Here is a 56,318-nt window from a genome sequence, read left to right as displayed (position 1 = left end):
GTGGGCGAGCTGGAAGCGGGTGGGGTGGAGGTCCTTCAGGTCGGCGAGTTCGTCGGCGAACATCACCGAGTCGGTGCGGCGGTTGCCGTAGAAGAGGGTGACCTGGGAGCGGTCGTCGGCGGCGAGCACCGATTCGGCGATGGACAGCATGGGGGTGATGCCGGAGCCGGCCGCGATCAGGACGTGGTGGCCGGGGGTCGCGAGGTCGGGGGTGAAGGCGCCGGTCGGTGCCATCACCTCGACGACTTCCCCGGGGGCGAGCTCGCGCACCAGCCAGGAGGAGAACAGGCCGCCGGGCACCTCCCGCACGCCGATGCGGGGCGGGGTGCCGGCCGGGGCGCAGATGGAGTACGACCGTCGCTCGTCCCGTCCGTCGACCTGGCGGCGCAGGGTGAGCGACTGCCCGGGGGCGAAGGCGAACTCCTCGGACAGTTCGTCGGGGATCTCGAAGGCGACGGTGGCCGCGTCCTCGCAGAGCCGCCGCACCTCGGCCACCCGCAGCGCGTGGAACGCGGGCCGGCGGCGCGGAGCCCGGACCGGGGCGGGGCTCAACAGGTCCTCCATCAGATCTCCTTGACGTACTCGAACGGCTCGCGGCAGGCGCGGCAGCGCCACAGTGCCTTGCAGGAGGTGGCGCCGAACCGGGAGGTCTCCTCGGTGTCCGCCGAGCCGCAGCGCGGGCAGGCCACCTCGTGCCGGGTCGGGGAGAGCACCAGCGGCACCGGGCCGGGTGCGGGCCGGGGCGCGGGGCCGGGTGGGGCGATGCCGTGCTCGGCGAGCTTGCGGCGCCCGTCGGGGGTGATCCAGTCGGTGGTCCAGGGCGGGTCGAGCCGGGTGCGGATCTCCACGCGCGCGTGGCCGGCGTCCGTCAGCCGGGCGGCCATCGCGGCGCGCATCTCGGCCATCGCCGGGCAGCCGGAGTAGGTCGGGGTGAGGGTCGCGACGACCGTCCCGTCCGCCCCGACCTCGACCTCGCGCAGCACTCCGAGGTCGGCCAGGGTGAGCATGGGCAGTTCGGGGTCCGGGACCGTCGAGGCGATCTGCCTGGCGCGCCCCGCGTCGGTCAAGGCGGTCGAGGCGGTCGAGGCGGTCACCATGTCGCCCCCGGGTGGGCCCGGGCCACGGACTGCAACTCGGCCAGCAGCGGCGCGAGATGCTCGGTGTGGCGCCCGTCGCGGCCCCGCCCGGGCAGGGGCTGCCAGGCGGGCATGCTCAGTCCGGAGGCCTCCGCCACCTGGCCGAGGACGGCGACCACCTCGTCCCGCACGTCGTACGCCGAGAACAACTCGCCCAGGTAGGGGGCGACTTGACCGAGAGCGGCCTGGGTACGGCGGTGCGACTCCTCGGTGCCGTCACCGAGCCGTACGGCCCATTCGGCGGCCCACTGCCGGTGGTAGGCCAGCTCCTTCACGCCCTTGGCGGCGACGGCGGAGAGCACCGGGTCGGGATCCCGGGTCAGCCGCTCGAAGTGCGCGAGGCGCCAGCTGGACAGCACCAGCAGCCGTACGACGCTGAACGCGAAGTCCCCGTTGGGCAGTTCGGCCAGGCGTACGTTGCGGAAGTCGTCCGCGTCGCGGAAGTAGGCGTAGGCGTCCTCGCCCCGGCCGGTGCCGTCGGCCTGGCCGCAGCGGGCGTACAGCAGGCGGGCCTGGCCGAGGAGGTCGAGGCCGATGTTGGCGAGGGCCACCTCCTCCTCCAGCTCGGGTGCCCGGGTGGTCCACTCGCCGAGCCGCTGCGCCGAGACGAGGGCGTCGTCGCCGAGCGCGAGGCAGCGCGTGGCGAGGTCGTCCCGGTCGACGCCGGCCGGGACGGTGGTGTCCACGCCGTGCAGGGGGTCCTCGAAGCCGGTGCCGAAGGCCCAGCGGGCGTCGCTGTCGTCGTGTCCCTCGGCGAGGGTCATGTAGACGTGGTCGTCACTCATGCCTGTTCCTCGATGCGGGACTAGATGTGCGGGACGTCGTCGGGGATGTCGTAGAAGGTGGGGTGGCGGTAGACCTTGTCGGCGCTGGGCTCGAAGAAGGGGTCCTTCTCGTCGCGGGTGGAGGCCGCGATGTGTTCCGAGCGCACGGCCCAGATGCTCACTCCCTCGTTGCGCCGCGTGTACAGGTCGCGGGCGTGGGTGAGGGCCATGCGGTCGTCGGCCGCGTGCAGCGAGCCCACATGGACGTGGTTCAGCCCGCGCTTGCCGCGCACGAAGATCTCGTACAGCGGCCAGCTCGCCCTGGTCTCCTGCTCGTCGCTCATACCGTCGCTCCCTGGTGCGCGCCCGCCTGCCGCCCGGTCGCGAGCACCTGCTGCCCGCCCGCGCGTGCCTTCTGTTTCGCCGCGTGTGCCGCGGCCGCCTGCCGAACCCAGGCGCCGTCCTCGTGGGCGCTGCGGCGCCGCTCGACGCGCTGCGCGTTGCACGGTCCGCCGCCCTTGATGACCCGCATCAGCTCGTCCCAGTCGGGGGTGCCGAAGTCGTGCCGGCCGCGCTCCTCGTTCCACCGCAGCTCCGGGTCGGGCAGGGTCACGCCGAGCTTCTCGGCCTGCGGCACGGTCATGTCGACGAAGCGCTGCCGCAGTTCGTCGTTGCTGTGCCGCTTGATCTTCCACGCCATGGAGGCCGCCGAGTTGGGGGAGTTGTCGTCCGGCGGGCCGAACATCATGAGGGACGGCCACCACCAGCGGTTCACCGCGTCCTGGACCATCTCCCGCTGGGCGTCGGTGCCGCGCATCATGGTCATCAGCAGTTCGTAGCCCTGCCGCTGGTGGAAGGACTCCTCCTTGCAGATCCGCACCATCGCGCGCGCGTAGGGGCCGTAGGAACTGCGGCACAGCGGCACCTGGTTGCAGATGGCCGCGCCGTCGACGAACCAGCCGATCACTCCGACGTCGGCGAAGGTCGGGGTCGGGTAGTTGAAGATCGACGAGTACTTCTGCCGGCCCTCGATCAGCCGCTCGGTGAGGTCCGCGCGGTCGGCGCCGAGGGTCTCGGCGGCCGAGTAGAGGTACAGGCCGTGACCGGCCTCGTCCTGGACCTTCGCGAACAGGATCGCCTTGCGGCGCAGCGAGGGCGCGCGGGTGATCCACTCGCCCTCGGGCTGCATGCCGATGATCTCCGAGTGCGCGTGCTGCGCGATCTGCCGGATCAGCGTGCTGCGGTAGCCGTCGGGCATCCAGTCGCGCGGTTCGACGCGCTGGTCGCGGGCGATCGTCGCGTCGAAGTGCCTCTGGAGCTCCGGTTCGGCGGGCCCCGCGGGACCGGACTGTGCGTCTGTCATGGACTCTCCCCAACCGACCGTTCGTTCGGCCAATTGTACGATGCTTTCCGCTGGGCTACCAGTGCCTCCGGCGACCTTCGCACAAGGCCGCCCACCAGCGCGGACGCTCGGCGACACGGCCCGCTCAGACTCGCTCCACCAGCATCGCGACGCCCTGGCCGACGCCGACGCACAGGGTGGCGAGACCTCGGCGGGCGTCCTCCCGTTCCAGCCGGCCCAGCAGGGTGAGCAGGATGCGGGCGCCCGAGCAGCCCAGGGGATGGCCCAGCGCGATGGCCCCGCCGTCGGCGTTGACCTTGTCCTCGTCGAGCTTGAGGCGGCGCACGACGGCGAGTGCCTGTGCGGCGAACGCCTCGTTCAGCTCGATCGCACCCAGGTCCGCGGCCTGCCATCCGGCCCGGGCGAGGACCTTCTCGGTGGCGGGGACCGGCCCGAGGCCCATGAGGTTCGGCTGCACACCGGCCGAGGCGGAGGTGACGACCCGGGCGCGCGGGGTGAGCCCGTACCGCTCCACGGCCGCCGCGCTCGCCACCACCAGCGCCGCCGCCCCGTCGGACAGCGGGGAGGAGGAGCCGGCGGTCACGATGCCGCCCTCACGGAAGACGGTGCGCAGTGTGCCCAGCTTCTCCAGCGTGGTGCCGGGGCGCGGCCCCTCGTCCCGGGTGACCTCGCCGTCCTTCACGGGGACCGGCACGAGCTCCCGGTCGAAGTGCCCCGCCGCCTGGGCCGTGAGGGCCCGTTGGTGGCTGCGCAGGGCGAAGGCGTCGGAGTCGGCGCGGCTGATGCCGTCGAGCGCGGCGACCTCCTCGGCGGTCTCCCCCATCGACAGGGTCATCTTCACCGCCTCGGGCCCGGCGTCCGCGGGCACGGCGCGGTCGGCGGCGGTGAAGCGCGGGTTGGTGAAGCGCCAGCCCAGCGAGGTGTCGTGCACCTCCCCCGGCTTGGCCCAGGGCGTGCCGGGCTTCGCCATCACCCAGGGGGCCCTGGTCATCGACTCCACTCCTCCGGCCACGACCAGGTCCGCCTCACCGGCGCGGATCGCCTGGGCGGCGGAGGCGACCGCCGTCAGGCCCGAGGCGCAGAGCCGGTTGACGGTGTGACCGGGCACGGTGTGCGGGAGTCCGGCCAGCAGCACGGCCATGCGGGCCACGTCCCGGTTGTCCTCCCCGGCCTGGTTGGCGGCGCCCAGGATCACCTCGTCCAGGGCCTCGGCGGGAGCCCCGGAGCGCCGCAGCGCCTCTCCCACGACGAGGGCGGCCAGGTCGTCGGGACGGATGCCGGCCAGGGCGCCGCCGTAGCGGCCCTGCGGGGTGCGGGCGCCGTCGATCAGATAGACCTCGTCAGGCATGGGCGGACTCCTCTACGGCTGCGGCGGGGCGCCTTCCGGTCCAGCGGGACCGCGAGCTCGTCGGCACCCCCACCCGGGCGAACGCCTCGCCCGCGCGGGGGAACCACGCGGAAAACCGTGCCTCGTGCGGCATGGGGTCCACCTCTTGACAGGCAGGGGTCCGACTGGATTACTTGGCCGTGCCGCACGCTAACCGAATGTTCGGTCGGGCCACAAGGTGGTGCACACGGTGACACGAGCCGCTGACGCGACGTCGGACCCCGTCGCGTCGATGTTCGCCGGGGACCAGGCGTCCCGGGCCCTGGGCATCGAGCTCCTGGAGCACGGCCCGGGGACCGCCGTGCTCCGGATGACCGTGACGGCGGCCATGGTGAACGGGCACGGCATCGCCCACGGCGGCCTGCTCTTCCTGCTGGCCGACAGCGCCTTCGCGTGCGCCTGCAACAGCCACGGGCCGGTGACCGTCGCGGCCGGGGCCGACATCGACTTCGTCACCTCCGCCCACGAGGGCGACGTCCTGACGGCCACCGCCGTGCAACGCACCCGCTACGGCCGGAGCGGCATATACGACGTGAGCGTGCTGCGCGGCGACGAGGTGGTCGCGGAGTTCCGCGGGCGCAGCCGCAGCATCGGTACGAGGAGCAAGGAGTCGCAGCCATGACCAGCGAGCGCGAGACCCCGGCGACGGCCCCCGCCCGCCGCGGGGAGCCGCTTCCCGACGGCCTGCTCGACGACGGAGAGCGCCTGTCCCGCGAGGAGCTGCGCGCCCTTCAGCTGAGCCGGCTGCGCACGACCCTGCGGCACGCCTACGACCACGTCGAGCTGTACCGCAAGAAGCTCGACGAGGCCGGCGTCACCCCCGAGGACTGCCGGACCCTGGAGGACCTGGCCCGCTTCCCGTTCACCACCAAGGCCGATCTGCGCGACACCTATCCGTTCGGCATGTTCGCCGTCCCCATGGACCAGGTCCGCCGCGTCCACGCCTCCAGCGGCACCACCGGCCGCCCCACCGTGGTCGGTTACACCGAGAACGACCTGTCCATGTGGGCGGACATGGTGGCCCGTTCGAACCGCGCCGCCGGCGGCCGTCCCGGCCACAAGGTGCACATCTCCTACGGCTACGGCCTGTTCACCGGCGGCCTCGGCGCCCACTACGGCGCCGAGCGGGCGGGGTGCACGGTGATTCCCGCGTCGGGCGGGATGACCGCGCGCCAGGTGCAGATCATCCAGGACTTCCGGCCCGAGATCATCATGGTCACGCCGTCCTACATGCTCACCCTGCTCGACGAGTTCGAGCGGCAGGGCGTCGACCCGCGCACCAGCTCCCTGAAGGTGGGAGTCTTCGGTGCCGAGCCGTGGACGGAGGAGATGCGCCGCGAGATCGAGGAGCGCATGGACATCCACGCCGTCGACATATACGGCCTGTCCGAGGTGATCGGTCCCGGTGTCGCCCAGGAGTGCGTGGAGACCAAGGACGGACTGCACGTGTGGGAGGACCACTTCTACCCCGAGGTCGTCGACCCGATCACCGGCGAGAGCCTGCCCGAGGGCGAGGAGGGCGAGCTGGTCTTCACCTCGCTCACCAAGGAGGCGCTGCCGATCATCCGTTACCGCACCCGTGACCTGACCCGGCTGCTGCCCGGCACCGCACGGCCCGCGTTCCGCCGTATCGAGAAGATCACCGGCCGCTGCGACGACATGATCATCCTGCGTGGGGTGAACGTCTTCCCGAGCCAGATCGAGGAGATCGTGCTGCGCACCCCCGGGGTCGCCCCGCACTTCCAGATCGAACTGTCCCGGCGTGACCGCATGGACCACATGACGGTACGGGTCGAGGCCCGCCCCGGCACGCCCGACGGCCGGCGTGAGGCCGCCGCGCGTTCGATCGCTCAGGGCGTCAAGGACGGCGTGGGTGTCACCGTGGCCGTCACGATCGTCGATCCCGACACCCTGGAGCGCTCCCTCGGCAAACTGCGCCGGGTCAGGGACCTCCGCACGGCGTGAGCGCCGCAGAAACCCCGGCAGAAAACGACGAAGGCAAGGAGAGCGATCTCCTTGCCTGTCTCAAGTTATAGCGCACAGGGGGGCTTGCGGCAAGGCCCGGGGTACGGCGCAGAATCTTCGGCCGAGCCCACCACCTGCGGAAATGAGGGCGCCGACGTGCGTGTGTCAACGCAACGGAACACGACTGTCTCGGGGGGAACACGATGAGCGAGCGGTATGTGTCCGCTCTCCAGGAGATCGACCGCAGTCAGGTCGCCCTGGTGGGAGGCAAGGGCGCGCACCTGGGCGAGCTGTCGCGGATCGAGGGCGTGCGCGTGCCGGCCGGCTTCTGTGTGACCACGGACGCCTTCCGGCGGATCATGGCGCGGGAACCCTCGGTCGAGGCCCAGCTCGAAGAGCTGGCGCGTGCCACCCCGGACGACCGGGAGGCGATCCGCACGCTCAGCGCGCGGATCCGCCGGACCGTCGAGGAGATCGCCGTCCCGGAGGACATCGCCGCCGCGATCACCGGCGCGCTCGCCCGGCTCGGCGAGCAGGAGGCCTACGCCGTCCGCTCCAGCGCGACCGCGGAGGACCTGCCGACGGCCTCCTTCGCCGGCCAGCAGGACACCTACCTGAACGTCGTCGGGCCGGCGGAGGTCCTGCGGCACGTCCGCCGGTGCTGGGCTTCCCTGTTCACCGAGCGGGCGGTGACCTACCGTCAGCGGGGCGGCATCGACCACCGTACGGTCCACATGGCGGTGGTCGTGCAGCGGATGGTCTTCCCGCACGCGTCCGGCATCCTCTTCACGGCCGACCCCGTCACGGGCAACCGGAGGGTGGCCACCGTGGACGCCGGCTTCGGCCTCGGCGAAGCGCTGGTCTCCGGTCTGGTGAACCCCGATGTCCTCACCGTGCGCGACGGTGAGGTCGTCTCCAGGACGATCGCCGCCAAACAGCGTGCCGTGCTCGCGCTGCCGGACGGCGGCACCCAGGAGACGGCCGTCGAGGCGGAGCGCCAGAAGCAACCCGCGCTGACGGATGCTCAGGCGGTCGAGCTCGTGCGGCTGGGGCGGCTGATCGAGGCGCACTTCGGCAGCCCGCAGGACATCGAGTGGTGCCTGGTCGACGACGGCTTCCACATCGTGCAGAGCCGGCCGATCACCACGCTGTTCCCGGTCCCGGCCCGTGACGACGAAGACCGTCACATCTATGTCTCCGTGGGCCATCAGCAGATGATGACCGACGCCATGAAGCCGCTGGGGCTGTCCGTGTGGCGGCACACGGCCATGGTGCCGATGGCCGAGGCGGGCGGAAGGCTGTTCGTCGACGTCACCCGGCGCCTTGCCTCGCCCGCGAGCCGCGCCGCCCTCCTGGACCTGATGGGCAAGGGCGACCCGCTGGTCAGGGATGCGCTGGAGACCGTCCTCGACCGCGACGACTTCGTGCTGCCGCTCCCGGAGACGGGCCCCGGCGGACCGCCGACCCGCACCGCATCCGCGCCGGCGGCCGCTTCCGCCCCTGCCGCTGCTTCCGCGCGTGCGGCTGCTTCCGCCCCTGCGGCGGCTTCCGCTCCTCCGCCCGCGCCCGCGCCCGCGCCGATCGCGACCGATCCGGCCATCGTGACCGGCCTGATCGAGCGCAACGAGGCCTCTCTCGCCGCCCTGGAGCGCGACATCCGCACGAAGGCCGGACCGGAGCTGTTCGACTTCCTGCGGGAGGCCTTCGGGGAGCACAAGCGGGTCCTCACCGACCCGCTGAACCTGCCGGTGATCATGGCGGGGATGGAAGCCACCTGGTGGCTCAACGACAAGCTGCACGAGTGGCTGGGCGAGAAGAACGCGGCGGACACGCTCACCCTGTCCGCCCCCGACAACATCACCTCGGAGATGGGCCTGGCGCTGCTCGACGTCGCCGACGTGGTCCGGGCACGTCCGGAGGTGGTCGAGTTCCTCCAGGGCGTCGAGGACGAGGGCTTCCTGGACGAGCTGCCGAAGCTCGCGGGCGGCGCCGAGGCGCGCCAGGCCATCGAGGCCTATCTCGACCGGTACGGCATGCGGTGCGTCGGCGAGATCGACATCACGCGGCCGCGGTGGCGTGAGCGTCCCACCACCCTCGTGCCCGTGATCCTCGACAACGTCAGGAACTTCGAACCGGGCGCCGCCCGGCGGCGGTTCGAGGAAGGCCGGCTGAAGGCCGAGCGGAAGGAACAGGAGGTGCTGTCCCGGCTGCGGGCCCTGCCGGACGGGGCGCACAAGGCCGACGAGACAAAGCGGATGATCGACCGGGTCCGCACCTTCATCGGGTACCGGGAGTATCCGAAGTACGGCATCATCAGCCGCTACTTCGTCTACAAGCAGGCGCTGCTGGCGGAGGCCGAGCGGCTCGTGCGGGCCGGTGTGCTCGCCGAGCGGGACGACTGCTTCTACCTCACCTTCGAGGAGTTCCGGGACGTCGTACGGTCGAACGAGCTGGACCACCGGCTCGTCCAGGAGCGCAAGGAGGCGTTCCGGGCGTACCAGGCGCTCACCCCGCCCCGGGTCCTCACCTCGGACGGCGAGGCCGTCAGCGGGGCGTACCGGCGCGACGACGTGCCGGACGGCTCCCTCGTCGGACTGGCGGTGTCCGCCGGGACGGTCGAGGGGCGGGCCCGTGTCGTCCTCGACATGGCCGACGCCGATCTCGAAGCCGGCGACATCCTGGTCACGGCCTTCACGGACCCCAGCTGGTCACCGCTCTTCGTCGGCATCGCGGGCCTGGTGACGGAGGTGGGCGGCCTGATGACCCACGGCGCGGTCATCGCCCGCGAGTACGGCCTGCCCGCGGTGGTGGGCGTCGAGGGGGCGACCCGGCTGATCCGGGACGGGCAACGGATCCGCGTGCACGGCACCGACGGGTACGTCGAGATCCTGGCCTGACCGGCCGGGCAGCGGGCCGGCGGCTCACGGGACCTCGCGTCCCGGAGCGGTCGGCCCGACGCGGTGTCAGACCCCCGTGAGAGCGTGGTCGGTGGACGGGCGGCGCGTGGCGGGCGCCGGGTGGCGCCGGTCGGGTCAATCGCCGTGGGCGCCCAGTCGAGGGGGCGGTGCCGTGAAGGACGTCGACACCCAGTTCCTGCGCGGTCTGTTCGACGAGGAAGGCAGCCTGCACACAGCGGGCCGCACCGCCCTGTACCGGCTCTACGGCATCGAAGGGCTGCTGTACGTCGGCATCACCACCAGCCCGCTCACCCGTATCCGCACCCATCTGCGCCGGCAGCCCTGGGGGCCCCGCGTCATCGCCGTCCGTATCGAGTACCCCGACCACGCGGAGGCCGCCGAGCGCGAGACCGTCCAGGCCGAACGTCCCCTGTACAACGTGGTCTTCAACGGGACGGCCCCTCCCCCGCCGCCCGACCCGGTCGCCCGGCTCAGGGCCCGGCTGTCCGTGCATCAGCAGCGGCTGGAGGAGTTCGAGGCGGCCGTACCGGAGTCCACGACGCATCTGCGGCTCATCGTGCGGGGCATCGCCTCGGCGAAGAGCGCGATCGCGAAGCTGACCGAGGAGATCGCCGTGGCCGAGGCCGCACAGCGCCCCGCTGCCCGGAGCCGGGGTGCGTCCGGGCGCTGACGCCGACGAGGGCCGGCCGGCTGCGCGGTCGGCCCTCGGGGCCTGTTCCTGGCTACGGCCGTCAGCCGCAGGTCAGGGTCGGTGTCCCCCAGTCGCCGTGGTCGTTGCCGTTGCCGTCGCCGGCGTCGCCGACTTGGAGGTCGACCACCTGCGCGCCGCTGACGTCGACGTCGATCGGCACGGCGGCCTGTCCGCCGCGGATCGTCGGCGTGGTGACCAGGGTCCTGCCGTCGGCGACCACGGAGAACGTCACCGTTCCCGCCCCGCCGGTCTCGTCGTCGACGCCCACGTTCGCCGTCAACCGCGTGCAGTTTCCGGCGAGATAGAGCTGGACGTCGCTGAGCGAGTTGGTGCCGAGGCCCTTGGGGTAGGTCACGCCCGCGATGCTGATCGGGCGGCCGTCCCCGGCGGCCTGCTCGCCGACGCTGCTGTCCCGTTCCACCGGACCCCATCCGTTGGTGGAGGACAGGAAGGGCAGGTCGCTCACCGCACTGTTCCCGGCCGGTGGAGCCGGGGGGATGCCGCCGATGACGCGTTCGTCGGCGCCCGAGGCCTGCCGCCCGTTCTGCACGTAGTGCACGGTGGTGGTCAGGGCCGAGGCGGAGGGCAGGTCCCCGGTCGGTGGCTGGACCTTCCAGGTGAAGCCGGCCGAGGCGCCGGGTCGCAGGCGCTTGAGGGAGGTCGGGCCGGTGGCGCTGACGCTCCAGCCGTCGGGGGCGGAGAGTGCGGCTGTCAGGTCGGACGCCGGGCGGCCGTTCTTCGGGACCGTCACGGTCGTGCTCGCGGTGAAGGCCGCTCCCGGCTGGGCGGTGTCGGGTACGGACAGGGTGACGCGGGCTCCGGGAGGCTTGGGCATCGCGTACGTGCGGGCGTCGTAGCGCGGGCTGTCGTTCTGTGCGACCCGCAGGGACGAGGCGTAGCTGCCGTAGTTGGTGAGGGAGACCTTGCCGAGGCCGCCGGTGCTGCCGTCCAGGTTCCACACCGCGATGGCGATGCTGTTGCGGCCGTTGGGGTTCAGGATGCCGTTGGGGACGGGGAACGTGTGCTGTGGGCCTAGGTAGTTGACGTAATTGCCGACCTGCCAGCCGTTGACGAAGATCGTGGCCCGGTACTTGCGTGACGGGTCGTCGGTGAACGTCAGGCCCAGTGAGGTGTCCTGGCCGCGCGGGAGGTCCAGGCGGACGTCGGTGCGGTACCAGGAGACGCCGGGGCGGGTGTCGGTCGTCGGCAGGGAGACCCGGCTCCACTGGGCGTCCGGGTAGCCCGGCAGGGACCAGCCGGCCCGCTCGCCGTACAGGCCGCCCGTGGAGAGCGGACCGCGGACCGTGTCCTGGAGGTCCTCGCCGCCGCGGACGCCCTGCAGGCGCCAGGTGACGGAGGTCAGCGGGGCTCCGACGAGGGAGGCGCTGGTCAGGCCGCGCGCGGTCTTGTTGCCGTTGGTGGAGTTGTAGTCCTCCTCGTGGCCCATGTTCACGGTGAGCACCGAAAGGACGTTGTCGCCCTCGGAGTTGACCGAGCCGGCCGGGAAGGTGAAGTCGGCGCCGCCCGTGGTGGAGCTGCCCAGGAAGGTGCCGTTGAGCCAGGCCGAGAACGCCTGCGCGCCTCCGCCGGAGTCGGACACCAGGTGGATGCCGGTCTCCTTGCCGCTCGCGTGGAAGCGGCCGCGGTACCAGGTGTTGCCGGTGTGGAATCCGTAGTCGTCGGCGTAGAGGACGGGCAGTTTGTTGATGCCGGAGACGCTGTTGGTGGTCGTCTTGTCGGCCACCTGCCAGCTGGTGTCGTCGAAGCCGGGGGCCGCTTCGGGGGATTCCTCGGCGTGCTTCCAGCCGGTGAGCGCCGGCAGGTGGATCGCGGCCGCCGTCGGGATCTGTCCGGTCAGGCCGGGGGTGTCGGTGGCCCGCGTCTTCACCGTCCGGCCGTTCCAGGTGACGCGGGCCGCGGAGGTGAACACCTCGATGTTCCTGTCGTCGGCGTTGTCGCCCGTGAGCGCCACGGTACGGCCGCTGTCGAGGCTCGTCGCCGTCCGCAGCAGGTGCGTGCCGCGCACCAGGACCGGGCCGGTCGCGGTGTCCTGACGCCAGAAGGTCTTCGCCGTGGCCTTGTCTCCCACCAGGAGCAGCAGCGGGCGCTGTCCGGCGCCGGTGACGCTGATGCGGATCAGGCCCTTGTGGGTGTAGTTCAGGCGCAGGTCACCGGTGGTGGCGTCCCAGGTGGTCGCGACCGTGCCGCCGGTGGCGGTCACCGTGGGCTCGGAGGCGTACCGCAGGACCGTCTCGCCGTCGCTGTCCGCGTCGCCGTACAGGACCGCGACGTCCCGGTCGCCGATGGTCGCGTCGGTCATGAGCTCGGAGGTCGAGTACTGCAACTGGGCCTCTCCGAGACGGTAGTTGGCCACAATGACGTGGGAGTCGCGGCCGTCGAGGGTGATCGCGGTGCCGGGCTGCTGGGGCACGACCGGGTAGGTCGGCTGCTCGGCGGCGGTACCGGTCGGCACGTCGATGGCGTCGATCGCGACGTAGTTGTCGGTGGAGCCCGAGCCGTGGGTGCCGGTGACGACGATCTTCAGGGTGTGCGCGCCGGGCGCAAGGCCGGTCTTCTGGAAGATGACCGCCTGGTTCTCGCTGCCGGAGTCGTCGACCGTGGCGACCTTGGTGCCGTCGAGGTAGACGTCGGCGTTGCCGTGGTTGTCGGTCTTGGAGCCGATCCAGCGGACGGCGGTGCCGTCGAAGGGCACGGTGAGCGAGTCACCGGCCTTGTTGGAGAACGACTCGGTGTGCTTGTAGTCGCCGCCGGTGTAGCTCGTGTCGTGCACGTGCGACCACGAACCGGCGTACTGGAGCGCGGAGTCGGGGTCGTCCCAGGTGTAGGTGGTGTCACCGGCCGGCTGGGCGTTGAAGTCCAGCGAGATGTGCGTCCGGTCGACGGCCGTGGACGTGGAGTTGCCGTGCCGCAGCACATGGAACTGCGTCCTGGTGTCGGGGTTCATCCGGGCGGTGTCGACGACCGCGGAGTCGTCCGGGGGTGTGGCCCGGATCGCGTCGGTCTTGGTGAGCGGGGCCACCGCCTGGGTGAAGTAGCCGATCAGCTTGTCCTCGTCGTACTTCGGGTCGAGCTGACGGGTCTCACGGATCGCGGCTCCGTAGTCGTACGAGGTGTAGTTCTGGGGCATGCTCAGCCAGCCCCAGTTGGTGCCGCCGTAGGTCATGTAGAAGCTCTGCGCGGTCGCGCCGACGGCGATGTTCTGCTTGTAGAAGACGTTGGCGAACCGGTCGTTGATCAGCTGGGCGCACTTGTCGTAGCCGGGGCCGCCCCAGGGGTCGAAGGCGCCGCCCTGGAACTCCGGGGAGTACAGGGGCTTTCCGGCCGGGTGGTCGTAGCTGATGTCGGGGACGCCGTTCCACTTCGTGGGGTTGGAGCAGTCGAAGCCCTGCGGGTAGGAGTCCGGGCCGTCCACGTCGAGGGCGCCGTCACCGGAGTTGAAGGTGCCGTTGTTGTTGCCGGTGAGCGGCACGGTGATGCCGTCGGCGCGGGCCTTGTCCTCCAGGTGCCGCATGTAGGAGCGGGCGGCCGCGGAGCCGTTGTAGTACTCGTTCTCGACCTGATAGGCGATCACCGAGCCGGTGCCGTTGGTGAGTTGGTGCCGGGCGATGATCCGGTCGATCCGCGTCAGCCACTCGTCGGCGTACGCGAGGAAGCGCGGGTCGTCGCTGCGGTTGTTCTCGGCCTTGGTGGTCAGCCAGCCGGGCAGACCGCCGCTGTCGACCTCGGCGTTGATGTAGGGCGCGGGGCGCGCGATGACGTAGAGCCCGGCCTCCTCGGCCATGTCGAGGAGCTTGTCGACGTCACGGACGCCGCCGAAGTCGTAGACGCCCGGCTTGGGCGAGTGGTAGCCCCAGTCGAAGTACAGGGACGTGGAGTTGAAGCCGGCGGCCTTCATCTTCTGGAAGATGTCGCGCCACAGGTCGGGGCTCGGGAGCCGGAAGGAGTGGAACTCGCCGGACCAGAGGTAGGTCCGCTTGCCGTCGACGAGGAACGAGTAGCCGTCGTAACTCACCGTGTGTGCCGTCGAGTCGGCGGCCGGTGCGGCGGCCGGTGGCGGTCCGTCCGCCTCCTGTGCCGCGGCCGGCGCGATCATGCCCGTCGCCAGGGCGAGGGTCGCGGCCGTCGCGAGGACGGTCCGCCACCACCCGCGGCGGCCGGGTCTCGCAGTCTCCGGATCGTTCCGATTACCCCGCACTGCGGCCTCCTCAGAGCCTGAGCAATCAGCATCGAACAGACTCAGGCAAAGTCGAACAGTAGGGGGGCAGTTGGCTCAACACAATGGGTCGGAACGAGACAAGGACCTTGTCCGTCCCCCGGCATCCCCCGGTGAACTCACCACCCCCCGAGGCAGACCCGTACCGGATGCCCGGCCCGGCAAGTAGGGTCCGACAGCGTGAGACTCGCGATCTTCGATCTGGACGGCACCCTGGTCGACCGCAGCGGCGCCTTCGCCGATGCCGTCGCCAGCCTGAGCGGCGACCACGGCTACGGTCCGGAGATCGAGCGGTGGCTGCTGACCGAGCTGGCCGACCACGCCGAGCGCGGCGACTTCGACCGGCTGCGCGCCGCCTTCCCCGTCAAGGAGAGCGCCGACCATCTCTGGCGGGTCTACATCGACCGCATGGCGTCCTCGGTGCACTGCCGGCCCGCCGTCCTCAGCAGCCTGGAACGTCTCAAGGGGGCGGGCTGGAGCATCGGTGTCGCCACGAACGGCGCCAGCGACATCCAGCGGGCCAAGATCCAGGCCACCGGGCTCTCCGACCTGATCGACGGGATCGCGGCCTCCGGGGACATCGACATCCGCAAACCGGACCCGCGTCTGTTCGAACTGGCCGCCGCGCGCTGCGGGACACAGCTAAGCCCGGGCGACTGGATGACCGGCGACAATCCCGAGACCGACATCGTCGGCGGCCACGAGGCGGGACTGCGCACCATCTGGGTCACCGGCCGGCCCTGGCCCGAGGGACTGCTCACGCCCCACCACACGGTCCCGGACGTCGTCGCCGCGATCGACTATCTGCTGGAGGAGGACTCGGCGTAGCGCCCCGGGCCTCACCGCAGCGCCCCGGGCCTCGGCACCGCTTCCCGGCTCTCGGCACCGCTTCCCGGCCCTCCTCACCACTCCCCGGCCTCGGCACCGCCTCCCGCTCCCCGGCCCTCCTCACCGCTCCCCGTACTCGGCACCGCCTCCCGCACCCCGGCCTCCGCACCGCTCCCCGGCCTCCGCGTCACTCCCCCGCCTCCGCACCGCTTCCCGCCCCCGGTTCCGTACCCTGGCACGCATGCGCACGCGTCCCACGCTCCACTGGACCCCGCCCTCCGACCTGCCGCCGGGAACCACCGATCTGCGGCCCGTGATCGACGCGCTGAGCGCCGGCGGTGTGCTGGTGCTCACCGGGGCGGGCATCTCGACGGAGTCGGGCATCCCGGCCTACCGGGGCGAGGGCGGAAGCCTGAGCCGCCACACGCCGATGACGTACCAGGACTTCACCGGCTCCGCGCAGGCGCGGCGAAGATACTGGGCGCGCAGCCATCTGGGGTGGCGTACCTTCGGCCGCGCCCGTCCCAACGCCGGGCACCGGGCCGTCGCCGCGTTCGCCCGGCACGGTCTGCTCTCGGGCGTGATCACCCAGAACGTCGACGGTCTGCATCAGGCCGCCGGCAGCGACGATGTCGTGGAGCTGCACGGGAGCCTGGCACGGGTCCGCTGCCTCGCCTGTGACGCCATGACCCCGCGTCATGACCTCGCCGTACGGCTGGAAGCGGCCAACGCGGGATTCGCGCCGGTGGCCGCGACGATCAACCCGGACGGTGACGCCGACCTCTCCGACGAACAGGTCGCCGGCTTCCGGGTCCTGCCCTGCACGGACTGCGGTGGCATCCTCAAGCCCGACGTCGTCTTCTTCGGCGAGTCGGTGCCCTTGCAGCGGATCGAGCACTGCCGCCGGTTGGTCCGCGAGGCGGCATCGCTGCTGGTCCTCGGCTCCTCGCTCACGGTGATGTCCGGGCTCCGCTTCGTCCGCCAGGCGGCCCAGGCGGACAAGCCGGTCCTCATCGTCAACCGGGACCCCACCCGCGGTGACGCGCTCGCCCGCACCCGCGTCGGCCTCCCGTTGGGCACGGCCCTGTCCTCGGTCGCGGACCGGCTGAACCTCTGACCCGACCGCGCGCCGCGGCCCGTTCAGGGACGCGTGGCCGTCTCGCTGTCGGGGTGAATGGTGAAGATCTGGTCGAGGCCGACGAGGCGCAGGATGCGCAGCGTGTTGTCCGGTACGGCGGCCAGGGCGATGTCGGCCTGGACGGCCTCCGCGCGACTGCGGGCGGCGAGCAGAGCCGTGATGCCGCTGGAGTCGCAGAACTCCAGCCCCCGCATGTCCAGGACCAGGCGCGTGCCCGGGCGGAGGGTGAGGCCGTCCAGCAGCTTGTGCAGTCCGGAGACGTTGGCGTAGTCGAGTTCACCGGCGATCTCCACTACGGGACCGGTCTCGGCGTCTCGGGTCGTGATGTTCAGGGGGCTCATCGTTCGTTTCCCGTCCGGGGGGCGTCGGCGCCGATCCGGCCGGGAGCCAGGCCGGCCGCCGGCACCCCGGTCATCGCGCGCTCCTCGGTGAACGCGGACGCGTCCGAGCGGCCCGAACCCACGTAGGCCGGCACCACCGTCGGCCCCTGGGGGTCGCCGGTGACGGTCACATGGTCTCTGCTCGCGATGTCCATGCCCGGCAGTCTCTCAAGTCGCCCACCCGCGTCGTGCAGCGCGGTACGAGAGAGGGTGGGCGCGGCTCAGGCACGGGGGCGGGCGCCCTGCACATGGAAGTTGAAGTCGCCGTGGCCGAGTGTGCCGTACAGGCGCAGCCAGAGCGGCAGCACCATCTCGGCGCCACGGGCGCTGCTGATGTCGCCCAGGTCGATGACGCTGGACTCCGGCCAGCCGAAGGACCCCAGCAACGCGGTGACCTCCTTCTTGGCGCCGGTGTCGTCGCCGCTGACGAACACGGTGTGCTCCCCGGGCACCCTGGCGGGATCGACCATGACGAGGCAGTTCATGGTGTTGAGGGTCTTCACCACCAGCGCGTCGGGGAAGGTCCGCTGGATGCGCTCGCCGAGGCTGTCGGTGTCGACCGGGTCGAGCCTCGGCGGCATCCCGGCGGAGAAGTCCAGCGGATTGGCGACGTCGATCAGCACCTTGCCGCTCAGGTTCCGCGCGCCGGCCGCCCGAAGGACCTCGATGCTCTGCCCGCCTGCCGTGGCGTTCACGATCGTGGCGCCCTCGGCCGCCGCCTGCGCGAAGGGCGCGAGGCGCACCTGGCCGTGCTCGGCGTGCCAATGCTTGAAGGGCGGGTTGCCCATGCCGTCGGGTTCGGTCCGGGCGAGGGTGGCCGCGGGGTCACGGGTGCCGATGACGACGTCATGGCCGAGGGAGGCGAGCTTGGCCGCCAGGGTCCGGCCGACGATGCCGGTCCCCAGGACTGTGTAACTCATTCGAGTGGGTCCTTTCGCGAGCGCGAGCGATCGGGAGGGGTGCCTGCCACCACGACGGCGGACCCGGTCATGGCCTGTCGCCTGCCGACAGTAGTGGTCGATACGTCCGCCTGATCCCCTCTATCGTGGAAAATCACATCATGATGGCTCGCTTCGAGGCAGGCTGCACATGAGGAAACCGCAGATCGACCACGCGGCGGTCTTCCGTGCCCTGCCCGGCATGGTGGCACTGCTGACCCCTGAGCTGGTGTATGTGGACGTCAACGACGACTTCGTCCGCATCACCGGCCGCTCCCGTGAGCAGCTGATCGGCCGCTACATCTTCGACGTGTTCCCGGAGAACCCCAACGACGACGCCGCGTCCGGAATGCGGGAGACCCGCGAGTCGATGCTGCGCGCGGTGGCCACCGGTGAGCGCGACACCATGGCGGTGCTCCGCTACGACATCGAGGATCCCCACCGGCCCGGTCTCTGGCACGAGCACTTCTGGAGCCCCGTCAACGCCCCCGTCCTCGGCACCGACGGCAAGGTGACGCTGCTCGTGCACCGGGTGGAGGAGGTCACCGAGCTCATCCGGGCCCGCGGCGGGCCGGGCGGCGACAGCCGGGCACGCGTCCTGGAGGCCGAGCTGTACACCCGCGCCCGGGAGCTCCAGGACGTGAACGAACGCCTGCGCAAGGCGCACGCCCGGGAACGCGAGGTGGCCCTGGCGCTTCAGGAGGCCCTGCTGCCCGCCCCCGGTCCCCTGGGGCACCGCCAGGCGGCCGTACGCTACCGGCCCGCGGTGGGTGCCCTGAACGTGTGCGGTGACTGGTACGACCTGGTCGACCTGCCCGACGACTGCCTGGCGGTGGCCGTCGGTGACGTGGTCGGACACGGCCTGGCGGCCGCCTGTGTCATGGGCCAGCTGCGCAGCGCGCTGAGCGCCGCCACCCTGGTCGCCGAGGGTCCCGCCCGGGCTCTGGAGGCGCTCGGGCTGTACGCCCGCTCCGTCGAGGGCGCCGAGTCGACCACGGCGGCCACGGCCTTCGTCGACTGGCGCAGCCACACCCTCACCTACAGCAGCGCGGGCCATCTGCCGCCCGCCCTGCTGCACCCCGACGGCACGGTGACCTTCCTGGACCAGGCGACCGACCCGCCGCTGGGCGCGAGCGTCCAGCACTCCGTGCGTCCCGAGGCCAGTACGGCCTTCGTCGACGGCGCCGCGCTGGTCCTCTACACGGACGGTCTGATCGAGCGCCGTACCGAGGACATCGACGCCGGTCTGGACCGCCTCGCCCACTCGCTCACCCGCCACCGCGACGCCGGCCCCGAGGACCTGGCCGACGCGCTGCTGACCGATCTGCTCCCGCCCACGGGCAACGCCGACGACACCGCTCTGGTGGTCATCCGCCTGTGAGGCCGGGGGCCTTGGGACGGCTCGGCGCGGTGACGGCCCGGCCGTTTCCCCGGTGCCGGACCGACGCCAGGGCTCCCAGGACCCGGCCGCGGCTGCCGTCGGGGACGGTCCACAGGGGGTGGCCTCGTACCCCCCACGTCTCCAGGAGGGCGTTCGCCGCGAGGAAACCGCTGGTGGCGGCGCGTTCCATCAGGGCCACCGGGAGGTCCGTGCGCACCAGGTCGCCCGCGAGGACCAGGCCCTGCCGGGGGGTGCGGACGCCGGGGCGGTCGGCGTAGCCGCCGACGGGGAACAGGGGGCAGTCCCGGCGCCATTCGTGACGTGCGTCGAGGATCCGCGCGTCGCGGGTCTCCGGGTAGACGTCGTGGAGCCGTGCGATCAGGTCCCGGGCCTCGGTGTCGGGGTCGGCGTTCTCCGGCAGCGCGTAGCCGTGGAGTTCGACCACCGAGCCGCCGGTGCGGGCAGCCCAGGAGGCGGCCTCCTGCTCCCAGCGCTCCAGGACGCTGACGTTGTCCAGCGAGCCGTATCCGGCCGTGCCCAGGAACCCGGGACGGTCGGGGGCGACGGGGCGGTCGAGCCAGAGGCGGGAGACGAGGAAGGGCGGAGCGGTGCGCAGGCGGGCGATCCGTTCACGCCAGGCCGCGTCACCGAGCCGGGGCGAGCGGCCGACCAGGGAGCGCAGTCCGCCGCTGTCGAGGGCCAGGACGACGGTGTCGTACGGCAGCTCCTCCCGGTCGGTGGCGACGGTGAAGGTGCCGTCGGCGGTGGGCGTGACGTTCTCGACCGGGGTGGACAGGCGCAGGTCGGCGCCGTGGCGGGACAGGTGCTCGGCGAGGGGGTCCCACAGGGCGGTCGGGAAGGGGTCGGTGGGGACGTCGAAGAGGAGTCCCTCGGAGCTGCCGAGGAAGTAGATGTGGAACATCAGGACCATCTCGGCGGCTGAGAGCTCGCGGGGGTCGGCGAAGAAGCTGCGGGAGAACACCTCGAAGGCCAGATGGCGGGCGGCGGCCGGGAAGCGCAGCGAGCGGAGGAAGTCGTCGGCGCTCACCCCGTCCAGCTCGGCGTAGACGTCCGGGACGCGGACGTCGAGCAGGGGCAGGGCGGCGACGGGGTTCATGCCCACCAGGTCCCGCCAGCGGAAGGACGGGCTCAGCGCGACGAAGCCCAGTGCGCTCATCGGTGGGGTGCGCGGCACCCTGCGGAAGCTGTCGTGGAGTCCGTCGCGGTGCCGCAGCGGATAGTCGGGAAGGCCGGTGAGGCGGTCCAGGCGGGCGTCGGTACGGCGGAGCAGGCTGCGCAGGTTGTAGTACTGGCGGAAGAACGCGTGGAAGCCGCGGCTCATGGTGGCCGTGGTGCCGTCGTGGAGCTCGGTGCTCCAGCCGCCCACGCGGCCGCCCAGGTACGGCTCGCGCTCGTAGAGCGTGACCTTCACGCCGCGTTCGGCGAGGGCCGTGGCGGCGGCGATGCCCGCGATGCCGCCGCCCACGACGGCGGTGCCGCGCGTCCGGCCGCCGACCCGGCTCGCTCCGGGCGACGGGGGCAGGAGGACGGCGCGGCGGTCCCGTCCGGGACGGGCGGCGCTCACCGGTCGCCCCGTGCGGCCGGGTCGGCGCGGCGGGCGACGACGGTGTGGGTGATGCCGGTCTGCCAGCCGGGCAGGGGCAGGGCCCGCACCTGGTCGAAGCCGTGGGCGCGGACGCGGTCCGAGAAGCGGTCCACGGTGTCGAAGTCCACGACGCTGCGCCACAGATGGCGGTAGAGGTCGCTGTCGCCGAGGGCGGAGGCGACGGGCAGGACCACGCCCCGGGAGACGGCCGTCCACACCGCCCGGTCCAGCGGGCGGCCGCTGAGGGTGTACTCGTGCACGGCGAGCCGTCCGTGCGGGGCCAGCAGCTCGTGGACGGCGTCCAGGACGGCGTCGGGGTCTGCGACGTTGCGGAAGAGGTAGGCGGCGAACACCGCGTCGAAGGGTCCCTCCACACCCGCCTCGGCAAGGGCCTCCGCCGGGGCGCACAGGAACCTCACCTTGCCGGGCCACGGTTTGGCCAGGGCGCGGTCCAGCATCCCGGCCGAGGCGTCCACGGCCGTGATGTCGGCTTCGGGGAGCACGCGGGCGAGCGCGGCGGTGGAGGCGCCGGTCCCGCAGCCCAGGTCCAGGACGCGCAGTCCTGTTCCCGGGCCCGGCAGGCCCAGGCGGCGCGCCGAGCGGCGCAGATGGGCGTGGTAGCCGGGGTTGGCGGCCACGAGGGTGTCGTACCTGGCCGCCGCATGGTCGAATGCGGCGGCCAGTTCCGCGTCACGCAGCACGGTCACGCTGTCTCCTGGGGCGGGTCGTCGGAAAGTGCGGGCTTCGGGCGGGAGTGGGGCGGTTCAGGGGGGGCGGTTCATGGGCCCGGGAAGGGGCGTCTGGGCAGGCGGGGCACTTCGAGGGCGGCGCGCAGCATGGGCACGACGGGGGTGCGCAGGCCGATGGCGATCTCCTCGTGCAGCCGGGTCCGGCCGTCCAGGAAGCGCAGTACGCGTTCCAGGGGGATGCGCGCGAACAGCCGGGCGAAGAAGTCGGCGCCGTCGACGAGGCCGCTGTCGAGGGCGTGCAGCAGGACGGCGTCCATGGCGCGGGAGCGGGCCGAGTGGGGCAGCGGGGGCACGGGAGGGCGGCCGTGGTGCAGGGCGGCGGCGATGGCGGCGGTCTGGCGCTGCACTCCGGAGAAGGTGTAGCCGGTGGAGGGCCGGGTGGCGCCGCCCGCCGCCCCGATGCGGAAGACGCAGGGCCCGGTACGCCGGGCGAAGCGGGCGTCGGTCATCGGGATGACGCCGGTCTCGGTACCGGTGATCTCGAAGTCCTGGAGACCGAGGACGGTGCCGGTGTAGTGGCGCAGCGCCTCGTCGTAGGCGTCCGCGGGCAGGACCGCCGAGGAGAACTCCGTGTACTCGATCAGGGCCTGGTCGGGGCCGGTGGGCAGCACGTAGGCGAAGGACAGGCCCCGCGCGGGCTGCGGGGTGCGCAGGTCCATGAGCTCCACGCGGCCCGGATCGAAGACCGGGCGCCCGGTGCGCACGAACCAGCCGTGGAAGTGCTGGAGCAAGGTGGTGCGGGCGGCGGGCAGACTGCCCAGCGGCCGGGAGTCGAAGACCCAGCGGGCCCGCACGGTCTCGGCCTGTCCGGTCGCGGTGCGGGCGTCGACGCGGGCGCCCCGCGGGAGTCCCTCGACGCTCTCGACCGCCGCCTCGATGCGGTGCACCCGTCCGCTGCGGGCCAGGTCGTGCCCGACCAGCGTCTCGAAGTCGTCCGAGCGGATCATCTTGTAGCGCAGCGGGGAGATGTTCTGCTCGATGAGCTCCCCCGTGGGCTGGTGCACGCGCAGACGCTGCCACGACCGGGTGACCGCGGCGTCGTAGGGTCCGCGGCCGGCCTCCCAGAAGCACCAGGTGCGCCGGGGCGGGCGCAGGGGGCCGGGCGGGGCGTCGACGAGTACGACGGACGGGGGGCGGGCGCCGGGGGCGGGGCGCGTGAGCCGGTGGGCGAGGGACAGCCCCGCTGCCCCCGCGCCGATGATGGCGACGTCCGCCTCGTGCACGACCGGTTCCCTCCCTGCGCGGTGTCGCTGTCCCTGCGGCAGCATTCCGGTCGCAGTACCCGTTCGGATGCGGATCCTCACCTGGTGTGGGCCGGATGCGTGAGCACGGTCGACCGACACGCATCGCTTCTGCACCGATTTCACCCAGCGCACACGCTCTCATGCCCCCGCATGCTTCCAGGGAGCGCCCACGCTGTCACGCGGCGCACTCGACGACGTCGCTGTCCTGGAGCCGGCAGGCCAGGCGGCGCAGTCCGCGGCGGGCGTGGCTCTTGACCGTGCCCAGGGGCCAGCCGGTGACCTCGGCGATCTGGGTCTGGGTGAGGTCGTCGTAGAAGGCGAGGTTGAGGACGCGGCGCTGCGGGGCGGGCAGTTGGGACATCTCGTCGGCGAGCAGCACGCGGTCGATGGCCGCCTCCGGCACCACGCGCTCGTCGTGCCTGAGCATCAGCTGGGCCCCGGCGGCCGCGACGAGTTCGCTGCGGCGGGTGCGCGCGGTCAGGGCGTCGGCGATCTTGCGGCGCGCGATGCCGGTGAGCCAACCGGGTAGCGTGCCGCGTTCCGGAACGTACCCGGCACGCCCCCGCCACGCGGCGAGGAACACCAGCTGGGAGACGTCCTCCGCCTCCCTCGCGTCCCCCAACGAGCGCCAGGCCAGGGCGTACACGAGCGGTCCCCAGCGGCGGTGCACGGTTTCGAGGCTTGTCTCGTCCCCGGCGAGAAACCCGTCCACGAGAGCACGGTCGTCGAGCTCCGCGACGGTTTGCTGTGCGGTCGTCATGGTTACTCCTCCGCAGGGCCCGGCGGTCGCCCAGAGCGACTGCCGCCCTTCCACCGTGCAGAGTCGATGCAAGTACGACAACTTGCATCGACTCTGCATCGAATCCATCGGACCTGGTGCGGACAAGAAATCGAGGGAGGACACGGCATCGAGCAGGAATCGAACGACTCACCCGCGGTTCTCGTGCCGCTCCGCATCCGTTTCCGCCACCCGGCCGGAACCGGTGTCGACTGCACCAGCTCTGATCACCAGGATCTCGACGAGGGGACCCGGCAGCATGAGCTCCACCGTGGCAAACGACCACCGCGCGGACCTGCGTCCGGGCACCCACCCGACCCCGGAGCAGGCCTCCCCTGCCCCGCCGCCCCGCCAGAGCGGACCGGGGGACCACCGCCGCGGCGATCACTCCTGGGCCCCGCCGCCGGCAGGACTCCCGGCCCACGAGGATCCGGGCGCCGTGGACCAGGACGTGCCCGGCGCCGTGCGCGCGGTCCTCGGTGACCTCCTCGACCAGCAGCTCGCCGCGGCCCACGCCGTCGATCCGCTGTTCGGCGAGGACCTGGCCGCGCGCGTGGCCCGCTTCACGCAGAGCGGCGGCAAGCTGGCCCGCGCCCGCTTCGTGTGGTGGGCGCTGCGGGCCTGCGGCGGCACCGAACCCGCCCAGGCCCGGGCCGCGCTGCGGATCGGCGCCGCCCTGGAGCTCATCCAGACGTGTGCGCTGGTCCACGACGACGTGATGGACGGCGCCACGCTGCGCCGCGGACGGCCGACGCTGCACGTCGACGTGGCGCGGCAGTACGCGGACGCGTGCGACGCCCGAGGCGCGGACCGGCTCGGACAGGCCTCGGCCATCCTCGCCGGCGACCTGGCCCTGGCCTGGGCGGACGACGTGGTGGCGGACACCGAGCTGCCGCACCGCACCGCGCGGCGGGTCCGGGAGCTGTGGCGTGCCATGCGGACGGAGATGGTGGCCGGGCAGTACCTGGACGTGCAGGGCGAGGCGACCTCCGGGCGCTCCCTGGCCCGGGCGATCCGCGCCGCCTGTCTCAAGAGCGCCCTGTACTCGGTGGAGCGCCCGCTCGCCCTGGGGGCGGCCCTGGCCGACGCCGGCCCGACCGCGACCCGTGCGCTGTGCTCGGCGGGCCGCTGCGTCGGACTGGCCTTCCAGCTGCGCGACGACCTCCTCGACGCCTTCGGCGACCCGCGCGAGACCGGCAAGCCCGCCGGCGGCGACATCCGCAGCGGCAAGCCCACCTACCTCGCCGCCGTCGCACGGGCCCGGGCCGAGGCCTCGGGCGACCGGGAAGCCCTCGACGTGCTGGACCGCACGCTCGGCCGCGCGGACGCCTCCGACGCCGAAGTCGCCGCGGTCCGCGAGGTGTTCGTGACCACCGGCGCGCACGACACCGTGGAGGTGAAGATCCGCACGCTGGTGGCGCAGGGACTGCGCCACCTGGACACCGCGGTCCTCGAACCCGAAGCCGCCCGGCGGTTGAGGGCGCTGCTGCGCTCCGCGACCGGCGCGCCCGCCACCGCGGCCTCCGAGGCGGTCCCCGCCTCGCTGATCCTGACAGCCACCGACGAAGAGGCCGCCCGATGACCCGAACCGTTCCCGGCCGCACCGACCATGTCGTGGTCGTCGGAGCAGGCCTGTCCGGCCTGGCGGCAGCCCTCCACCTGCTCGGCGCCGGACGCCGGGTGACCCTGGTGGAGCGGGACGCGACACCCGGCGGGCGGGCCGGGCTCATGGTCCGCGGCGGTTACCGCATCGACACCGGGCCCACCGTGCTCACCATGCCCCACCTGGCCGACGAGGCGTTCGCCGCGGTCGGCGACAGCCTGCGCGCACGCGTCGAGCTCCTGCCGCTGCACCCCGCCTACCGGGCACGGTTCGCCGACGGCAGCAGCCTCGACGTCCACACCGACGCCGAGGCCATGGAGGCGGAGGTCGAGCGCTTCGCCGGGGCGCGCGAGGCCGACGGATACCGCAGGCTGCGCGTCTGGCTGGAGAAGCTCTACCGGGTGCAGATGCGGCGCTTCATCGACGCCGACTTCGACTCGCCCCTGCAACTGCTCCACCCCGACCTGGCCCGGCTGGCCGCCCTCGGCGGGTTCGGACGGCTGGACGCGCGCATCGGACGGTTCCTCGACGACGAGCGGCTGCGGCGGGTGTTCTCCTTCCAGGCCCTGTACGCGGGCGTCGCACCCGAACGCGCCCTGGCCGCCTACGCCGTCATCGCCTACATGGACACGATCGCGGGCGTCTACTTCCCGCGCGGCGGCATGCACGCCCTGCCCCGGGCCATGGCGGACGCCGCCGCGGACGCCGGAGCCGAGCTGCGCTTCGGGGAGACGGTCACGCGACTGGAACGCTCCGGGGAGCGGATCACGGCCGTCGTCACCGACCGCGGGCGCATCGCCTGCGACGCCGTCGTCCTCACCCCCGACCTGCCCGTCACCTACGGCCTGCTGGGGCGTGCCCCCAACCGCCCGGTGGGGCTGCGCTTCTCCCCCTCCGCGGTGATCCTGCACGCCGGCACCGACCGCACCTGGCCCGAGCTGGCCCACCACACCATCTCCTTCGGCGCGGCCTGGCGGCAGACCTTCACCGAACTCACCGAGTCCGGACAGCTGATGAGCGACCCGTCCCTGCTCATCACCCGTCCGACGGCCACCGACCCGAGCCTGGCCCCGCCCGGACACCATCTGCACTACATCCTCGCCCCCTGCCCCAACACCGCCCTCGGACCGGGCGCGGCCGACTGGAGCGAGCTGGCCCCCCGCTACCGCGACAGCCTGCTCCGGGAGCTGGAGCGACGGGGCATGGCAGGGCTCGCCTCCGCCATCGAGGAGGAGTGCCTGGTCACTCCGGCCGACTGGCAGGCGCAGGGCCACGCGGCCGGCTCGCCCTTCTCCGCGGCCCACACCTTCGCGCAGACCGGCCCGTTCCGGCCGCGCAACCTGGTCCGCGGCACGGCCAACGCCGTCCTCGCCGGCTGCGGCACGACGCCCGGCGTCGGCGTGCCGACCGTGCTGCTGTCGGGCAAGCTCGCCGCCGCCCGCATCACCGGCGGCGCCCGCACCGGGCTGTCCCGCCCCGCCGTACGCGAAACCCTGGAACGGAGGCCGGCATGACCGACCGTGAGCTCGACGCGGCCGGCGTCACCGACCCGGAACTGCGGCGGGCGTACACCCACTGCCGGCGGCTCAACGCCCGGCACGGCAAGACCTACTTCCTCGCCACCCGCCTGCTGCCGGTGGCCCGCCGGCCCGCCGTGCACGCCCTGTACGGCTTCGCGCGCTGGGCCGACGACATCGTGGACAGCCTCGACACCGCGACCGGCGCCGGCGAGCGGTCGCAGCGGCTGACCCGCCTTCAGCACGAGCTGGAGACGGGACTGCGCGCGGGCGACAGCGCCGAGCCGGTGGTCCGCGCGCTGGCCGACACCGCGCGGCGCTACGCCATCGACCACCGCCACTTCACCGACTTCATGGCCGCGATGCGCGCCGACCTCGACGTCACGGACTACGCCACCTACGCGGACCTGCGCACCTACACCTACGGCTCGGCGGAGGTGATCGGCCTCCAGATGCTGCCGGTGCTCGGCACGGTCGTGCCGCGCGAGGAGGCGGCACCGCACGCGGCGGCCCTCGGCGTGGCGTTCCAGCTGACCAACTTCCTGCGGGACGTGGGCGAGGACCTGGACCGGGGCCGCGTCTACCTGCCCGCCGACCTGCTGGCCGCCCACGGCGTGGACCGCGGGCTGCTGCGCTGGAGCCGGGACACCGGGCGCCCCGATCCCCGGATCACCGGCGCCCTGCGGGAGTTCGAGCGGCTCAACCGCGGCGTCTACCGGGAGGCGGCCCCGGGACTGGCCATGCTCGATCCGGTCGCACGCCCGTGCATCCGCACCGCCTTCGTCCTGTACGGCGGCATCCTGGACGCGGTCGCCGCGGACGGCTACCGCTCGCTGCACCGCCGTGCCGTGGTCCCCGGACGCCGCCGTGCCGCCGTGGCGCTCGACGGCCTCGTCCGGGTGGGTGCGGCGCGACTGCGGCACCGCGGGACCGAGCTCCCGCACACACCTGCCCGGAGTGAGCCGACCGCCCCCTCGTCCCGGCCCGAACGGAAGATCGCATGAACCGCCCCCGTTACCCCCTCTCCCTGCGGCGCCGTCCGGTGCGCTGGGAGCAGCAGCAACCGACCTGGCGCCAGGCCCGGCCCGGCCTCATCGCCGAGGCCCTGAAGCGGGCCCAGGCCCAGCCGTCCGGCAACTGGTACGTCGTCGGCGCCACCCGGGACGTCCGCCGTGACCGGCCGCTGGCGGCCACGGTGGCCGGGCAGGAACTGGTGGTATGGCGCGCGGCCGACGGGCGGCTCGCGGCGGGCCCCGGCATCTGCCCGCACCTGGGTGCGCCCCTGGCCGACAGCCCCGTGCGCTGCGGGACCCTGGTGTGCCACTGGCACGGACTGGCCCTGGACGGCGGGCCGTTCGCGGGCTGGGAACCGCTGCCCGTGCACGACGACGGCGTGCTGGTGTGGGTGCGCCTGGACGCGGTGGGCGGTGAACCGCCGACGCCGGAACCGGCCGTCCCGGAGCGGCCGGAGGTCTCGCGCGCCGTAGCCGCCGTCTACACCGGGGTGGGGGTCTGCGAGCCGGAGGACGTGGTGGCCAACCGGCTGGACCCCTGGCACGGGGCCTGGTTCCACCCGTACTCCTTCGTCGACCTGACGGTTGTCGACACTCCCGGGTCCGAGGGAGCGGACTCGGAGACGGCCCACGCGGACGGGTTCACCGTGGACGTGTCCTTCAAGGTCGCCGGACGGCTCGTCGTGCCGGTGCGGGCGGTGTTCACCACGCCCGGACCGCGCACGGTCGTGATGCGCATCACCGAGGGCGAGGGCGTGGGTTCCGTCGTCGAGACGCACGCGACGCCCCTGGGCCCGGACGAGCGGGGCCGCCCGCGCACCGCCGTCGTCGAGGCCGTCGTGGCCGCATCCGAGCGTCCCGGCTTCGCGGTGGCCCGGCGGGCGGCCCCGCTGCTGCGCCGTGCGATGACGGCGGGCGCGGCGCGGTTGTGGCGCGACGACCTGGCGTACGCCGAACGCCGCTGGCAGCTGCGGGACATGGGGCGCTTCCCCGGCTGACCGGGGGTGTGCGGCATCTTCCGGGCCCACCCCGAGACGCCGGGCGCCTTCCGAGGTCCTGCGACGCCGGGCGCCGTTCCGGTCGACCAAGGTGTGCGGGCGGCGTCGCCGAGGGTGCGGGTCGGTGCCGCCGTGGTGCATCCGTCGGTGCCCTGGACGGGGAAGACACCTTGCCGGGGCGGGCGCCCGCATGACGAGAACGGAGGGCATCGTGATCGGATTCCGCTGTGCGCGCAGTCGTCCCTCGACCCACGCCGGTGGTTCTCCCGGAGCGTCCGCGGGGTCCTCGACGTGAGCGAGACGGACGCCGAGGTGCCCGAGGGCGCCGGGGTGACCACCGGTTCCCTGGCCAGACGCCTGGGTGTGTCGCCCACCACCCTGCGGTCCTGGGACCGCCGGTACGGCCTGGGCCCGGCGGCCCGGACGGAGGGACGCCACCGCAGGTGGACCCAGGACGACATCGCCATGGTGCTGGAGATGTGCCGGATGACGGCGGCCGGGATTCCGCCGGCGGAAGCGGCGAGGGCGGCGAAGGCGCTCACCCTCGGCTCTCATGCCATGGACGCGGCGGAGAGCCTGGTCGGGGCCGTGGGCCGGGCCGACGCGCCATCGGACCGGCACGCCTCCCGGTCCGGCAGCGGTCTGCCGTTGGGGAGCGCGCGGCAGGACTGCAAGGGCCTGGCCCGCGCCGCGGTCCGGCTGGACGCCCTGGCCGTGCAGGAGCAGCTCACCGCCGCCATCGCCCGGCACGGACTGGTCGTCACGTGGGAGGAGATCCTGGCACCCGCGCTCCAGGCGGTGGGCCGCAAGTGGCAGTCGGCGGGCGAGCGTTACGTCGAGGTGGAGCACCTGCTGTCGTGGCACATCTCGGCGACCCTGCGGCACGTCTACGTGTGTGCCTCGGCGGGCCGGGAGACCTCGCGGACCGTTCCGGTGATCCTGGCCTGTCTGCCCGGCGAGCAGCACACGCTGCCGCTGGAGGCGCTCAACGCGGCCCTCGCCCAGCGCGGCACCGCGACGCTGATGCTGGGCGGCGCGGTCCCCGGGGAGGCGTTGCTGGCGGCGGTGGAGCGCGTCGGCCCGGGTGCCGTGGTCCTGTGGTCGCAGTCCGCCCGGACGGCGAACCTCGCGCTGGTGCAGCAGGTCGCCGCCACCCGCTGGGGGATCAGGGGCGCACGCACCCGCAGCCGGGTCCTGCTCACGGGACCCGGCTGGGGACGGTCGGTTCGTTCCGGACTGCTGCGGCCGCGGGGCCTGCACGAGGCTCTGGTCATGCTCGACACACTGCGGTCCCGGGAATTCGAGGACGGCTGAGAAGCAAGGGGGCCGGTTCCCCCTGTCACCGCTCGGAGGGCGTGTCGGTCGCGGTGAGCGCGCCTCGGGGAGCCGCGCCGACCGGAGGCAGGGGCGGTGCCCCGCCCTGCTGCCGGCGCCGGGCGGCCAGGGATTCCTGGGCCGCCTCACGGGCGTGCCGCCGGCGCCAGTACGGGTTGTCGTGCGGCAGCTTGCTGGACACGCGGCCGTACATGCCGAAGGTCAGGATGATCAGCCCCATGACGAAGCTGAACATGACGTTGGTCATGCCGAAGTCGAGGAAGTTGGCGGGCTTGTCCAGGATGAAGATGTGCGCGAAGCCGCTGAGCAGGAACAGGGTCCCGACGGCCATGTTGAGCGTCGACGCGAAGTTCCCGCCGACGATGCCGCCGACGATGAGGGCCAGGCCCACCAGGACGGAGATCAGGCTCAGCAGTCCGTTGGTCGACAGCCCCGCGACGTTCTCGCCGTCGGTGCTGAACGGGCTCAGCTCGTCGGCGAACCCGAGGACGCCGAAGACGAGAAGGGTCAGGCCGCAGAAGGCGGCGCCGTACCGGTAGACCGTGGCCAGTTTGTGGTCCACGGGGAGTTCCTCGCTCAGCTTCATGGCGATTCCTTTCCCGATGCGCTGAGCGGCCCGGAATGTCCCGGCCACTCGCACACCATTCACCGTGGCGCCGGTACGCGGTTGCAGTTGCTCCGGAAATTCATTCCGCCGCGGTGCGCGCCCGGCGGGTCTCACGTCCGCAGCATGCTCACGGAACCCGTCGCGGCCGGCCGGCCCGCGACGGTCACGGCGAAGCGGGCACCGCTGTGGTCCCGTGCCACGTCGACGACCGCTCCGGTGGCGGGGACCGGCGACCGGACGGCCAGGCGCAACCCGACCACCGCGCGGGCGGTCCGGCCGGAGGACAGCAGCACCGCCTGCCGCCCCGCCTCCAGCAGGGCCGGCGCCGTCAGCCGGTCCGGCGCACCGGGCAGCAGCACCGGGTGGGCCGGATCGCGGGGCACGATCACCAGCCGTCCCTGCGGGGCCCTGGTGAGCAGTACGTCCGTGTCGGCCGCCGCGCCCACCGCCGCCGCGGCGGGGTGTAGAAGCCCGGGATACGGCCCGGCGGCCGTCGCGTCCTCCTGCCTCCCGGCGGGTGGCGCGAAGGTCATGGCGCAGGTCGCGAAGGCCTGCCCCCGGTGCAGGTACTCGACGGTGACCCGGAACGAGGCGGGGGCGCCGGCCTGCGCCACGACGTCACTGAGCACGACTCGGGCCGGGACCCGCGTGGCGCCCCGGCGCTCCGTCGGCTGCGTCGCCGGGGAAAGACCGAGGCTCACCGACGTCGCTTCGAACAGGACGTTCCCGCAGTCGGGCAGGTGCCGGCGCTGAACGGCGGCGGCGAGCTGACGGGTGGACTCGACGACGATGAGCGGGTGATGCACCACGGCCGTGTCGCGTTCGTTGAGGGGATGCGTGCGGGGCCACTGGCACGCTCCTTCGAAGAACCTGTCCCCCCTGCGCCGTACCGACTCGACCAGCAGCGACGCCATGGTCTCCAGTCCCAGACCGCGCCAGGTCACCGGATCCTCGGCGCGTTCCGGGCCGGCTGCTCGCCGGCCGCGCGAGAACACCACGACCGGCTTCTCCGGCAGGACCACCTGCTGTACCGCGCCGTCGCGCATGAGGCCTCCTCCACACGGGGGCGGCGGTTGCCCGCGTCTTCGCGCACACCGTGCAGGAAATTCGCGCCGCTGTCCGTCGCCGGATGCACGGACGGCGAGAAGTCACTCCGTGGGATATCGGGGCAGGGAAATCAAAGGTGATCGGTGAGGTAATCCCGGAGCACGGAAAGGAAATCCCTGTCGGGTTCGAGGCCCAGCGCGCCGGCGCGGCGGTGGTCGAAGTCGGCCGGCCAGGAGCCGACGATGGACTCGATCACCGGGTCGGGGGCGACGGTGACCCGGTCGGCGACCGTGTCACCCGCCACCTGGCGCAGGGTGGCGAGGATGTCGGCGACCGACACGGTCAGGGCGGGGAGATTGACCGGCAGCGGACCCTCCAGGCGCCCGGGCCCGGACCCGCGCACGGCCTCGGCGACCCGGAGGATCCCCTCGACGGTGCGCCGCGGCGAGGCGAGGGCCACCCGCAGGCCGGGATCCACCGGGCAGAGCGCGGGAAGTCCGGCCAGCGGCTCACGGACGATGCCGGACAGGAAGCCGGACGCGGCCGCGTTGGGCCGCCCCGGACGGACCACCACCGTCATCAGCCGTACGACCCGCCCGTCGAGGAAGCCGCGCCGGGTGCAGTCCGCGATCAGGTGCTCGCACATCAGCTTCTGGGTGCCGTAGCTCGACCGCGGCAGCGGCAGCGTCGTCTCGCTGACCGCCGGTGGCAGCGGCAGGTCCGGGTGGGAGCCGTAGACCGCGATACTGCTGGCGAACACCAGCCGCACCGCCGGCCCGCCCGAACGGGACTGGGCGCGCGCCCTGTCCAGCAGCGCCCGGGTGACGTCGACGTTGGCGCGCATCCCGAGGTCGAAGTCGGCCTCGCACTCGGCGGACACCGCGGCGGCGAGGTGGAACAGCACGTCCACGGGCTCGGCGAACACCGTCTCCAGCTGTTCGACCAGGTCCCCGAGCACCTCCTGCACGGGCGGCCCGCTCCCCCGCGGACGGCCGGTCCCGGGCACGCGGTCGACCAGGACCAGTCGGCTGATCGGCTCCCCGCCGAAGATCCCGGCCCGCAGCAGCGCGTCGGCCAGCAATCCGCCGAGAAATCCGGACGCACCCGTCACGACGATCCTCACCCGGTCATCTCCTCCGCGAGGGCGGTGTGTGTCCAGGTCGTCATACCATTCCTAGTCAGTGAGCAGGAGTGAGTCTTGGACCCAAACCTGGTCGACTGCTGGGACGGGTCGTCGGGCGGGCGACGATTGCAAGCCCTGTGCGCGTGGCGCGATTGTCCGTCTTCCCGGACCCGGCGACCTGGAGCGTCCGCATGCGGCGGGCATCCTTGACGCTGCCGCCGACGGACGCCGAACTCGTGCGCACGGAGTTGGAGCTGCTGCTGCGCCCTTACGAGGAAACGCGTGAGGGATACCGCTGGGGACCGGCGGCCCGACCCGTCAATACAAGGCACGGCCATTAGTGCGTCCACGTCCGGAGCGCGTGGCGCTGCAGCGAACACCACTGCCAGCGTCCGCTGCTCAGTGCGGCGATGGTCCGCACACCGATGCGGCCCGCTGGGTAAGCCACGCGACTGCTTGTTGAGGGGGCGCGTGGGTGTCGACGCCGATGACGTGAAGGGTGCCGAGCCTGCCCCGCGAGCCGTCGACCTGGAGAACGCGATGAGCGTGACCGCCCGGCTGGGGATGGACGATCACCGCGTTGGGGGCGTCGACGGAGGCGTAGCCGACGCTGTAGGTGAGGAGCTGGTGGATGTCGGCGGCGCTGACACCGTGACGGTCGTAGCGCTTGTACTTGGCGTCCACCGGCAACAGTGTCCGGTGAGACAGGCCAGGTGCCGGGAGGCTCAGGAGCAGGTCGGGGCGGAAGACCGAGGCGTTGCCGAGGTCCCCGCGGATGGTGATGCCCCTCTCGCCGCGGCTGGAGACGGCGTGTCCACCGCACGGGGCGGCGGCCTCAGCGCCGAGGCGTCGTACCACGGCTTCCCAGAGCGCGGGCATGGGCAGCAGGAGGCCGTCCGCCGTGCTGCCCAGGTCGGTGAGCAGGTCGGTGACGCCTCCGCCGCTCAGCAGCAGGCGTGCCCAGGTGTGGGCGGGGCGGTAGCGGGCGTTCAGGCGCGTGTACCTGATGCGATCGAGGGCGCGCAGTGCCGCGTCCGGGGTGGCGGCCCGCGGAAACGCGCCGGCGATCCCGTGCAGGTCGCGAGCCAACTCGGAGCCGGAGGTGAGGGTGATCGCGACTCCCAGGGCGGTCCCCAGGACGCGGTTGTCCCAGATGTCGGTCTCGCGGTCGAAGGTACGTATGTGCAGCTGGTCGAGTTGTCCGTACCGACGGGTGGCCTGGGCCGCGAAGTCCAGCCGCCCCCGCAACACCGGCTCCACGCTCTGGTGACGTACGTAGTCGCGGCGCAATCCCTCGCGCACCAACTGTTCGCACTGCTCCAGCAAGGCCGCGGCCACGAGGTCGGCGTAGCCTTCCGGACCGGTGACCCAGCGCCGTGACATCGTCCGAACGGGCGTCGGCGCGTCCAGGGCATAGGCGAGCCAACTCATGAGCCGGTCACCCGGTATGGCGAACTTGGGCTCGATGACGATGCGGACTCGGTCGAGGATCAGCACTCCGACGCTTGAATCCGCCCGGAGCCGCCATCCGGAGCGATCGGGGCGCAGAGTGAGGTGACCGCCTGCCTGGAGGGCATGCAGGCGACCGACGTCCCGGGAGGTGAGCTGTTCGATGTCCAACGGAACGGACTGGTACTCACCGAGGCGGACCTCGGTGCGCTCAGGCATCGGGGCCCGGGTCACCGCCGCTGAACTCGGCGGCCAGCGCGGCGGCGAGGTCCTGGGGTGACATGAGCGCAGTCCGGCCGGTGTCCGCGTCGACCAGGCTGCCGAGGACGCGGTGCAGCAGGTCGGCACGGCCGAGGCAGTAGTCCTCCAGCAGCGGGATCACCTCATGGTGGAAGGCCGCGGCGAGGTCGTCTTCCGTAGCGATCGGCGCGCCGTCACGCAGCAGGTAGGCGTGTCCTATCTGGTGGTCGGCGTCGAGATGCCGGGTGATGCGGGTGTTGAGGGACTCGAAGAACTCCGCCAGGTCCAGCGGGCCGATCGTGCCCGAGACGGCGTCCGGGTCGGGGCCGACGGAAACGAAGGCGAAGCGGCGGCGTACGGCCGCGTCGAGGTGGCTGATGCTCCGGTCGGCGGTGTTCATCGTGCCGATGATCCGGATGTTCGGCGGCACGGAGAAGCTCCGCCCACTGACGGACAGGGCTAGGGGCAGGCCGCGCTTGTCGAGTTCGAGGAGCGTGATCAACTCGCCGAAGATCCGGGGCAGGTCACCGCGGTTGATCTCGTCGATGATCAGGAGGTACGTCTGCTCGGGATATGCCGAGGCCCGGTCGCACAGGGCGTGGAACACCCCGTCCGTGAGGGCGAGCGTGAGCCCGGGGCCCGTGGCGCTCAGGTCCGGTTTGAAGCCCTCGACGAAGTCCTCGTAGCCGTAGGAAGGGTGGAAGGTCACCAGATGGACCTGCTCGCCGCCCAGCATCTCGGCCTGGGCCGCAGAACGCTGGGCCGGGCCGGCGTTGATCACGTCCGCGCGGCCGGCCATGAAGAGGGCGGCACTGAGCGCGAGCCGGGTCTTGCCGGTACCGGGAGGTCCATGGAGGATCACCTGGCCCTTGCGCTCCAGCGCGTCCAGTACGGCCCGGACGTCCTCGGGCGCCAGCTCGGTGATGGTAGATGACGGGGCCGCCTGCGCAACGGAGTCGGCCGCCTGGTGTGCGGTGAGCCTGGCGAAGAGCGTCGGGTCGACCTTGGCGAACGTGGACCGCCAGCCGTGCTGGGGTCCTGGCAGTTTCTGCGCGTGGGAGACGTCCCAGTCGACCGGGACCACGTGCCGGTACTCCGGCCGTTCGGGGTCGAACCGATAGCCCCCGGTGACAGTGCCCGTGGCCAGGACCTCGTCCATCCCGCGGTTGGCCACGACCCGGTCTCCGGCCTCAAGGTCCCGGAAGGCCAGGAGTCTGCGCGCGGTGGTGAGGCTACGACCGCTACCGCTGGGCCAGTTCGAGTCGAGGGCTTCCTTCAGCTCGGTGTCGGTCTGATACTCACCCAGGTCACGAAGCTCGTCCCACCCTACGCAGATGAACCCGCCGTCGCGGCACTCCTCCCACAAGCGGGCGCGCTCGCCAGGGGCGATCTTCCATATCGTGCGTGTCTGCGGACGCGGGTCGAAGTCCTGGTAGAGGAAGGTCATCACTTCGTTCCCGGTCCAGCCCGCGAACTCCGGCCGGGACCGGACGAGTTCGAGGAGTTGCCGGTTGCTGCGCCAGGTCGGTGAGTCGGCGCCCGCTGTGCCGCCCAGCAGGGCGAGGAACTTCCGCAGGTGTCCTGCGGAGTAGACCGGGAGGAAGTGCTCGGGGAAGTAGGTAGCGAGCGTCTTGGTCACCAGCGCGGGCCCGAACCGAAGGATTTCGAGGTCGTCCACGGCCGCGAGGTCGCCCACGCCCGTGGCGGTCAAGGCCCGAAGGAACTCGGCTCGAAGACGCTCCCACGCGTCCCGCGGCTTCATTCCGCGGAGGGGGGCCGCGAGCCGCCACTCACCGGAATTGTGGCGGAACATGATGTGCTTCGCTGCACTGCCGCCCTTGATGCTGCCCAAGCACTGGGTGCCGAACTCCATGAGTCGGCAGTACGTCATCCCTTGACCGGACGGGTTCAGGCCCAGGGCGTAGCGCTCCAGGGGCAGCGTGGGCCAGTCCTGCAGGGGGAACTGGGCCAGCACCTGCTTGCGCTCCTGCTCTGCGCCGGCTTCGTCCTTGGCAGCGGTGCTCCGGTCGAACCGGGCCGCTGCTTCCCGTATGTCCACGCCGTCGGTCATGGGGGTCATGATGCCGGAACGGTGAGGGTCGCAGGGGGTGTAGGCCGTTTTGGGCCTGCGAGGTGTGAGCCTGCCGTATCAGTGGGTGTCGAGGTCGAGTTCGACCCGGACGGGCTCCTGGAAGCCGTTCGTTTCGATGTGGGCGATGGCTGACGGGTGGCTGGTCAGCCACTCGCCGCATACCCGCCAGTGATGAACGCTTCCGTCGCGGAACGTGGTGCGCACCTCCGCGACGAGCTTCTCGTCGCACTCGCCGCTCGTGGCCATGGAACAGATGAGCTTGTGGTGTTGCTCGAACGCCGGAATGTACGGGTGGATCGACAGGATCGGAGAGAGCATCTCCCGTGCCGCTGCATGAGGCATGGCACGGGAGAGTAGCAACGTGGCTTCGCCGGCCGCCTACGCTCCGTGTGATGCCGGGTAGGCGGTCACGACTCGTCCTCGTCTCCCAGCTCGTTGACGAGTGGTACGAGGAGCGGGTGGACGGAGAAGCCGGAGGCGCGGCCGCCGGGGTCTGCGTCGTATTCGGCCTTCAGGACGTGGACTGCCGACTCCGGGATCTTGCCCAGGTTGCGCAGCAGGCCGGTGATGCGGTTGACCGGCTTGGTGAATCCTCTGAGGGAGCGGCCCTCGGAGTAGTGACAAATCTCGTAGACGCTCTTGGCATCCGCGACGCCGTCCATCGCGGCGGCGTACTTGATGACGTCGACCCTGTCTCCGTAGTTCTCGTAGGTCAACCGGTCGAAGAGTTCCTGGAGCGCGTCGGTCGTCCAGCCGCCGTAGGCTCCGTCGTCGGTCCCGATCCGTTCGACGCGTTCGATGTCCTCGACGGACCCCTCCCGGAGACCGAACTCCAGGATCGGTGAGGCGACTTCCAGGAACCGCTTGGGCGTCAGCATGAAGAGCCGCCCGCCACCCCGGGTCCTGAGCTCCTCGGTCAGTTCCGGCCGGGGGCCGCGGTTGAAACCCTGCTCCTTACGCCACCAGTCCTCCTTGACGTCCGCTGTCACGAACAGCACGTCGCACTGGCGGCGGCCAGCTTCCCGGAGGATCTGTTCCCATACGAGGTAGTCGGCGGCGGCTCCCACGCCGTCCTTCGTCTTGTCCATGTAGCCCGGAGGCAGCCGCTTATCGACGCGGCGCATGCCCTCCGTGATCGCTTTGTCGTACTCCTGCTGACTGAGTGGAGCACCGACCCGGCCGGCGAGCGCGGGCTCCAGTTCCGCGATGACCGGATCGGAGCTCGTGTCGTGGGTGATGTTCTGCCACTCACCCTCGCCGACCTTGACGATCGTCTCCTGCACGTCGTCGAAGACGTCGTTCAGCTGGCTGCGCAGACGGTCGGTCTCCTCTTCCGGCAGGGCCACGCGATTGGCCCAGGTGCGCAGGGTGCGCTCCGCCTGGGCCGCGTGACCGGCCATGTCCTCGGCGGCCTGCGCGCCGGACGACCGTGCGTCACTGAGGGTGCTCTCACGGTTCCGCCAGAACTCCACGAGGACCTGGTGAGGCACCCACAACCGGTCCTCCACGGCGCCGAGAGCGCGTAGCAGGTCGCCGCGCGCCTGCTCGGTGTACCGGTAGAGGTTCAGCAGGACGTTGGCGTCGGGGGCCACCAGACCGTGGGTCAGTACGGAGGTGAAGTCTTCGGTGGTCGGCGTCCGGAAGGCGCCGAAGTCGTCGAAGAGGCCTCGGTTGTCCGCCCCGGCCGTCGTGTCCTCTGCCACTGCGCCCCCGTCGTCGCTGTATGCCGCGTTCGAGGGGCGTACCGACCCGTCCCCTCGCGTTCGCACGCTGGGACCGTAGCGCGTAGAAGGGGACCAAGGGCAGTGAACTGGCAACTCTGGATGGCCTGTTGGCCGAGAGTTTTCTCGTCAACGGGGCCGGTGATCCACCTCGACCCAAACGGTCTTGCCGCCCGGCGGATGTGGTTCGGTGCCCCAGCGGTCGGCCAGCGTGGTGACCAGGAGTAGACCGCGGCCCGTCTCGCCGTACGTCGCCGATTCGGTGGGTACGACGGGGAGCTGTCCGCCCTTTGCGTCGGTCACCGCGATGCGGAGGAGGTCGGTCGTGGTGTCGAGGGTGAGGCGAGCCGGAAGTCGCGGCCCTGGACGCGGCCGCGCAGGGCCGCGTTGGCGGCGAGTTCGGCGACGATCTGCTCGGCTCGCTCGGTTACTTCGGGTGACACGTCCCAGGCGCGGAGCTGGGTCGTGGCGAGGAGGCGTGCGAGGCGGGCGCCTCGGCGGGTGGAGGACAGGAGCTGGGCGAACGTGGCAACAGTGCGGGGTGGTTGGGGAAGGGTTGCGTTCATGGGGTCACCGTGGCGGGCGCATGGGGGCGCGATCCAGGAGTGGGGCCCGTACGGTGCGTCAGCGTACGGGCACATTCTGTGGACCGTACGCGAGGTTTTCCGTCACCCTGAGTGCCGTCGGGTGCGGGGCGACGGACGGGCAAGTCGCGTGTACGGAACGGGAGGTGGCCGCGTATGACGGGCGGCATCGACATCATGGCCGGGGGCGGCTGCGACGGGGAGCCGGCCGGCGATGGGCCCGATCGTGAGCCTGACCCCTCGGACAGTCTGCGGACCTGGGGTGCCGTGCAGCAGGCGCTGCGTGAGCACGCGGGGTTCAGCAGGGCCGAGTTCGCGGATCTGGTGCGCTTCTCCAAGCACACCGTGGAGTCGGTGGAGCTGGGGCGGAGGATGCCCGACGAGTCGTACGTGGTGCGGTCGGAGGAGCTGCTCGGGAACACCGGGGCGTTGCGGAAATCGTCGAGGTACGTGACGCGGGGGCGGGGGGATGTAGGGCTGGCGGCGTGGTTTCGGCAGTGGGCTCGGCTGGAGCGGGTGGCGGAGAGTCTGTGCACGTATGAGTGCAGGCTGGTGCCAGGGCTGTTGCAGTCGGAGGGGTATGCGCGGGCGGTGTTCGAGGGGACCGTTCCGGTGGCACCGGACGACCAGCTGGACGAGTTCATGGCCAGGCGCATGGAGCGGCAGCGGATGCTGTACGAGCGGCCGACCATCCCGTTCAGCTTCATCGTCGAGGAGCACGTCTTCCGGCGCCGGTTCGGGGACGCGGACCAGATGCGGGAGATGTTCGATCGCCTGCTGGAGCTGAGCGCGCCGCGCAACGTGACGCTTCAGATCGTGCCGCTTGAGGCCGGGTTGCACGCGTGCCTGGACGGGCCGGTGCAGCTCTTGGAGACCCCGAAGGGGCAGCGGCTTGCGTACTCCGAAGGGCAGCAGAACGGCCGCCTTATTTCTGATCCGAAAGAGGTGAGCCTCCTCTACCAGCGCTATGACACACTGCGCTCGCAGGCCCTCAACTCCAAGGACTCCCGAGGCCTGTTGGAGCGACTCCGAGGAGAGCTATGAGCGCGACGGATCTGGCCTGGTTCAAGTCCAGCTACAGCGGCAGCCAGGGTGACAGCTGCGTCGAGGTCGCCCTCACCGCACAGGCCGTCTACGTAAGGGACTCCAAGGACGTGAATCGGCCTCGGGTCGCGGTCAGGCCCGCGGAGTGGTCGCGGTTCGTGGGATTCGTGACGGAGGCGTGAGCGGAGCGGCGTACGCCCCCCGTGCCGCTCAGAAGATCTTGCAGAGCGTCATCGCACGCATGTCGACGTCGCCCGGCGATCCGAGGACGGAGTTGCGGCCGACGTAGATGGTGTCCCAGTTCGAGGTTCCAGCTGGGCATGCGCCGGAGCTGATGAGTAGGCCGCCGGAGAGGTCGGGGCCTGCCGTACTCGCGTCCGGTATGCCGAGGGAGGCTGGTTCGGCGGAGGCGCCGGGCTTTCCCTGATCGCCCTTGGCGCCGCGCTCGCCTTGCAGCCCCTGCTCGCCCTGGGGCCCCTGAGGGCCACGTGCCCCTTCCGGTCCCGCCGGGCCCCGTGCGCCGGTCGGGCCGGTCGCGACGAAGTAGGCGCCGGCGACTGCTCCGGCCGCGCCCGACAGGGTGACGACGGCCGCGGTGGCGGCTATGCCGATCGCGAGGCGGCGACGGTTCGGTCTCATGTTCTTTCCTTCGGTGCACTGGTGCTTGTGGGGCTGTAGGCCGCGAAAGCGAGGGACTGTTCCCGCTTCCGGACTTGCCCCAGTTCGATGGGCCGCAAGCCGTGCGGCCGTCCGAGGCGTTTGAGGATGGAGTCAAAGTACGGCACTGGTGTGTGCTCGGAGGCGACCACGAGTGAGGAGAGCAGAACCCCGTGGGGGGATGTGGGGCTGTCCACGGCGACGAGGATCGATTCCCTCGCCTTGTCGGAGAGGTCCGTGGGCTTGAGCCCGGCGGCAGCGGCGAGCGTGTGCCAGCCGACGCAGATCTGGCGTCGGGCGGCATCGATCAGCGACCTTCGTGCGGCGTCCACCACCCCTGCTTTGGTGGTCCCCAGCCTGGACCAGGGCGTACGGTCCTCCTCGGTGTGGCGCGTCGCGGAAACGCTCTGGGGCGTACCCGTGTGCTGGGCGTACGCACGGCCGCTTGCGGCCCACCAGGCAGCCTCCACCGTGGGGGTGGTGGTGTCCGGTATCCAGCCCAGTTCCGCCAGCACGTCGCCGAAGAACGGCGCCGGGCCTGTCAGCCGGCCTTCACCCTTCACCAAGGCCGATAGCAAGCCGCGGCCGGGAACGTAGGGTCTGTCCACTGCGGCCAAGAGTCTGACCTGGTCCCTGGCTGACAGTGCGGAGAACGGGATGCCCTGCTTCCTTAGCAGGGTCTTCCACTTGATGATGCTGCGTCCGTTGGCGACGAGCTTGGCGCATCCCGAACGGTTGTGGATGCACTGGTCTCCAGCGTTCGCGCCGCGTCCGGCGACACGGATCGTGTCCATGGTCCGGGGATACGGGGGCGGGTTTCCTCACGCCCGCGGGTTCCGTGTCCGGCCTGGGCGGTCCGATGCCCCACACGATCGCTCTGGTCGTGTGAGGGCGGTGCCGTCCGTCGCCGGACGCGGTGCCCGAGAGCGCGTCGTCCGATCGCGACGCCAGCGGCGCCGTGTCGGGTGGTCTTGCGGTCCATGCTGCTGAGGGGCTTTTGCCAGTGCTCGGCGCCCCAACGGGAGGTGTAGGCGGGGTCGACGACGACGATGCTGATGCCGAGTTCGGCGGCCATGGACACGAGCCGTGCCCGCAGTTTGGCGACGGGCATGCCGCAGATCAGCGTGCGGAACCGCTTCCTGCGGCCGTGCTTCTCCCGCGTCTTGCCCGCGCCGAAGTCCAGGTCCTCGATCGCGATCGGCGGGGCTCTCCCGAGCAGCAGTTGAAGACCCCCGCCGGAGGGCGGGGCCACACGCCGGAGGTCGGCGTGACGGCCCTCCCGGAGCCGGCGGGCGGACGACCCGGCCGGGGCGGCTCTACTCGTCGACGACCGAGCCGAAGCGGGCGCCGTGGCCGGCGCCGCCGAGAGCGGCGGCGCCGTAGGAGCGGGAGCCCTCGGCGCGCAGGCCGGTGCCGCTCGCGGGCAGGATCCACACCGCGCCGTCCCCGGCGTTCTCCTCGGGGGCGGCGGCCACCAGCTCGGCGCGGCCGTCGCCGTCGGTGTCGATGAGGCGGACCTGGGCGCCCCACCCGTCACCGGCCTCGGCGGCGCCCGGGATGCCGGGCGTGTTCTGGTCGATGTGCTGGTAACCGGTGGCGGTCAGGCCCTCGGAGGAACCGCGCAGCAGCGACACCGCGCCCGCTCCCTGTTCGCCGTCGGCGTCCTCACCGGGACCGCCCACGGCCAGGTCGGCACAGCCGTCGCCGTCGACGTCGGCCACGGAGACGTCGTTGCCCCACGAGTCGTGCGTCCCGGGCGAGCCGATCAGGCCGGGGGACTTCTGGGACCACCACTGCGCGGTCGTCCCGGGCCCGTCCTCCCCGCCGTAGTAGACGGCGACCAGCCCGCCGGGCGCCTCCGCGTCCCCGGCGGCCTCGTCCACGCCGCTGCGTTGTCCGAGCACGAGGTCGTCGTAGCCGTCGCCGTTGATGTCGCCGGAGGCCGTGCCCAGTCCGCCGTGCAGGTCACGCCGGAAGCTCAGGCCCTCGTCTCCGCCCACGTAGTAGGCGGACCAGCCCTTGGCGTAGTCGTCGTCGGGGCTGTATCCGGAGACCACGAGGTCGGCGAAGCCGTCCTGGTCGTAGTCGCCGGTAGTCAGGTAGGCGCTCTGGAGGGTGTGTCCGGTGGAGCGCGGAGTGCCGACCTGGCGCAGGACGCCCGCATGGTAGGTGAAGACGTGCAGGCCGGTCCTCTGGTCCAGGACGACGAGCTGGTCGGCGACGGTGTCGCCGGTGAACCGGGCGGCGGTCACCGCGAGGCCGAACCGGGCGCCCGCGGTGGGTGTCGCCGCGGTGAAGCTCGCGGTGCGCTCGGTGCCCAGGCCGGTCTTCGAGCCGTACAGGACGGTCACCCGGCCCGCGTCCTCGGTGGTGCCCTCGTCCTCGCCGGGCGCGCCGACGACGAGGTCGTCGAAGCCGTCGCCGTCCAGGTCGCCGCTCGCGACCGCCTGGCCGAAGCGGTCGCCGGTCTCGGAGGTGCCGGGGACGCCCTTGCTGGACTGGCTGAGGAGCTGCACCTCGCCCTTGGGCACGGTGGTGTTGGTGCCGATGCCGTTGGGGGCGCCGTACTGGACGGTGACGTATCCGGCGCCCTCCTTGCCGTCGACGGTGCCGCCGGGGACGCCGGTGGCGAGGTCGGCGTAGCCGTCGCCGTCGAAGTCGTCGTTGCGGTCGACGGCCGCGGTGCCGCCGGGGACGCCCGCGAACGCGGAGGGTGCGGCGAGGATGCCCGCTCCCGCCAGCAGCAGGAAGGAGGCGGCCGCGATGGCGGCGGAGCCCGCGGTACGGCGGGTGGTGCGCGCGGTGATGCTCATGTCTGTTTCCCCCGTGGAAGATTGACGCTCTGTCAGTCGGACGGTCTGGGTTCCGACGCGAGGTTCGACACGGGTGGCCCGGCGTGAGTTGTGGGGTCCCGGCGTGCTGTGACACGGCGGTGACAACTGTTGCAGGGTGACGATGGCGGCCCGCCGGTGCGGCGGCCGGAATTGCGGATAACGGGGCAGACCACGCAAGCCGCATGGGTATGGGTGTGCTGAACTGGTGGAAGATTGACGGATGTTGTGAAGAGCGACAAGAATGCGGCTCGCTCGCTGTGACTGAAGTGAGCGAAGCGACGCGAGTGGCTCGGCCACGGTATACCGACTCTCCGCCGACCCCGGCTGCCCGCGTCCTGCCACCTCCCACATTTTCTCATCCGCAAGGGCAGATCTTGACGCGCCTTTCACGCTCCAGAACGTCGGCCACCATCGCCGCCACCGCCTTCATCGCCACCGTCACCCCGCTGTTCGGGGCCACCGCCGCGAGCGCCACGCCCGCGGGTGGCTGCCAGACGGCCACCGTCCAGTACCGCCTCGTCGACGCCTCCGGAAAGCCGGTCGGCGACGACTGGACCTCCCAGGGCGGCTTCCACCAGTGGAAGGACGCGCCCGGCACCGTCGAGGTGCGGCTCGCGCCGGGGCAGACCGTCGGTGACGACTGCAAGTACCCGGTCTCGCTGGCCGAGTACACCACCGAGGGACCGAACTGGTACACCTCCGGACTCCAGACGCTCGTCGACCACGCCACGGTCTACCTCGGCGCCGACGACCTCGCCGGCTCCGACGACTCCAAGCGGACCTGGCAGAAGCTCTCGGTCAAGTCCCCCGACTGCTACGGGCAGATCGACCTGTACGGCGACGACGTCATCTACGACGGCAAGTCGGGCGACGGGCACGGACCCGCGCCCTACCAGCCCGACAACGTCGTCACGCCCTACCACCTGATCGCGGCGTGGAACGGCGGCGACAAGTCGTGCACCCCCGAGCAGCCGAGCTCCCCCACGCCGCCGGCCTCTCCGTCCACGCCGCCGGACAGCCCGAGCAGCCCGCCCGCGAGCCAGCCGCCCGCCGAGACGACGCCGCCGGCCACCTCCACCACCCCGCCGCCCAGCTCCAGCACCCCGCCGACCACCCCGGACGTGCCGCCGCTGGAGTCGACTCCGCCCACCACCCCCGGGCCCTCGCCCAGCGAGAGCACCCCGCCGCTGGCCGAGACCGGTTCCAGCGCTCCGGTCGGCCCGATAGCCGGCGGCGCGGCCGCCGTGATCGCCCTCGGCGCCGCCGCCCTCTACGGCACCCGTCGCCGCGCCCGGCGCTCCTGACCGGGTGACCGGCGTGCACCGCCACGCCCGCTGAGACGGCTTCGCCCCGGACACACTCCCGGTCGACGGGACCTGGGTCCGGGGCGAAGCCGTCCTCGCGGTGCCGGTCGTTCTCAGGCGGCGCCGGTGACCCCCGGAGCGACGAACCGCCGGTACAGGGGGCTGAAGCCGGTCTCCGGGGCGCCGCTGATGCCGGCCTTCTCGACCGCGGGAGCCAGCCGTTCGGCGAAGAAGGTCCCGAAGGCCTCCTCCGACTCCCAGACGTCGGTCACCTGGAGTCCCCGCGCGTCGAACCAGGCCACATGGACCTCACCGCCGACCGGCGCGGCCTGCTCCCAGCCGACCGCCTCCCGGACCGCGTCGTACTGCTCGGGCGTGACCCCGGCCCAGCTCATCGACATCACCACGGACATGTCCCACCCCTTGGTCGCTGTTCCCCGCATCGTCCCGCGGGCCGGACGCGGGACGAAGAGCGTGCGGAAGCATGGCGGAGCGGCCCGCCGCCCCCGCACGCCCGGCGCGCGATCTTCCGGGCCGGTGTCTCAACTCCCCCGACGCGGACCGCTGTCGGCGAGTCCGCCGGCGCCGAGCGGACCGGTGTGCTCGACGGGCTCCTCGGCCTCCAGGCGGGGCAGCGCGCGGCGCGCGACGCGCAGGACGACGGGCGGCAGGGCGGCGCGCAGCGGTTGGACCAGCCGCAGCCAGGCCGGCGCGTACACGGCCGTACGCCGTCGCTCCAGGCCGCTCACCAGTCGGGCGGCGACCGTGTCGACGGGGTACACGCGTCGGGCCGGACCGGGCATGGCGTTGCGCAGTTCCCGCAGGACGGCGTACCGGTCGGCGTCGCGGATCATGTCGGTGTCCGTCCAGTTGAGGTAGGCGATCCCCACGCCCACGCCCCGGTGCGCCACCTCCGCCCGCAGGGAGTGCGCGAAGGCCTCGGCGCCCGCCTTGGAGGCGCAGTAGGCGCTCATCAGAGGGGCCGCGCCGATGGCCGCGAGCGAGGCGACCTGGAGGAAGTAGCCCGCGGTGTCGAGGAGGTCGGGCAGGAACGCCCGGGCCGTGTGGGCGCTGCCGGTGAGATTGACCTCGACGACCCGGCTCCAGGCGTCCGCCGTCGAGGCGAGGAACGGGCCGCCCTCGGCTATCCCCGCGTTCGCCACCACGGCCGAGGGGGGTCCGAGGCGGGACCGTACGGTGCGGGCGGCGGCGTCCAGCGCGTCCGGGTCGGTGACATCGACCTCGACGGCCAGGGCCGGGCAGGGCAGGGAGGCGGCCACCGCTTCCAGCAGGGCCTTCTCATGGCCCAGCAGCGCCACCCGGGCACCCCGGCCGGCCAGCTCGCGGGCCATGGCCGCGCCCAGTCCACGGGCGGCTCCGGTGACGACCACCGTCCGGCCGGAGAGCGGACTGCTGTGCATGATTGCGGCTCCCTTCCGTCGAAGCGACGGCGCGGCTCGGCGCCGCTCAGGATGTCCAACAGCCGTACGACACGGTCCAGTTCGGGCCTCCTCGACGAGTACGGGTCAGCGGCGGGTTCCGGTGCGGTCGCGGTGGGTGAGCAGGCGTTGGGCGCGGGTGAGGCCGGGGGGCCGGTGGCGGTGCAGGGCGGCCCGTGCCGCGTTGGCGCCCGGGGCACCGTGCACTCCGCCGCCCGGGTGGGCGCCGGAGGAGGCCAGGTAGAGGCCGGGGACCGGGGTCTCCGGGCGGCCGGTGCCGGGCACGGGGCGCAGGACGAGCTGCTGGTGGAGGGCGGTCGTGCCGCCGTTGATGGCGCCGCCCTGCAGATTGGCGTCCAGCGCCTGGAGGGTCGGGGGCGCCAGCACGCGGCGGGCGCGGATCAGGCCGCGGAAGCCGGGCGCGAAACGCTCCACCTGCCGTTCGACACGGTCCGCCATGAGCTCCTGGTCCTTGGTGTCCCAGTCCCCGGTGATGCCCTCGTCACCGGCGTCGGCGGCGATCTCGTGCGGGATGTGGGTGTACGCCCAGGCCGATTCGGTGCCCTGCGGGGAGCGGGTGGGGTCCGAGGTGGTCATCTGCCCGAACAGCAGGAAGGGACGGTCGGGCACCTGCCGCATGGCGATCTGGGCGGCGAACCGCGTCAGTTCGTCGACACCGTCGGCGAGGTGCACGGTCCCGGCCCGGGACGCCTCCTCGGCCTGCCAGGGCACCGGTCCGTCGAGCGCCCAGTCGACCTTGAAGGTGGCGAAGTCCCACTGGAAGCGGCGCAGGTCGTCCAGGAGCTGCGCGGGCAGGTGCTCGGGGTCCACGAGGCCGCCGTACAGCGCGGGCACCGACACGTCCGCCAGCACCGCCCGGCGCGCCCGTACCGCGTCGCCCGCGGCCGTACGGACGCCGACGGCCCGTCCGCCGCGGACGACGACCTCCGCCACCCGCTGTCCGCAACGGACCCGGCCGCCGAGCGACTCGAGACGCCGGGTCAGGGCCTCGGTGAGGGCGCCGGAGCCGCCGACGGGGACGGGGAAGCCGTACGTCTGTCCCAGCATGGCCATCAGCCAGCCGAAGCCTCCGCTGCCCGCCGATTCCGGGGCGAGGTCGGCGTGCAGGGCGTTGCCGGCCAGCAGGAGCCGGCCGCCCTGTCCGCGGAACTCCTCCTCGCCCATCCGCCGTACCGGAAGGGCCAGCGTCCGGGCCATCCGCAGCCCGCCCGCGGCCCGCAGCCGCCAGGCCAGCCGGGCTGTTGCGCGGACCGGCGGGAAGGGGGTGAACAGGGCGTCCACGAGGTCGGGGCGCAGGCGCTGCCAGATGTCGTGCAGTCGCCGCCATCCGTCGCCGTCGCCCGGCGCGAAGGCGTCCAGGGACGCGGCGGTGGTGTCGAGGTCGCGGTCCAGGAGGGCGCAGCTGCCGTCGGTGAGGGGGTGGGCGAGCACGCTGCGGGCGTGGCTCCAGCGCAGTCCGTGGTCCTGGAGGCGCAGGCCGGCCAGTACCGGGGAGGCGGCCGCGAGCGGGTAGAAGGAGCTGAACAGGTCGTTGACGAAGGCGGGGTCGACGCCGTGGTCGTGGCGGACCGCGCCGCCGGGCTCCGGCTGCTCCTCCAGCACCTCGACGCTCCATCCGGCGTCCGCGAGCACGTTGGCGGCCACCAGCCCGTTGGGGCCCGCGCCGATCACCACGGCGTCAGGCATGACCGGGCCCCTTCGCAGGCGTTCCTGCCGACTTCACCGGGACGAGGTGCGGGGCCTCCCGGGTGCCGCCCGCATGCCGGCCGGCCGAGTTCTCGCAGAGCCGGGCGAGGCGGGCGAGCATGGTGCGGTGGCGCAGCTGGATCAGCGCGTCGAATCCGACGTTGTGGAGCGTGCCGCCCGCTCCCCGCAGGGGGTGCTCGTCCACGATGACCAGGCAGTGCTCGCCCCACTCCCGCAGCTCGATCGCGATGCGCGCCGTGCCCAGCACTCCGGCGTGGGCCTCCAGTTCCAGGGTGGCGCCTTCCTCGCAGTGCCGTACCACCGTCTCGTTGGCCAGGCGCAGCGGGCCGAGCCGGATCTGGAAGCGGATCGCCGCGTCGCGGTGCGGCCACGTGCCGCGGACCGGCTCGGACCGTGAGGTCCCCACGACCCACTCCGCGTAGCGGTGGCCGTCCGCGAGGACGTCCCACACCGCGCTGGGGCTGACTCGGATCAGACGATGACGACGCGCCACGCGTACCTCCCGGAGGGCCTCGGGCGGGGTGCCCTGCGGCCGCGCCCCGAGTGCCCGTGCATCCGAGGGCCAACCCGAAGCGGGGCCTCGTCCCGGCCGGGATCTCGGTGCGCTGTGCAGAGGACTTCCGGGCCGGACGCCTGCGCGGATGCGCCGGTGGCTCCGTACGTCTCGCGCGATGACCTGCGCTCCCGTAGGGTCGCTGTGCCGCCCTGGCAGAACCGGTCATCAAGGCAAGCCGCGCACCCGTCGTGGCTCGACCGATGAGGAGTGCCCATGTCCGGACAGTTCGAAGCGGTGGTCGAGGTCGACCGACCTGTGAAGGAGGTGTACGACTACCTCGCCGACGGGCGCAACGACCCGCAGTTCAGCCCCCGGGTCCTCAGGATCGAGCGGATCCCGGAGACGCCGACCGCGGTGGGCACGGTCTTCCGGAGCACCGTGAAGGACGCCGGGATGAAGACCGCCCGGGAGTTCCGCATCACCGAGCTCGACGCGCCGGCGCGGATCCGCTGGACCGAGGTGTCCAAGAACAGCGTGACCGTGCGCGAGGGCGGCTACGACCTGGAGTCCCTGCCCGACGGCAGGACACGGGTCCGCATCTTCAACGTCCTGGACGGCCATGGACTGGGCAAGCTGCTGGTCGGTCTGGCACTGGTCGCGGCCCGCAAGGACGCGCCTGCCTTCGGGGCCCGCATCAAGGCGGCCGCGGAGACGGCGATCCCGCACGACTGAGCACCGCGGCGACACCGGCGGCCGGCCGCCCCTGCGTCAGGGCGGGGCGTCGGTGTGCCCGCGATGCTGTGCCAGGGTCGCGTCGAGGTCCGTGAGCCGGTCCAGTCCGCGCACCGCCTGCGTCATGCGCGGGTTGCCCTCCAGACGGGCGCGGTGGCGGTGCAGGAAGGCCCAGTAGCCGGCGGTGAACGGGCAGGCGGTGTCCCCCGTCCGGTCGGTGGGCCGGTACGCGCACGGGCCGCAGTAGTCGCTCATCCGGTTCACGTAGGCACCGCCGGAGGTGTACGGCTTGGTGGTCATCCGGCCGCCGTCGGCGTACTGGGACATGCCGACGACGTTCGGCAGCATCACCCAGTCGTAGCCGTCGACGAAGCAGCGGTGGAACCAGTCGGTCACCGCGGCCGGGTCCCAGCCGCGCTGGAGGGCATGGCTGCCCAGGAGCATCAGCCGCGGGATGTGATGGCTCCAGCCGGTGTCGCGGACCTGGGCGAGGACCGTGGACAGGCAGCGCGCGGTGACGGCGTCCGCATCCAGCTCCAGGAACCACTCGGGCAGCGGCGCGCGGTGCCCGAGCGCGTTGCGGTGCCGGTAGTCCTCGCCGAAGTACCAGTACAGCTGCCACACGTACTCGCGCCAGCCCGCGATCTGGCGTACGAAGCCCTCCACGCTGTTGACCGGCGCCTCTCCGCGTCGCCAGGCGTCCTCGGCGAGCGACACGCACTCCAGCGGGTCCAGCAGACCGAGGTTGAGGGACGAGGACAGCAGGCTGTGGCTCAGCACCGGGTCCCGCGCGAGCATCGCGTCCTCGTGCGGGCCGAACCCGGCGAGCCGGTGCGACACGAACCGGCGCAGCGCGGCCAGGGCCTCGCGGCGGGAGGCGGGAAACAGCCGAGGGCCGTCGCGCCCCACGAAGGAGACCTCGCCCGAGCGCTCCCAGCGGTCCAGATCGTGGCGCACCTCGTCGTCGACGGCGCTCTCGCGCGGCCGGTAGGGGGCCGGGGCACCGAGGGTGCCGGCGCGCCGGGGCGGGGGCCTGCGGTTGTCGTGGTCGTGGTTCCAGCGGCCCCCGGCGGGCTGTGCGCCGTCCATGAGCAGGTGGTGGCCCTGTCGCACCCAGCGGTAGAAGTCCTCCTGCCGCAGCCGCTGCCCGGTACGTCCCTCGGCCCAGGCCCGGAAGTCGTCGTGCGGGACGAGGAATCCGCGCGCCGGCAGGAGGCGTACGCCGTCCAGCGTGTTCACGAGGCGCAGGGCGGCGCGGGAGGTGGGGTGGTGGACCGTCACCGGCGCGGTGCCCACCGCCCGGCGCAGACCCTCGCGGTAGGTGTCCGCCTTGACGTAGCGCACCCGGTCGCCGAGTTCCGCGGCGCGGTGCCGCATCGCGGACAGGATCAGGTGCGCCTTGGCCCGGTGGAACCGGCGGCGCCGGAAGACCGACCGGGCCTCGATCATCACGACCGGGGCGTCCCGGTCCGGTCCGTGGGGGCCGGGGGTGAGGAAGTGCGGTCCGAGCTGGTCGCCGAAGAGCCAGTGGAAGGTCGTCATGCTCGGCTCCGGTTCCGGTGCGGTGGGGGTCTGAGCGGAGGCCGCTCAGGCAGGCGAAGGATGCGGGTGCATGCGGGTGTATGCGGGTGTATGCGGGTGTATGCGGCTGATTTGGTTTCGTGTGAAGGATTCGCAGGGTGGTGCCCGCCCGGATGCACGGCGAACGGGTGACGGTCGCGGTCCGCCCCGCGTCCGCGGGTGGCGCGGACGGTCCGGGCGGATCGTCTGAACGTGCCCTGTTCGTAGGGGAAGATGACGTAATGGTGAGGACGATTCCCGACGAAGAGAGCCCCTTCGTCGGCAGGGTGGGAGAACTCGGGCTGATCCGCGCGGCGTTGGCGGAGAACCGGTTGGTGACGCTCACGGGGCCCGGCGGTGTGGGAAAGACGCGGATCGCGCTGCGGATCGCGACCGATGCGACGGAGGCCGTCGAGGACGGTGTCGCGTGGGCCGATCTGGCGTCGCTGCTCAACCCGGGACTGCTCGCCGCCACCGTGGCGGACTCGCTCGGACTGTCCGACCACACGCCGCGCATGCCCGCCGACGCGATCTGTGCCTGGCTGGGCGAACGCCGGGTCCTGCTCGCGCTGGACTCCTGCGAGCACCTGCTCGCCGACTGCCGGACCCTGGTCGCCGACCTTTTGACGGCCTGTCCGAACCTGCGCGTCCTGATCACCAGCAGGGAACCGCTGCGGCTGCCCGCGGAGAGCGTCGTACGGATCGACCCGCCGGCCTCCACGGCCGAGGCGCTCGCCCTGTTCGAGGAGCGTGCCGCGAGCGCCGGCCGACCGCTCGCCGACGCCGAGGAGCGCCGACTGGCGGGGGAACTCTGCGACGGTCTGGAGCGGCTGCCGCTCGCCCTGGAGCTGGCCGCCGCCCAACTCCGCGGCACCTCGCTGGCGGACCTGTGCCTCGGCCCGCGCGCAGTGGTGGATCTTCCCCCGGAGATGGAGCGGACGGCTCCGCTGCGGCATGCCGCATTGCGCACCACGATCGGATGGAGTCACGAACTGTGCACGCCGCCCGAACGCCTGCTGTGGGCGCGGCTGTCCCATCTGCCCGGCCGTTTCGACGCACGCACCGCCCGCGAGGTGTCCTCCGGCGGCCCCCTCTCGCCGCACGCCGTCGAGCAGGGCCTGCACGCGCTGCACGACAAGTCGGTGCTCACGGAGCGGGACGGCACGTACCGGATGCTGGACTGCGTGCGGGAGTACGGCCGGATGTGGCTGGGCGAACTCGGCGAGGCCGAGCGGATCGCGCAGCGGCACGCCGAACACGTGCTCGCCGAGACGCGCGACGCGCACCAGGAGTGGTTCGGGCCGGCCCAGCGCGGCTGGTACGGGCGGCTGAGGTTCCTGCACGCCGACATCCGCCTCGCCGCCGACCACCTGCTGAGGACGGATCCGGTCGCGGCCCTGGAGATGCTCGGGTACGTCACCTTCTTCTGGGTGTGCTCCGGATACCTGTACGAGGCACGGCAGTACCTCGAACGGGCGATGGCCCTGGTCTCCGAGACGGCCCCCGACGACGTCCTGGTCCAGGGACTGTGGAGTCTCGGGCTGACCCGTACTTTGCAGGGCGACCACGGGGCGGCCCGGCCGGTGGCGCTCGCCTGCCGGCGGCACGCGGCGCGGTCCGGGTACGACGCCGAGGGGCTGGGCAGGTCCGCCTACCTCGACGGGGTGCTGCACCTGCTGGAGGGCCGCCCGCTGGCCGCGCAGGCGATCGTCGAGGAGACCTGGCGGACCCTCGGCCCACCGCCTCCGGGCCCGCCGACGGCGACGACCGCGCTGTGCCGGCTGGTCGACGTCTTCGCCCTCACCGCCACGGGCCGGCTCGTGGAGGCCCGACAGGCGGCCCTGGCGCTCCGCGAGATCTGCGCGGCGTCGGACGAGTACTGGACGCGGTCCTACCTGGACCACCAACTGGCGGTCATCGCCCTGCTGGAGGGCCGCACCCGGGACGCCGTGGGACACGCCCGCGCCGTCCTGGTCGCCAAGCGGGACATCGGGGACGCCTTCGGGATCGCCATGGCGCTGGACGTCCTCGCCATCGCGCTGTGCGACCGGGGCGAGGACCGGGCGGCCGCGCACGCCATGGGCGCGGGGCTGCGGTACTGGGAGTCGGTCGGGCACCCGCAGCGGGGCACACCCGAGATGGCGTCCCTGCGCGACGACTGCGAGGAGCGGCTGGTACGCCGACTGGGGACGAAGGAGTACGGCAGCGCCGTCGCCGATGCCGCCCGCCGTGACACCCGCACCCTGCTGACCTGGGCGGCATGCGGCGGCCCGCTGCCGAAGGGCTGAGCGGGGGCGAGCGGGAGGCCGTCCGGGGCTCGACGGTACCGCCGGTCGAGTGACTTGCCGGGCGGGGTCTCGTTTGACGGGGTGCACTCCAGCGCGTCCCTCGACGAAAGCCTGCACTCCATGCGCCTTCGCCCCTTCCCGCCCTCCGCCGGTCACTCCGCGGTCCTGGAGGCCGAAAGCACCCTCATCGGGCAGTACGGCGATCTGGTCCGCCTGGCACACGTCGTGCTGCCCGCCTCCCTCGGCCGGCACCGGCGGGTCCTGCTGGCGCACTCCGTGGTGCAGCGTGTGCTGCCCGCCGCCGGCCCCGGGCGAGTCGTACGGGGCGTTCCCCGGCCGCGCCGGGAAGACCAGGACCGGGCCGCGCTGCGGCAGTCGTACGCGGTGACCGTGGTGCGGGACGCCCTCGCGCTCGGCCGGCGGCCGGCTCTGTGGCCGACCCGGCTGGCACCGCCGCGCACCCTGCTGCCGCGCCTGCCGCTCGTGCTGGGACTGCGCCTGTTCCCCGGTTCGGGCAGCCCGGAGGACCTGCGCCTCGCCCAGGCCCTGTCGGAGCTTCCCGCCCCGGCACGGGCCGCGTTCATGCTCCGCCTGCTGCCCGACATGGCGGACGAGTCCGTCGCCGATGCACTGAGGGCGGCCGGTGTGGCCGACCCGGCCGGCGCGCTGCACACCGCCCTGGCGTTCGCGGCCGCGCACGATGCGAGTGCGGAGTGCACGGCCGAGCGCGGTGACCGGCTCACGGACGGGCGGGGCGACGGCCTCCCGACCGAGCAGCCCGGCGGGCCGCGGGTTCCGCGGGAGTTCGACGCCTGTGCACTGAGGGCGAGCCCCACCGATCTGCTGCGCCGCCGCCGCAGGGTGCGTCTGGGCGGCGCGGCGGCGCTCGCGCTGCTGGTGATGGGGGCGGTCCTCACGGGGACTCCCCCGGACTCCGCGTCCCGGCGCACCGCCCTGCCGTCGGAGACGACCCGCTCCGTGCTGCGGCCCGCCGCCCTCACCCGTGCCCCGGCCGACCTCTGGGACAACACCTCACGCGTCGACTTCACCGCCTGGCCGGCCCGCGGCTCCCGCGTCCGGGACGAGGACCTGCTCGGGCGGGCCCTGAGCACGTGGACCCGCCCGCAACCCGGCACCCGCCTGTCCGCGACCCCCGCCACGCCCACGGTGGCGCCCCCTTACGCACCGCAGCTCCTGTACGCCGGCGACGCGGGCGGGCTGGCCGTGGTCCTGTTCCACGACGGCGAGCGACTCGCCCGCTACACCGAGCCCCTGTCGTCGGGCGGGCCCAGATCGCTGACGGTCGCGCGCGCCGACGACGCGGACGTGACCACCGCGGCCGCCGTGGTCCTCACCTCGGACAGCGCGGGCGTGCGCTACCTGCTCGCGCCCTGGGTCGCCGAGACCGAGACCAGGGACCTGCTGCGCCCCGACGTCCTGGGTCGTCCGCTGGGTGTGTCACGCGAGGGGATCACCCAGCCCGTACGACCGCTGTCCGCGCCGGGCGGCTGCACGAGTGCCCCGGTGCTGCAACTGCGGTCGTCGGAACGGATCGCCGAGCACCACGCCTTCCTGCTGGCCGCGCTGGACGGGGACGGCCTGTCGCCGCTCCACCTCACCTACACCCCGCTGCCGGGACCTGGGGCGCCCGCCCGTGAACCGAGGGAGGCCACCGGTCCGGCGGCCCTGGCGGCCTGGTCCCGCCACGCCTGCTCCCTGGGGGCGCTGCGGGGCGGCGGTATCAGCGCGGTCCACGCGTGGGACTTCGCCGAGCAGGATCTGCCGGACGGCGGCGGCCACGCGGTGTGGACCTGTGTCCGCACCAGTACGTGGCGCGGGCCGGGCGACGCGACGGTGACGCTGCGCAGCTCCGCGGACGGGCCCGGCGCACCGGCGCGGATCGTCTCCCGCGAACGGGCCACGGCAGTCTGCGGCCGGTTCGGCCGGCATGTGGCGGCCGCGACCGGCTGGCGGTCGCCGAAGAGCAAGTGGTACGTGGTGGCGGCCGGCAGCCGCGCCGTCACGGCTCTCTCGATCGGTGGCAGCGTCTCCGCCCGCAAGCCGGGCCGGACGCTCGCCGTACCCGCTCCCCCGCACCCGCGCGTCACCGTCAGGGCCGCCCTGTCGACGGGCGCGGACCTGCCCGGTATCGCCCCCTCGGCTCCGGGACCGTCGCCGGCCGGAACCGGACACTGACGGGGCGGGATGCCCCGCTCACCACGGAAACGGCCGACCCGCCGGGGCCTTCACCGGGCGCAGGACCATGAGCGTGTCCTCCTCGGCCGCCACCATGGCGAAGGGGAACCGGTCGAGTTCGAGGCAGAGGTCCACGTCGTCGGGATGGACTCCCTTCCGTACACCCTGCGTCAGTTCGGCTGCGGCGCGAGAGGCGCGAGCGCGCCGGAGGGACCCGGCCGCGTCCGTCACCGCCGCACCGGCGAGTCCGGCGATGTACTGCGCACAGGCCAGGTCCTCCTCGGCCCGTCCGTCCTCGCCCGTGACCACGAACGTGACGGCGTCGCTCCCCCGGGTCCGCAGGAGCCGGGCCGTCGCCTCCGCCACCACGAAGGACGCGCAGAGCACCAGCGACGCCTCCCTGACCGCCAGCGCGCCGACCGTCCCGGCCGTGGTCTTCTGCACCACGGTCCGTCCGGCGAGGTCGACGGACCGCAGCAGGCCGGGCGAGTTGACGGTGTCGAAGCCGGGCGCGGGCGGACCGTCCTTGAGCGACACCCACTCCGGGTGACGTCCCTTGAGTGCCAGGGCCTCGTCCAGGGAGCCGGCGAGGACGATCCTCTCCGCCCCCAGGCCGAAGGCCCACGCCGCCACCGTGAAGGCCCGCATGACGTCCACCACGACGGCCACGGACGGGACTTCGGCCAGTTCGGCGATGCCGAGAAAACGAGCGTCCATCGGACGATGATCGCGCACAGGGCGCCGCAGCGGGCCATCGCCGTCGCGGGCAGCTGCGGTCAGCTGCCGTCCAGGGCCTCCCCGACGCCCCCGTGCCGGCCAGCGGAAAATCCCGCGGGGCGCTCCATGGTCGACCGGCACGGGGTCCAGGTCCTGGCCAGGGAGGCGGTGTTCCGTGAAGTCGCCCGGACCCGGACGAAGGCGTGGCGCAAACGGCGGCGGCCAACCCGTCCCTGCCGCCCGCCGTGATGGCGGAGCTGATCCTCAACAGGTGGGCGACCAGACACCGTTCAGCAGACTCCGGCGCACCCCCCGTCGTCTAGGCCGTCGCCAGCGCCTCCGTAGGCGTCAGGCGGGCGGCGCGGACGGACGGGTAGACGCCGGCCAGCATGCCGATCAGGATCGCGCCGACGAACCCGGCGGTCACCGAGGTGAGGGGGACGACCGGTGGCCAGTGCTGGTGGGTGGCGTAGACGAAGGTGGCCAGGGTGCCC

The 56,318-nt window shown here is 72.6% G+C and carries 49 protein-coding genes and 3 pseudogenes (2 of these 52 only partly in view); 19 read left to right on the top strand and 33 right to left on the bottom strand.

Translation table 11 applies throughout. The annotated features are described in order from the left end of the window. The 6 genes from paaE to ACFULQ_RS03820 form a co-directional block, all read right to left on the bottom strand. Positions 1–564 carry the 5' portion of a 1,2-phenylacetyl-CoA epoxidase subunit PaaE gene (paaE, locus tag ACFULQ_RS03845; RefSeq protein WP_383537684.1) on the bottom strand. 540 nt of this gene lie to the left of the window's left edge, so the window shows 564 of its 1,104 coding nt (coding positions 1–564); the start codon lies at positions 562–564; the stop codon falls past the left edge of the window. Continuing rightward, complete coding sequence (paaD, locus tag ACFULQ_RS03840; RefSeq protein WP_383537681.1) at positions 564–1,097, bottom strand: 1,2-phenylacetyl-CoA epoxidase subunit PaaD; 534 nt, start codon at positions 1,095–1,097, stop codon at positions 564–566. Before paaD ends, paaE begins: the two co-directional genes overlap by 1 nt. Then, positions 1,091–1,921, bottom strand: coding sequence for a 1,2-phenylacetyl-CoA epoxidase subunit PaaC (gene paaC / locus ACFULQ_RS03835; protein WP_383537679.1), 831 nt, complete (start codon positions 1,919–1,921; stop codon positions 1,091–1,093). The genes paaD and paaC overlap by 7 nt, the downstream gene beginning before the upstream one ends. A gap of 20 nt (positions 1,922–1,941) precedes the next feature. After that, positions 1,942–2,244, bottom strand: coding sequence for a 1,2-phenylacetyl-CoA epoxidase subunit PaaB (gene paaB, locus ACFULQ_RS03830; protein ID WP_383537676.1), 303 nt, complete (start codon positions 2,242–2,244; stop codon positions 1,942–1,944). Further along, entirely contained in the window at positions 2,241–3,263 is a 1,023-nt protein-coding gene (gene paaA, locus ACFULQ_RS03825) for a 1,2-phenylacetyl-CoA epoxidase subunit PaaA (protein ID WP_383537673.1), read from the bottom strand. Before paaA ends, paaB begins: the two co-directional genes overlap by 4 nt. A gap of 124 nt (positions 3,264–3,387) precedes the next feature. Further along, entirely contained in the window at positions 3,388–4,611 is a 1,224-nt protein-coding gene (locus ACFULQ_RS03820) for a thiolase family protein (protein ID WP_383537670.1), read from the bottom strand. Positions 4,612–4,882: 271 nt separating this feature from the next. On the opposite strand from ACFULQ_RS03820, the gene paaI reads away from it, so the two are divergent. The 4 genes from paaI to ACFULQ_RS03800 all read left to right on the top strand — a co-directional run bounded on the left by paaI (position 4,883) and on the right by ACFULQ_RS03800 (position 10,203). After that, complete coding sequence (gene paaI, locus ACFULQ_RS03815; RefSeq protein ID WP_383537730.1) at positions 4,883–5,272, top strand: hydroxyphenylacetyl-CoA thioesterase PaaI; 390 nt, start codon at positions 4,883–4,885, stop codon at positions 5,270–5,272. After that, entirely contained in the window at positions 5,269–6,615 is a 1,347-nt protein-coding gene (gene paaK / locus ACFULQ_RS03810) for a phenylacetate--CoA ligase PaaK (RefSeq protein WP_383537668.1), read from the top strand. Before paaI ends, paaK begins: the two co-directional genes overlap by 4 nt. Positions 6,616–6,818: 203 nt before the next feature. Then, positions 6,819–9,512 carry a rifamycin-inactivating phosphotransferase gene (gene rph, locus ACFULQ_RS03805; RefSeq protein WP_383537665.1) on the top strand — a complete coding sequence of 898 codons (2,694 nt, stop codon included), beginning with the start codon at positions 6,819–6,821 and terminating at the stop codon, positions 9,510–9,512. A gap of 172 nt (positions 9,513–9,684) precedes the next feature. Further along, on the top strand, positions 9,685–10,203 hold the full coding sequence (locus tag ACFULQ_RS03800) for a GIY-YIG nuclease family protein (protein ID WP_383537662.1): 519 nt from the start codon (positions 9,685–9,687) through the stop codon (positions 10,201–10,203). Positions 10,204–10,264: 61 nt separating this feature from the next. Here ACFULQ_RS03800 and ACFULQ_RS03795 read toward each other — a convergent pair whose 3' ends face one another. Continuing rightward, positions 10,265–14,440, bottom strand: coding sequence for a beta-galactosidase (locus tag ACFULQ_RS03795; RefSeq protein WP_383537659.1), 4,176 nt, complete (start codon positions 14,438–14,440; stop codon positions 10,265–10,267). A 198-nt stretch (positions 14,441–14,638) separates the two neighbouring features. Between ACFULQ_RS03795 and ACFULQ_RS03790 the strand changes: the two genes are divergently transcribed. Both ACFULQ_RS03790 and ACFULQ_RS03785 read left to right on the top strand, forming a co-directional pair. Next, the gene (locus ACFULQ_RS03790) at positions 14,639–15,286 is read left to right on the top strand and encodes an HAD family hydrolase (protein WP_383537656.1); all 648 of its coding nucleotides are present in this window, start codon (positions 14,639–14,641) and stop codon (positions 15,284–15,286) included. Between the two features lie 241 nt (positions 15,287–15,527). Next, positions 15,528–16,403, top strand: a complete 876-nt coding sequence (locus ACFULQ_RS03785) for an NAD-dependent protein deacetylase (RefSeq protein ID WP_383537653.1) — start codon at positions 15,528–15,530, stop codon at positions 16,401–16,403. Positions 16,404–16,426: 23 nt separating this feature from the next. Here the strand turns inward: ACFULQ_RS03785 and ACFULQ_RS03780 are convergent, their stop codons facing one another. From ACFULQ_RS03780 to ACFULQ_RS03770, 3 genes and pseudogenes are all read right to left on the bottom strand, one after another. Further along, a complete protein-coding gene (locus ACFULQ_RS03780; RefSeq protein ID WP_383537651.1) occupies positions 16,427–16,765 on the bottom strand; it encodes an STAS domain-containing protein in 339 nt (112 codons plus the stop codon). A 26-nt stretch (positions 16,766–16,791) separates the two neighbouring features. Next, positions 16,792–16,959: pseudogene (locus ACFULQ_RS03775) on the bottom strand (alpha/beta hydrolase); the annotation flags it as partial. A gap of 66 nt (positions 16,960–17,025) precedes the next feature. After that, entirely contained in the window at positions 17,026–17,724 is a 699-nt protein-coding gene (locus ACFULQ_RS03770) for an NADPH-dependent F420 reductase (RefSeq protein ID WP_383537649.1), read from the bottom strand. Between the two features lie 169 nt (positions 17,725–17,893). On the opposite strand from ACFULQ_RS03770, the gene ACFULQ_RS03765 reads away from it, so the two are divergent. Continuing rightward, complete coding sequence (locus ACFULQ_RS03765; protein WP_383537646.1) at positions 17,894–19,123, top strand: PP2C family protein-serine/threonine phosphatase; 1,230 nt, start codon at positions 17,894–17,896, stop codon at positions 19,121–19,123. Here the strand turns inward: ACFULQ_RS03765 and ACFULQ_RS03760 are convergent. The 4 genes from ACFULQ_RS03760 to ACFULQ_RS03745 form a co-directional block, all read right to left on the bottom strand. Beyond that, a complete protein-coding gene (locus ACFULQ_RS03760) occupies positions 19,110–20,708 on the bottom strand; it encodes an FAD-dependent oxidoreductase (RefSeq protein WP_383537644.1) in 1,599 nt (532 codons plus the stop codon). The genes ACFULQ_RS03765 and ACFULQ_RS03760 overlap by 14 nt on opposite strands. Further along, positions 20,705–21,436, bottom strand: coding sequence for a class I SAM-dependent methyltransferase (locus ACFULQ_RS03755; RefSeq protein ID WP_383537642.1), 732 nt, complete (start codon positions 21,434–21,436; stop codon positions 20,705–20,707). Before ACFULQ_RS03755 ends, ACFULQ_RS03760 begins: the two co-directional genes overlap by 4 nt. Before the next feature lie 71 nt (positions 21,437–21,507). Then, entirely contained in the window at positions 21,508–22,701 is a 1,194-nt protein-coding gene (locus ACFULQ_RS03750) for a lycopene cyclase family protein (protein ID WP_383537641.1), read from the bottom strand. Between the two features lie 196 nt (positions 22,702–22,897). Further along, complete coding sequence (locus ACFULQ_RS03745) at positions 22,898–23,482, bottom strand: RNA polymerase sigma factor (RefSeq protein ID WP_383537639.1); 585 nt, start codon at positions 23,480–23,482, stop codon at positions 22,898–22,900. Positions 23,483–23,759: 277 nt separating this feature from the next. Between ACFULQ_RS03745 and ACFULQ_RS03740 the strand changes: the two genes are divergently transcribed. The 5 genes from ACFULQ_RS03740 (at position 23,760) to ACFULQ_RS03720 (ending at position 29,945) form a co-directional block, all read left to right on the top strand. Beyond that, complete coding sequence (locus ACFULQ_RS03740) at positions 23,760–25,082, top strand: polyprenyl synthetase family protein (protein ID WP_383537637.1); 1,323 nt, start codon at positions 23,760–23,762, stop codon at positions 25,080–25,082. Next, positions 25,079–26,617: a phytoene desaturase gene (locus tag ACFULQ_RS03735; RefSeq protein WP_383537634.1), complete on the top strand. Its 1,539-nt coding sequence runs from the start codon at positions 25,079–25,081 to the stop codon at positions 26,615–26,617. The genes ACFULQ_RS03740 and ACFULQ_RS03735 overlap by 4 nt, the downstream gene beginning before the upstream one ends. Beyond that, entirely contained in the window at positions 26,614–27,624 is a 1,011-nt protein-coding gene (locus ACFULQ_RS03730; RefSeq protein WP_383537632.1) for a phytoene/squalene synthase family protein, read from the top strand. The genes ACFULQ_RS03735 and ACFULQ_RS03730 overlap by 4 nt, the downstream gene beginning before the upstream one ends. Next, positions 27,621–28,631 (top strand): DUF5914 domain-containing protein, encoded by a 1,011-nt coding sequence (locus ACFULQ_RS03725; protein ID WP_383537629.1) that lies wholly within the window; start codon positions 27,621–27,623, stop codon positions 28,629–28,631. The genes ACFULQ_RS03730 and ACFULQ_RS03725 overlap by 4 nt, the downstream gene beginning before the upstream one ends. Positions 28,632–28,922: 291 nt before the next feature. Next, on the top strand, positions 28,923–29,945 hold the full coding sequence (locus ACFULQ_RS03720; protein WP_383537626.1) for a MerR family transcriptional regulator: 1,023 nt from the start codon (positions 28,923–28,925) through the stop codon (positions 29,943–29,945). Positions 29,946–29,970: 25 nt separating this feature from the next. Here ACFULQ_RS03720 and ACFULQ_RS03715 read toward each other — a convergent pair whose 3' ends face one another. The 3 genes from ACFULQ_RS03715 to denD form a co-directional block, all read right to left on the bottom strand. Next, positions 29,971–30,552: a DUF4383 domain-containing protein gene (locus tag ACFULQ_RS03715; RefSeq protein WP_383537623.1), complete on the bottom strand. Its 582-nt coding sequence runs from the start codon at positions 30,550–30,552 to the stop codon at positions 29,971–29,973. Positions 30,553–30,683: 131 nt separating this feature from the next. After that, positions 30,684–31,619, bottom strand: coding sequence for a hypothetical protein (locus ACFULQ_RS03710; protein WP_383537620.1), 936 nt, complete (start codon positions 31,617–31,619; stop codon positions 30,684–30,686). Between the two features lie 131 nt (positions 31,620–31,750). After that, positions 31,751–32,743: a D-erythronate dehydrogenase gene (gene denD, locus ACFULQ_RS03705; RefSeq protein ID WP_383537618.1), complete on the bottom strand. Its 993-nt coding sequence runs from the start codon at positions 32,741–32,743 to the stop codon at positions 31,751–31,753. Positions 32,744–32,886: 143 nt separating this feature from the next. On the opposite strand from denD, the gene ACFULQ_RS03700 reads away from it, so the two are divergent. Next, positions 32,887–33,084, top strand: coding sequence for a hypothetical protein (locus ACFULQ_RS03700; RefSeq protein ID WP_383537617.1), 198 nt, complete (start codon positions 32,887–32,889; stop codon positions 33,082–33,084). A gap of 58 nt (positions 33,085–33,142) precedes the next feature. On the opposite strand, the gene ACFULQ_RS03695 is transcribed toward ACFULQ_RS03700, so the two are convergent. The 5 genes and pseudogenes from ACFULQ_RS03695 to ACFULQ_RS03675 all read right to left on the bottom strand — a co-directional run bounded on the left by ACFULQ_RS03695 (position 33,143) and on the right by ACFULQ_RS03675 (position 38,811). Continuing rightward, positions 33,143–34,411, bottom strand: a complete 1,269-nt coding sequence (locus ACFULQ_RS03695) for an McrC family protein (protein ID WP_383537615.1) — start codon at positions 34,409–34,411, stop codon at positions 33,143–33,145. After that, positions 34,404–36,503 (bottom strand): AAA family ATPase, encoded by a 2,100-nt coding sequence (locus tag ACFULQ_RS03690; protein ID WP_383537612.1) that lies wholly within the window; start codon positions 36,501–36,503, stop codon positions 34,404–34,406. Before ACFULQ_RS03690 ends, ACFULQ_RS03695 begins: the two co-directional genes overlap by 8 nt. Positions 36,504–36,581: 78 nt before the next feature. Then, the gene (locus tag ACFULQ_RS03685) at positions 36,582–36,866 is read right to left on the bottom strand and encodes a hypothetical protein (RefSeq protein ID WP_383537608.1); all 285 of its coding nucleotides are present in this window, start codon (positions 36,864–36,866) and stop codon (positions 36,582–36,584) included. A gap of 65 nt (positions 36,867–36,931) precedes the next feature. Further along, the gene (locus ACFULQ_RS03680; RefSeq protein ID WP_383537606.1) at positions 36,932–38,227 is read right to left on the bottom strand and encodes a PIN-like domain-containing protein; all 1,296 of its coding nucleotides are present in this window, start codon (positions 38,225–38,227) and stop codon (positions 36,932–36,934) included. Between the two features lie 147 nt (positions 38,228–38,374). After that, positions 38,375–38,811: pseudogene (locus ACFULQ_RS03675) on the bottom strand (ATP-binding protein). A 174-nt stretch (positions 38,812–38,985) separates the two neighbouring features. Between ACFULQ_RS03675 and ACFULQ_RS03670 the strand changes: the two are divergent. Together ACFULQ_RS03670 and ACFULQ_RS03665 are read left to right on the top strand one after the other, a co-directional pair. Beyond that, positions 38,986–39,873 (top strand): Scr1 family TA system antitoxin-like transcriptional regulator, encoded by an 888-nt coding sequence (locus tag ACFULQ_RS03670; protein WP_383537605.1) that lies wholly within the window; start codon positions 38,986–38,988, stop codon positions 39,871–39,873. Further along, a complete protein-coding gene (locus ACFULQ_RS03665) occupies positions 39,870–40,055 on the top strand; it encodes a DUF397 domain-containing protein (protein ID WP_383537602.1) in 186 nt (61 codons plus the stop codon). Before ACFULQ_RS03670 ends, ACFULQ_RS03665 begins: the two co-directional genes overlap by 4 nt. A gap of 28 nt (positions 40,056–40,083) precedes the next feature. On the opposite strand, the gene ACFULQ_RS03660 is transcribed toward ACFULQ_RS03665, so the two are convergent. The 4 genes and pseudogenes from ACFULQ_RS03660 to ACFULQ_RS03645 all read right to left on the bottom strand — a co-directional run bounded on the left by ACFULQ_RS03660 (position 40,084) and on the right by ACFULQ_RS03645 (position 43,343). Further along, a complete protein-coding gene (locus tag ACFULQ_RS03660; RefSeq protein WP_383537601.1) occupies positions 40,084–40,512 on the bottom strand; it encodes a hypothetical protein in 429 nt (142 codons plus the stop codon). Then, positions 40,509–41,138, bottom strand: coding sequence for a hypothetical protein (locus tag ACFULQ_RS03655; RefSeq protein WP_383537598.1), 630 nt, complete (start codon positions 41,136–41,138; stop codon positions 40,509–40,511). Before ACFULQ_RS03655 ends, ACFULQ_RS03660 begins: the two co-directional genes overlap by 4 nt. Before the next feature lie 62 nt (positions 41,139–41,200). Then, positions 41,201–41,833: pseudogene (locus ACFULQ_RS03650) on the bottom strand (IS200/IS605 family accessory protein TnpB-related protein); the annotation flags it as partial. A 13-nt stretch (positions 41,834–41,846) separates the two neighbouring features. Next, positions 41,847–43,343, bottom strand: a complete 1,497-nt coding sequence (locus ACFULQ_RS03645) for an FG-GAP repeat protein (RefSeq protein WP_383537595.1) — start codon at positions 43,341–43,343, stop codon at positions 41,847–41,849. A 395-nt stretch (positions 43,344–43,738) separates the two neighbouring features. On the opposite strand from ACFULQ_RS03645, the gene ACFULQ_RS03640 reads away from it, so the two are divergent. After that, the gene (locus ACFULQ_RS03640) at positions 43,739–44,668 is read left to right on the top strand and encodes a hypothetical protein (RefSeq protein WP_383537592.1); all 930 of its coding nucleotides are present in this window, start codon (positions 43,739–43,741) and stop codon (positions 44,666–44,668) included. Between the two features lie 113 nt (positions 44,669–44,781). Here ACFULQ_RS03640 and ACFULQ_RS03635 read toward each other — a convergent pair whose 3' ends face one another. From ACFULQ_RS03635 to ACFULQ_RS03620, 4 genes are all read right to left on the bottom strand, one after another. Beyond that, complete coding sequence (locus ACFULQ_RS03635) at positions 44,782–45,081, bottom strand: hypothetical protein (protein ID WP_383537589.1); 300 nt, start codon at positions 45,079–45,081, stop codon at positions 44,782–44,784. A gap of 129 nt (positions 45,082–45,210) precedes the next feature. Further along, positions 45,211–46,089: an SDR family oxidoreductase gene (locus tag ACFULQ_RS03630; protein WP_383537586.1), complete on the bottom strand. Its 879-nt coding sequence runs from the start codon at positions 46,087–46,089 to the stop codon at positions 45,211–45,213. A 105-nt stretch (positions 46,090–46,194) separates the two neighbouring features. Next, complete coding sequence (locus ACFULQ_RS03625; protein ID WP_383537583.1) at positions 46,195–47,814, bottom strand: phytoene desaturase family protein; 1,620 nt, start codon at positions 47,812–47,814, stop codon at positions 46,195–46,197. Continuing rightward, positions 47,807–48,328: an SRPBCC family protein gene (locus ACFULQ_RS03620; RefSeq protein ID WP_383537580.1), complete on the bottom strand. Its 522-nt coding sequence runs from the start codon at positions 48,326–48,328 to the stop codon at positions 47,807–47,809. Before ACFULQ_RS03620 ends, ACFULQ_RS03625 begins: the two co-directional genes overlap by 8 nt. 276 nt (positions 48,329–48,604) lie before the next feature. Here ACFULQ_RS03620 and ACFULQ_RS03615 point away from each other — a divergent pair, with 276 nt between their 5' ends. Beyond that, positions 48,605–49,063 (top strand): SRPBCC family protein, encoded by a 459-nt coding sequence (locus ACFULQ_RS03615; protein WP_383537577.1) that lies wholly within the window; start codon positions 48,605–48,607, stop codon positions 49,061–49,063. Between the two features lie 36 nt (positions 49,064–49,099). Here ACFULQ_RS03615 and ACFULQ_RS03610 read toward each other — a convergent pair whose 3' ends face one another. Beyond that, positions 49,100–50,605 carry a cryptochrome/photolyase family protein gene (locus ACFULQ_RS03610; protein ID WP_383537574.1) on the bottom strand — a complete coding sequence of 502 codons (1,506 nt, stop codon included), beginning with the start codon at positions 50,603–50,605 and terminating at the stop codon, positions 49,100–49,102. Positions 50,606–50,865: 260 nt separating this feature from the next. On the opposite strand from ACFULQ_RS03610, the gene ACFULQ_RS03605 reads away from it, so the two are divergent. Together ACFULQ_RS03605 and ACFULQ_RS03600 are read left to right on the top strand one after the other, a co-directional pair. Continuing rightward, positions 50,866–52,911 carry an ATP-binding protein gene (locus ACFULQ_RS03605; protein WP_383537571.1) on the top strand — a complete coding sequence of 682 codons (2,046 nt, stop codon included), beginning with the start codon at positions 50,866–50,868 and terminating at the stop codon, positions 52,909–52,911. 120 nt (positions 52,912–53,031) lie between these two features. After that, the gene (locus tag ACFULQ_RS03600; RefSeq protein WP_383537569.1) at positions 53,032–55,107 is read left to right on the top strand and encodes a hypothetical protein; all 2,076 of its coding nucleotides are present in this window, start codon (positions 53,032–53,034) and stop codon (positions 55,105–55,107) included. An 18-nt stretch (positions 55,108–55,125) separates the two neighbouring features. On the opposite strand, the gene ACFULQ_RS03595 is transcribed toward ACFULQ_RS03600, so the two are convergent. Together ACFULQ_RS03595 and ACFULQ_RS03590 are read right to left on the bottom strand one after the other, a co-directional pair. Next, complete coding sequence (locus ACFULQ_RS03595) at positions 55,126–55,824, bottom strand: 2-phosphosulfolactate phosphatase (RefSeq protein WP_383537567.1); 699 nt, start codon at positions 55,822–55,824, stop codon at positions 55,126–55,128. A 319-nt stretch (positions 55,825–56,143) separates the two neighbouring features. After that, positions 56,144–56,318, bottom strand: the 3' portion of a protein-coding gene (locus ACFULQ_RS03590) for an ABC transporter permease (RefSeq protein WP_383537565.1). 1,058 nt of this gene lie beyond the right edge of the window; 175 of the gene's 1,233 nt are visible here — the last part of the coding sequence; its start codon lies off the right edge, out of view — the gene reads right to left on this strand; it ends in the stop codon at positions 56,144–56,146.

The organism is Streptomyces sp. NPDC057253 (assembly GCF_042669125.1).
Taxonomy (GTDB): Bacteria; Actinomycetota; Actinomycetes; order Streptomycetales; family Streptomycetaceae; genus Streptomyces.
Note: the sequence above shows the minus strand (reverse complement) of the source record. Positions and strands in the feature narration are given on the sequence as shown.

Bases quoted from the DNA above. Each gene is read 5' to 3' on its own strand.
- paaD (WP_383537681.1), bottom strand. From the start codon at position 1,097: ATGGTGACCGCCTCGACCGCCTCGACCGCCTTGACCGACGCGGGGCGC.
- paaC (WP_383537679.1), bottom strand. From the start codon at position 1,921: ATGAGTGACGACCACGTCTACATGACCCTCGCCGAGGGACACGACGAC.
- paaB (WP_383537676.1), bottom strand. From the start codon at position 2,244: ATGAGCGACGAGCAGGAGACCAGGGCGAGCTGGCCGCTGTACGAGATC.
- paaA (WP_383537673.1), bottom strand. From the start codon at position 3,263: ATGACAGACGCACAGTCCGGTCCCGCGGGGCCCGCCGAACCGGAGCTC.
- ACFULQ_RS03820 (WP_383537670.1), bottom strand. From the start codon at position 4,611: ATGCCTGACGAGGTCTATCTGATCGACGGCGCCCGCACCCCGCAGGGC.
- paaI (WP_383537730.1), top strand. From the start codon at position 4,883: ATGTTCGCCGGGGACCAGGCGTCCCGGGCCCTGGGCATCGAGCTCCTG.
- paaK (WP_383537668.1), top strand. From the start codon at position 5,269: ATGACCAGCGAGCGCGAGACCCCGGCGACGGCCCCCGCCCGCCGCGGG.
- rph (WP_383537665.1), top strand. From the start codon at position 6,819: ATGAGCGAGCGGTATGTGTCCGCTCTCCAGGAGATCGACCGCAGTCAG.
- ACFULQ_RS03785 (WP_383537653.1), top strand. From the start codon at position 15,528: ATGCGCACGCGTCCCACGCTCCACTGGACCCCGCCCTCCGACCTGCCG.
- ACFULQ_RS03780 (WP_383537651.1), bottom strand. From the start codon at position 16,765: ATGAGCCCCCTGAACATCACGACCCGAGACGCCGAGACCGGTCCCGTA.
- ACFULQ_RS03770 (WP_383537649.1), bottom strand. From the start codon at position 17,724: ATGAGTTACACAGTCCTGGGGACCGGCATCGTCGGCCGGACCCTGGCG.
- ACFULQ_RS03765 (WP_383537646.1), top strand. From the start codon at position 17,894: ATGAGGAAACCGCAGATCGACCACGCGGCGGTCTTCCGTGCCCTGCCC.
- ACFULQ_RS03745 (WP_383537639.1), bottom strand. From the start codon at position 23,482: ATGACGACCGCACAGCAAACCGTCGCGGAGCTCGACGACCGTGCTCTC.
- ACFULQ_RS03740 (WP_383537637.1), top strand. From the start codon at position 23,760: ATGAGCTCCACCGTGGCAAACGACCACCGCGCGGACCTGCGTCCGGGC.
- ACFULQ_RS03735 (WP_383537634.1), top strand. From the start codon at position 25,079: ATGACCCGAACCGTTCCCGGCCGCACCGACCATGTCGTGGTCGTCGGA.
- ACFULQ_RS03730 (WP_383537632.1), top strand. From the start codon at position 26,614: ATGACCGACCGTGAGCTCGACGCGGCCGGCGTCACCGACCCGGAACTG.
- ACFULQ_RS03725 (WP_383537629.1), top strand. From the start codon at position 27,621: ATGAACCGCCCCCGTTACCCCCTCTCCCTGCGGCGCCGTCCGGTGCGC.
- ACFULQ_RS03715 (WP_383537623.1), bottom strand. From the start codon at position 30,552: ATGAAGCTGAGCGAGGAACTCCCCGTGGACCACAAACTGGCCACGGTC.
- ACFULQ_RS03710 (WP_383537620.1), bottom strand. From the start codon at position 31,619: ATGCGCGACGGCGCGGTACAGCAGGTGGTCCTGCCGGAGAAGCCGGTC.
- ACFULQ_RS03695 (WP_383537615.1), bottom strand. From the start codon at position 34,411: ATGCCTGAGCGCACCGAGGTCCGCCTCGGTGAGTACCAGTCCGTTCCG.
- ACFULQ_RS03690 (WP_383537612.1), bottom strand. From the start codon at position 36,503: ATGACCGACGGCGTGGACATACGGGAAGCAGCGGCCCGGTTCGACCGG.
- ACFULQ_RS03685 (WP_383537608.1), bottom strand. From the start codon at position 36,866: ATGCCTCATGCAGCGGCACGGGAGATGCTCTCTCCGATCCTGTCGATC.
- ACFULQ_RS03670 (WP_383537605.1), top strand. From the start codon at position 38,986: ATGACGGGCGGCATCGACATCATGGCCGGGGGCGGCTGCGACGGGGAG.
- ACFULQ_RS03665 (WP_383537602.1), top strand. From the start codon at position 39,870: ATGAGCGCGACGGATCTGGCCTGGTTCAAGTCCAGCTACAGCGGCAGC.
- ACFULQ_RS03660 (WP_383537601.1), bottom strand. From the start codon at position 40,512: ATGAGACCGAACCGTCGCCGCCTCGCGATCGGCATAGCCGCCACCGCG.
- ACFULQ_RS03645 (WP_383537595.1), bottom strand. From the start codon at position 43,343: ATGAGCATCACCGCGCGCACCACCCGCCGTACCGCGGGCTCCGCCGCC.
- ACFULQ_RS03635 (WP_383537589.1), bottom strand. From the start codon at position 45,081: ATGTCCGTGGTGATGTCGATGAGCTGGGCCGGGGTCACGCCCGAGCAG.
- ACFULQ_RS03630 (WP_383537586.1), bottom strand. From the start codon at position 46,089: ATGCACAGCAGTCCGCTCTCCGGCCGGACGGTGGTCGTCACCGGAGCC.
- ACFULQ_RS03625 (WP_383537583.1), bottom strand. From the start codon at position 47,814: ATGCCTGACGCCGTGGTGATCGGCGCGGGCCCCAACGGGCTGGTGGCC.
- ACFULQ_RS03615 (WP_383537577.1), top strand. From the start codon at position 48,605: ATGTCCGGACAGTTCGAAGCGGTGGTCGAGGTCGACCGACCTGTGAAG.
- ACFULQ_RS03610 (WP_383537574.1), bottom strand. From the start codon at position 50,605: ATGACGACCTTCCACTGGCTCTTCGGCGACCAGCTCGGACCGCACTTC.
- ACFULQ_RS03605 (WP_383537571.1), top strand. From the start codon at position 50,866: ATGGTGAGGACGATTCCCGACGAAGAGAGCCCCTTCGTCGGCAGGGTG.
- ACFULQ_RS03600 (WP_383537569.1), top strand. From the start codon at position 53,032: ATGCGCCTTCGCCCCTTCCCGCCCTCCGCCGGTCACTCCGCGGTCCTG.
- ACFULQ_RS03595 (WP_383537567.1), bottom strand. From the start codon at position 55,824: ATGGACGCTCGTTTTCTCGGCATCGCCGAACTGGCCGAAGTCCCGTCC.